This is a genomic window from Streptomyces sp. NPDC046860 (assembly GCF_040645115.1).
GTDB lineage: Bacteria > Actinomycetota > Actinomycetes > Streptomycetales > Streptomycetaceae > Streptomyces.
Genome location: NZ_JBEYXQ010000022.1, coordinates 55,624 through 96,447 on the forward strand (window position 1 = coordinate 55,624; position 40,824 = coordinate 96,447).

Here is a 40,824-nt window from a genome sequence, read left to right on the forward strand (position 1 = left end):
TAGGTACTCATACGCCTCTCCGGGGAACGTCGGGAAAGGGCCGCCAGGGCCCTCGCTCCAGCAGACCAGCACCACCCCGATCCCGCGCGCCGAGGCCGACGCCGGGGAACCTACCGGCGCAGCGCGCCTCGCGGCCGCGGGCCGGGCCGGTCTCGTGGACCACGCCGAAGCGCAGGCCGCCCAGCCCGGCGTACGCCACCTCGGGGAGCCGCTTGGCGCGCCCTGGCAGGTGGGTGTCGGACATCAGGAGCAGGCGCACCTCACCAGCGTAGGGACACGGCGGCGTGGGGGCAGCGCGACGTACGGACACCGCAATGGGCAGGTAAAACTGAACAGTCCGGACTGGACAGTCTGGGCTGATCCTTCCTACGGTGGCGGCATGGTCCACATCTCCGGCTCGGCCGCCCGCGCGGCACGCGATCTGCGGGTGGTGTTCAGCCGGCTGCGGCGCCGTATCCGTGAGGTGGCGCGGGACGCCGATCTCACGCCGCCGCAGGAGTCCGCGCTCTCCCTGGTCGGCAAGCACGGCGCGGCCACCGCGAGCGCCCTCGCGGCGGCGGAGGGGGTGCGCCCGCAGTCCATGGCGGCCACCCTCGCGGCGCTGGACCAGCAGGGGCTGATCCGGCGCGCCCCCGACCCGGACGACGGCCGCCGCCAGCTCGTCACCCTGACCGAGGCGGGCCGCACCCGCGTCGAGGGCAACCGGCAGCTGCGCGAGGAGTGGCTGGCCCGCGCCTTCCAGGACCGGTTCACCGAGGAGGAACGGGAGACCGTCCTGACCGCGCTGGAACTGCTGGAACGCCTGTCGCGCCCCTGACCCCCCGGGCCCCCCGCGGCCCTCTGCTCCCCCCTCGAAAGGCCCGACGCATGTCCGTCACCACGCTCGACCCCCGTACCGCCCTCGTCGTGATCGACCTCCAGGCCGGCATCACGGCGATGCCCGTCCAGCCGCACTCCGCCGCCGACGTGGTGGCCCGCAGCGCCGAGCTGGCCGACGCCTTCCGCGCCCGTGACCTGCCCGTGGTGCTGGTCCGCGTCTCCTTCGCCGCCGACGGCGCGGACGCCGTGCCCGGCCGCACCGAGCGCCAGGCGCGCGGCCTGTCCTTCCCGGAGGGCTGGGACGTCGTCGTCGACGAGCTGTCCGGGCACCCCGGCGACATCCACGTCACCAAGCACAACTGGTCCGCCCTGTTCGGCACCGACCTGGAGGTGCAGCTGCGCCGCCGGGGCGTCACGCAGATCGTGCTGACCGGCATCGCCACCAGCATCGGCGTGGAGTCCACCGCCCGTGACGCGTACGCGGCCGGGTACCACGTCACCCTGGCCACGGACGCCATGTCCGACGCGGACGCCGAGGCGCACGCGAACAGCGTGGAGCGGATCTTCCCGCGCCTCGGTGAGAGCGGCACGACGGCCGAGATCCTCAACCTGCTGGCCAAGACCCACGCCTGAGAGGCCGTGGCGGGCGGTCAGTCCCCGGCGGCGGCCGCCCGCTCGACCTCGGCCTCGACCTCGGCGCGGGCCCGCCCGGTCTCGCGCGCGTACTCGCTCAGCGCGGTCTGCACGTCCCTGGCCAGGTCCCGCCAGGCGCGCAGGGCGGTCTCGTACGTCCCGGACTGCGCGCCGGTCATCGCCCGCTCGGCCGGGGGCCCGTAGGTGTCCCGCAGCTCGTCCACGGTGGCGTGGGCCGCGGCGGCCGCGCGCTGCTTCTGGACCAGTTCTTCGAAGGTGTGTGCCACACCAACCGACCCTAGGCTCACCGGCCGAACCCGCCACTCGGGGCCGCCGTCCGCACCCTCCGCCGGGGTCCGTCTTAGGGCCTCGTCGCCCGCCTCACCGAGGTTGCTCATCCCCCACCCGCCCCTCACGCCTCGTCCGTCACGCCTCGTCCGTCACGAGATCCGCCCAGACCTGTTTGCCGCCGCTGACCGGGACGGTGCCCCAGGCGTCGGAGACGGCCTCGACCAGCAGGATGCCCCTGCCGCCGGTGGCCTCCCAGCCGACGCTGGTCGGCTTCAGAGGGCCGCGCGGCGAGGAGTCGGTCACCGCGATGCGCAGCCGGTGGCCGACCAGGCTGAGGTCGAGCCGCACCTGCCCCTCGGTGTGGACGAGGGCGTTGGTGACCAGCTCGGACACGACCAGCAGCGCGGTGTCGGCGCTGTCCCTCGGCAGCTCCCAGGCCCGCAGGGTGCGGCGTACGAAGCGGCGGGCGTGCCGTACCGCCTCCGGGACGCGCCACACGCTCCAGCTCTCGCGCAGCGGGCGGACGGCCATGCCGTCGTAGCGGACCAGCAGCAGCGCCACGTCGTCGCCCCGGTGGGCGCCCGCGAGCAGGGCGTCGGCGGTCTGTCCGAGGTGGGCGGGGTCGGCGGCGGCGAGGTCGCGGGCGAGCCGGTCCATGCCGGTGTCGAGGTCGGTGCCCGCGGACTCGACCAGGCCGTCGGTGGTGAGCGCGAGGACCGTGCCGGGTCTCAGCTTCAGCGGGGTCATCGGGTACTCCGCGCGGGTGAGCACCCCGAGCGGCGGGCCGCCCTCGGCCTGCACCGTCTCCGTGGTGCCGTCCGGGTGGCGCAGCACGGGCTGCGGATGCCCGGCGCGCGCGCACAGCGCGGTGCCCTGCTCCATGTCGATGTCGACGTACACGCAGGTGGCGAAGAGGTCGGTCTCCATGTCCAGCAGCAGCCGGTTGGCGTGGGCGACGACCACGTCGGGCGGGTGTCCCTCGGCGGCGTAGGCGCGCAGGGCGGTGCGCATCTGGCCCATGAGGGTGGCGGCGCCCGCGTTGTGGCCCTGGACGTCGCCGATGACGAAGGCAACGTGGTTGTCGGCCAGCGGGATCACGTCGTACCAGTCGCCGCCGACCTCGAGACCCTCGGTGGCGGGCAGGTAGCGGGCGACGGCCTCGGCGCCGGGCAGGCGGGGCAGCCGGTGCGGCAGCAGGGTGCGCTGGAGCATGCCGACGAGTTCGTGCTCGGCGTCGAAGGCGTGGGCGCGGCGCAGGGCCTGTCCGGCGAGGGCGGCGCAGGCGGTGAGCAGGGCCCGCTCGTCGGGCGCGAAGTCGTGCGGGCGGTCCCAGCCGATCAGGCACGCCCCGGCCATCCGGCCGCCCGCGGGCAGCGGGAGCACCGCGAGGCCGCCGGGGCCGACCCCGGCGAGGCCGGGTTCCAGGCTGGAGCCGGCGGGCCATATGTGGGCGCGGCCGTCGCTGAGCGCGGCGGCGAGGGCGGGCATCGCACGCACCGGGGCGTCGGGCCACTCGCCGCGCCATTCGGCGCGCCACAGTTCCGGCCACGCCTCGGGTTCGGGCGGGTCGAGGACGGTGACGACGAGCCGGTCGTTCTCCAGTTCGGCCAGGGCGATGCGGTCGGCGCGCAGCGGCTTGCGCAGGGCGTCGACGACGGCCTGGCCGACGTCCCTGACGGTGCCCGCGGTGGCGAGGTCGGCGGCGAGGCGCTGCACGCGGGCCACGTCGGTGCCGTCGGAGCGGAGCTTGGAGGCGTCGGCGACGGTGCCGACGAGCCGGGCGGGGCGCCCCTCGCCGCCGGGCAGGGGCCGGCCGCGCAGCCGGAGCCAGCGGGGCACGCCGGAGGGCTGGCGGACGCGGAACTCCAGTTCGCGTTCGCCGAGGGAGATGTGGTCGGCCTCGACGACGGACATCAGCGCGGGCAGGTCCTCGGGCACGGTGAGCCCGAGCAGCGTCTCGACCTTGCCGTCGAAGCCGTCGCGCTCCAGCCCGAAGAGGCGCAGGATCTCGTCGCCGACCTCGACGCGGCCGGTGTCCATGGCGAGGCTGAAGGCGTCGGCGGCGGGTTCGGGGGTGCCGGCCGGGGCGGGTGCGGGGGCGGCGACGGCGCGGGCGATCAGTTCCAGTACGGCTCTCTCGTCGGGGCCGAAGCCGCCGGGTCCGTCCGCGACCGCGAGCAGGCAGCCGCCGCCCGGCCCGGCAAGGGGCAGCGCGGCCAGGGAGAAGTCCGGGGCGGGCGTACGGGCGGCTCGGGCGTCGTCGGCCGGTGCGGCGGGGGCGGGCCAGCTGGTCCGCCCGGTGCGGTGGGCTTCGGCGGCGGGCGTGCTGCCGTCGGCGGGGCAGGTGTCGCTCAGGCCGTAGAGGGTGTGGGGCAGACCGGCGGACTCGGCCAGGCGCAGCACGGGCGGGTCGCCCTCGGGGACGTACACCCCGGCGAACGCGGCGCCCGCGAGGACGAGCGCCTGTTCCAGGACGCGGCGGAGGCGGTCCGGTCCCGCGGGCTGGGCCATGAGTGTGGCGAGGACGTGCTCGGCACGCCCGGCTCCCGTTCTGCGCACCGCAGCACCCTCGCTCGCCACGTTGGCCATTACAGCGCGTGCGGGCGCGCGGCGCAGCCCCTGTGCACCGACCGCGCGCGGTTTTTCCCTTCCGCGCGATTGCCGTGAATGCCCGCGAAGGCTCCCGTAACCACTTGATCCGCACCCGGAATGGGCAGCGCCCGGGCGGGGTACTCGGTCGTGTCACCAGGCGTGGGACACGTCTGCGCGCCCACGGCGCGCGGTGTCCCCGGGCACACGGCCGTGGCTCCGGACACGCGCCGTGCGAGGAGGTGGTCGGCGTGGCCGGTACGCCGGGTCCCGCGCGGGAGCCCCCGGTGGCCACCGGGGCCGGACGGCCGCTGCTCTCCGTCGCCCTGACCGCGATGATGGAGGACGTGGGCGCGCACTCGGGCGCGGTCTACCTCCTCCGACCGGACGTGCCGGTGCTGGAGATGGCGGTGATGGCGGGCCTGCCCCGGGCGTTCGCCGCGCCGTGGGAGCGGGTCGGGGTGAGCGCGCCGATCCCGGTGGCGGAGGCCGTGCGGCTGCGCCGGCCGGTGTGGGTCGGCGGCGGGGAGGAGATGGCGCGCCGTTTCCCGAGGGTCGCGGTGGTGCTGCCGTACCCCTTCGCGCTGGCGGCGCTGCCACTGGCGACGGAGGAGACCGTGTACGGCTCGGTGTTCGTGACCTGGCCGGCCGGGCACGGCCCGGAGCTGTCCGAGCGGGAGCGGGCGCTGCTGGCGGCGGGGGGCGAGCGGCTGACGCGGCTGCTGGAGCGGGCCCTGGCCGAGAACCGGACGCTGGGCCCCGAGCACGACCTGGTCGCGTCGCCGGACGCGGCCGCCGCGGACGCGCAGGGCCCGCTGGAGGCGGCGCGCATGGTGGCGCGGTTGCCGTACGGGCTGGTGTCGATGGATCTGCACGGGCGGATCGGGCACGTCAACGCGGCGGCCGCCGAACTCCTCGGCCGTCCCGCCGGGGAGCTGCTGGGCACGCTGCCCTGGGTCTCGGTGCCGTGGCTCAACGACCCGGTGTACGAGGACCGGTACCGGGCCGCGCTGATCAGCGGCCGTCCGGCCTCCTTCGTGGCGCTGCGCCCGCCCGGCCACTGGCTGTCCTTCCGGCTCTATCCGGGCAGCACCGGGCTGAGCGTGCGCATCACGCGCGTGCGGGTGCTGACGGAGCGTACGGACGAGGCGGGCGGGTCCGGGCCGCACCGGCTGGTGACGATCTCGCGGCTGCTGAGCCTGACGGGGGCGCTGACCGAGGCGGTGGCGGTGGACGATCTGGTCCAGCTCATCGCGGACGAGGTGGGCCCAGCGGTCGGCAGCCACGCCCTGGTGCTGCTCGCCTCCGAGGAGGGGCGGATGCGGGTGCTCGGGCACCGCGGCTTCCCCGACGAGCGGGTGGTGCGGTGGTTCCACGGCATGCCGCTGACCGAACGGACGCCGGGGACACGGGCGTTGAGCAGCGGGGTGCCGGCGTTCTTCGAGTCGGTGGAGCATCTGGAGCGGCTGTATCCGGTGCGGCGCGAGACCCGGGACGGCTTCGCGGCCTGGGCGTATCTGCCGCTGGTCGCCTCCGGGCGCCCGGTGGGCACGTGTGTGCTGGCGTACGCGGAGCCGCACCCCTTCCCCGCCGAGGAGCGGGCCGTGCTCACCAGTCTGGGCGGGCTGATCGCCCAGGCGCTGGAGCGGACCCTGCTGTACGACGCGAAGCACCGGCTGGCGCACGGTCTCCAGGAGGCGCTGCTGCCGCACTCGCTGTCCCCGCCGCCCGGTATCGAGGCGGCCGCGCGGTATCTCCCCGCGACGCGGGGCATGGACATCGGCGGCGACTTCTACGACCTGGTGCCGACCCGGCCGCAGGCGTCCGCCGTCATCGGGGACGTGGAGGGGCACAACGTGACGGCGGCGGCCCTGATGGGCCAGATCCGCACCGGTGTCCGCGCGTACAGCGCGGTCGGGCAGTCCTCGGGCGAGGTGATGGGCAGCACCAACCGGCTGCTGATGGACCTCGGCACCGAACTGTTCGCCAGTTGTCTCTATCTCCGCCTCGACCCGGCGCACGGCCAGGCGGTGATGGCGCGGGCCGGGCATCCGCCGCCGCTGCTCAGGCAGCCGGACGGCCGGGTGCGGGTGCTGGACCTGGCCGGGGGCCCGCTGCTCGGCGTCGACGCGGGGGCGACGTATCCGACGACGGACGTCTCGCTCGCGCCGGGTGCGGTGCTCGCCCTCTATACGGACGGCCTGGTGGAGTCGCCCGGTGTGGACATAGAGGAGGCGCTGGTCGATCTGGGCGCGCTGTTCTCGGAGGCGGGCCACGGCCCGCTGGAGGAGGTGGCGGACGCGCTGGTCCGGCACGGCACGGCGGGCCGGGACCGGGTGGACGACGTGGCCGTGCTGCTTCTCCGGGCGCGGGACGGGAACTGACGCCCCGGCACGCGGACGGTCCGGCCCTCCCGCCGGAGGGCCGGACCGTCGCGGTGGCTCAGTGCGAGCCGGTCAGGGAGGAGGTCCCGCCGCGCCGGCCGGAACGGTGATCGTGCTTGGTGCCCTGCTGGTCGGCCGCGGCACCCTGCTCGTCGGCACCGGCACCCGCCTGGTCGTCGGCGCCCGCGCCCGCGCCGGCCTGGTCGTCGGCGCCGCCGCCGATCTGGTCGCCGCCCGCCTGGTCACCGGCCCCGGCCTCGTCGCCCGCACCGGCCTGGTCGCCCGCACCGGCTTCGTCACCGGCGCCGGCCTCGCCGCCGCCCGCGCCCGCGCCGCCGTCGCCGAGGGTGGCGCCGGTGGCCGCGAGGGCGGTGGTGACGGGCTGGAAGAAGGTCTCGCCGCCGCTGGTGCAGTCGCCGCTGCCGCCGGAGGTCAGGCCGATCGCCGCGCCCTCCTGGGTGAACAGCGAGCCGCCGCTGTCGCCAGGCTCGGCGCACACGTCGGTCTGGATGAGGCCGGTGACGGTGTCGACACCGCTGGGGTCGGTCTCGCTCTGGAAGTTGACGGTGGCGTCGAGGCCGGTGACCTGGCCGTCGTGCAGTCCGGTGGTGGAGCCCATGCGGAGCACGGTGGAGCCGACCGTGGCCTCGGCGGCCCCGGTGATCTGCACGGTCTGCCCGTTGCCCGCGTTGACCTCGCTCGGCGCCTCGGTCGCCGGGTCGTCGTACTTGACGAGGGAGAAGTCGCCCTCGCCGGGGAAGGTGGCCTGGTCCACGGTGGCGACGGGCTGGCCGGTCTCGGAGTCGGACCACTGCTCGGCCGCGACCCCGCAGTGACCCGCCGTCAGGAAGGCGGGGGCGCCGTCGGATGCGGTGACGTTGAAGCCGAGGGAGCAGCGGATGTTGCCGCCCTGCGCCTGGGCGAAGATCGCGTCGCCGCCGGAGACGAAGGGCTTGAAGGTGCCGCCCGTCTTCTTCAGCGTGGCGGTGCCGGAGCCGAGACCGTCGACGGTGGACTCCAGCCGGTCCCACTTGGCCCCGGTGACCGTGCTGTCGGCGCTGACGATCACCTTGTTGGTGCGCGGGTCGACGGCCCAGGCGGTGCCGGGGATGGCGGCCTTGGTCCGCAGGGTCCGCGCGGCGGACTGGAGGTCGGCGGTGCTGTTCTCCACCTGCCGTACGACGACGCCCGCACTCTTCGCACGTGCGACGGCGTCACCGTCACCGACCGCGTTGACGACGAGCTGCTGCTTGGCGCTGTCGTAGTAGGAGCCGGCGAACTGACCGCCGAGGGACTGCTTCAACCGGGCGGCGAGCGTGGTCGCGTCGGCGGCCTTGAGGGTCCTCGCGGTGCCCGCCGTGGCCGCGTCCTTGTCCTGCGACGCGTTGGCGTTGGGCAGCAGCAGGGCCGCCGCTCCGAGCGCCGCGACACCGCCCACCGCTATCGCGGCCTTCCGCTTGGGCATGCGCTTGTGACTCAACTTCTCGACCTCCTGGGTGCGGGGGTCTGCCGCTGTCGGGCAGTTCGTAGGGGGGATGCCGGCTGGCCACATGTACGGGCGGTCCACCCGCCGCGTTCAATTCCATTTGCCAACTTCGTTGTGTGCGTGGGGAATCAGCCATGACGGCACCCGCCCCCGCACCCCGGACACACGATCACGGAGAGCAATGGACGTGTCGCCCTGCGTCCAGCGCGGGGTGCGGAATCCCTGCTTCAGGGAATCTGCACATCGCGCGCCCAACGAGGTCACGGACAAAGGGGTTTCCGCACACGCTCACGTGTCCCGGACACGCCTTTGGCGCGGTGTGCCGGATTCGCGTTACCGGCGGTAGTGGAGACGGCGCGACGATGGCGCGGGGAATGTGGAGGAACCTCAGGCGCGGCGTGCGCGCGTCTGCACGAATGGACCCTACTGTGCGCCGAACTCGCTGGTGAGAGCCCTGGACAAGTGGAATCGGGCGCGGCGCGCGTGCTTTGATCCATCGCATCGCGGGGCCCGCCCCAGGGCTGCCGGAGACGGCGGCCGGAAGGACCGGGAGCTTCCCCGCGATCGCGGCCGTCATCTGTCCCCAGAGGGGGCCGCTCTCCCCCTTGTGAAGACCCATACGAAGGGAAGTTCCATCATGAACTCCACCCCCCGTGTCGAGACCGTCGAGATCTCGGACGCCGAGCTGGACAACGTCTCCGGCGGTCTGTCCGTGAACGCCCTCTCCACCGTGACCGGTGCCGTCAACGGCATCGCCCCGGTTTCGGGCCTGGTGGACACCGCCGTCGGCACCGTCGAGGGTGTCACCGGCCTGAACACGGCCCCGGTCACCGGCCTGGTCGCCGGTCTCTGACCGCACCTCGGTGTAACCGAGAGTCCCGGACCCCTCGTGGGTCCGGGACTCTCGGGCGTCCCGAAACAGTCCGTGACATCGTCTCTCCTCGGGTGAGGGAAGTTCCGTGCAGTTCCGCCAACAGGCCCTCGCCAAGCTCCAGTCGCCGGAGGATCTCGACCTCCCGGTGCGGCTGGCACGCCCGCAGGGATGGCTCGTCCTCGGGATCACCGTCGTCGTGATGGCGGCGGCATCGGTCTGGGCGGTGACCGGTTCGGTCGCCTCCACCGTGAGCGCGCCCGCCATCCTCACGCACGGCCAGGGCAGTTACATCCTCCAGAGTCCCGTGGCCGGTCAGGTCACCGGCGTGCTCGCCAAGCAGGGCCAGCACCTGCCCGCGAACGCCCCCGTGCTCAAGGTCCGTACCGCGCAGGGCGATTCGGTCATCCGTACCGTCGCCGCCGGCCGGATCACCGCGCTGGCCGCGACCATCGGGCAGATCGTGCAGACCGGCGCCGACGTGGCCGCCGTGGAGAAGGTCGCCCACGACGCGGACCCCCTGTACGCGACCGTCTACGTGCCCGCCGAGAACGCGGCCGCCATCCCGGCCCACGCCACTGTCGACCTGACCGTGTCGTCCGTGCCCGCCGAGCGCTACGGCGTGCTGCGCGGCAAGGTGAAGTCGGTGGACCGCACGGCGCAGTCGGCCCAGTCGATCGGCGCGTTCCTCGGGGACAGCCAGCTCGGCGAGCAGTTCACACGCAAGGGCCGCCCGGTCGCCGTACTCGTCACGCTGGACAAGTCCTCGTCGGCGAGGAGCGGTTACCGCTGGTCGTCGTCCGGAGGTCCGCCCTTCGGGCTCGACTCCATGACCCTGGCCTCCGGTTCGGTCCGGCTGACCGACCAGCGCCCGATCGATTGGCTTCTCCCGTGACCGCCCCGACCGACACCGCGCAGGAGAACCGAGGTCGCAGACGGGCCGCGCCCGCCCGCCGCCCGGTGCCCAAACCCCGTGGCGGCACGGTCCGTACGCCCACCGTGCTCCAGATGGAGGCCGTCGAGTGCGGCGCCGCCTCCCTGGCCATGGTGCTGGGCCACTACGGGCGGCATGTCCCGCTGGAGGAGCTCCGCATCGCCTGCGGTGTCTCCCGTGACGGCTCGCGCGCCAGCAACCTGCTGAAGGCGGCCCGGAGTTACGGGCTGACCGCCAAGGGCATGCAGATGGACCTGGCGGCGCTCGCCGAGGTGCGCGCCCCGGCCATCCTGTTCTGGGAGTTCAACCACTACGTCGTCTTCGACGGCATGGGCCGCCGCTTCGGTCGGCGCGGGGTGTACATCAACGACCCCGCCAAGGGCCGCCGTTTCGTGCCCATGGAGGAGTTCGACGGCAGCTTCACCGGCGTGGTGCTGGTGCTGGAGCCCGGCGAGGAGTTCAGCAAGGGCGGACGCAGGCCCGGCGTGCTCGGCGCGATGCCCGCCCGGCTGCGCGGCACGGCGGGCACCCTGCCCGCGGCGGTGCTGGCGAGCCTGCTGCTGGTCGCGGTGGGCGCGGCCGTCCCGGCGCTGAGCCGGACCTACATCGACATGTTCCTGATCGGCGGCCAGAGCTCGCTGCTCGGCACGCTGTTCGCGTCCATGGCGACCTGTGTGGCGCTGACCCTGGTGCTGACCTGGCTCCAGCAGGCCAACCTGCTGCACGGCCGGATCATCTCCTCCACGCTGTCCAGCGCCCGGTTCCTGCGCCACCTGCTGCGGCTGCCGGTCACCTTCTTCTCCCAGCGCTCCCCCGCCGACCTGGTGCAGCGCCTGCAGTCCAACGACCAGGTGGCCGAGACCCTGGCCCGCGACCTCGCGGCGGCGGGCGTCGACGCGATCGTGGTCGTGCTGTACGCCGTACTGCTCTACACCTACGATCCGCAGCTCACCTTCGTCGGCATCGGCGTGGCCCTGCTGAACATCGTGGCGATGCGGCTGGTGATCCGGCTGCGCGCGACCGGGACCGCGAGGCTGCGCGCGGACACCGCGCGGCTGACCAACACCTCGTACACCGGTCTCCAGCTCATCGAGACGATGAAGGCGACCGGCGGCGAGGACGGCTACTTCCGCAAGTGGGCCGGGCAGCACGCGGCGACGCTGGAGGAGCAGCAGAAGCTCGGGGTGCCGAGCGCCTGGCTGGGTGTGGTCGCGCCGACGCTGGCCACCTTCAACAGCGCGCTGATCCTGTGGATCGGCGGCCTCAGGGCGGTCGAGGGGCACATCTCGGTCGGTCTGCTGGTGGCGTTCCAGGCGCTGGTGGCCCGCTTCACCGCGCCGCTGACCCGGCTCAACGGCGTGGCGGGCCGCATCCAGGACTTCGCGGCCGACGTGGCCCGGCTGAAGGACGTGGAGAACTTCCAGGCCGACCCGCTGTACGCGCGCCCGCAGGGCGCCGACGACACCCGCAGGCTGCGCGGGCACGTCGAGCTGGAGGGTGTCACCTTCGGCTACAGCCCTCTGGACAAACCGCTGCTGAACGAGTTCGACCTGACGGTGGGTCCGGGTCAGCAGGTGGCCCTGGTGGGCGGCTCGGGCAGCGGCAAGTCGACGGTGTCCCGGCTGATCTCGGGGCTGTACGCGCCCTGGGAGGGCGTGATCCGGATCGACGGCCGCCGCCTGGAGGACATCCCGCGCGGCGCGCTCGCCGCCTCGGTGTCCTTCGTGGACCAGGAGGTGTTCCTCTTCGAGGGCTCGGTCCGCGACAACGTGGCGCTGTGGGACCCCTCGATCCCGGACGAGGCCGTGGAGGAGGCGCTGCGGGACGCGGCGCTGTACGACGTGGTGGCGCGCAGGCCGGGCGGGGTGCACAGCAAGGTGGAGCAGGACGGCCGCAACTTCTCCGGCGGCCAGCGCCAGCGGCTGGAGATCGCGCGGGCGCTGGTGCGCCGGCCCAGCATCCTGGTGCTGGACGAGGTGACCAGCGCGCTGGACGCGGAGACGGAGCTGACGGTGATGGACAACCTGCGCCGGCGCGGCTGCGCCTGCGTGGTGATCGCCCACCGGCTGTCCACGGTCCGCGACAGCGACGAGATCGTGGTGCTCCAGCACGGCACGGTCGTGGAGCGGGGCAGGCACGAGGAGCTGGTGGCGCGCGGTGGCGCGTACGCGGCGCTGGTCAGGGAGCGGTGAGATGACGTCCACGCACGAAGGTGATCTGGTGCTGGGCGCCCTCGGCTCGCTGGGTACGCGGGTCGACTGCGCCGGGCTGAACCGGCTGGATCTCGAAGGACCGCAAGTGCTCTGGCTGGTGGCGGCCGGCGCGCTCGACCTGTTCGCTGTGGACGCCGCCGAGCAGGGCCACTGGCACCATCTGGGCCGGGTGGAGGCGGGCGCGCTGCTGCTGGGCCCGGTCGCCGGACCCCAGCACACCCTGGTGGCCCGCCCGGTGCGGGACTGCGTGGTGCACCGGGTGAACCTGCGCGAGCTGTACCAGGGCGCGCAGACCGAGACCTGGTCGTACGACGAGTACGGCAACCCGCAGTACGTGCCGCCCGCCTCCAGCCCGCTGGAGTACGCCCTCGCGCTCGGCGTGGGCCGCGGCCTGTCGGTGCTGTTCCAGGCGCCGCTGGCCGAGGACCGCTCGGTGGCGCCCTCGGACGACGACGTGTTCTGGATGCAGGTGCCGCCGGGCAGTGTGCACTACGGCTCGATGTACGGCGCCGAGGCGGCGGCCGACCTGCTGATGGACCCGGCGCTGTGGCAGAGCCTGGTCGACCAGCAGTACCGGCTGCTGACCGCGCTGGACCGCTGGATCGAGCAGCTGGAGCGCACCCACGAGACGCGGGCGGCGGCCGGTATCAAGGCCGGTGAGGCGGTGCGCGCCCAGGCCGACCAGACGCTGCTGGCCTCCATCGGAAAGCGCTCCGCGCGGCGGACGACCGCGGCCGACACGGACGCCGGGTACGCGGCCTGCCGTCTGGTCGCGCAGGCGGCCGGGATCACGCTGGCCGATCCGGCGCGCGGGATCGGCGAGAGCGAGCGGCTGGACCCGGTGGAGCGGGTGGCGCTGGCCTCGCGGGTGCGTATCCGCGCGGTGCGTCTGGAGGGCCGCTGGTGGCGGGAGAACGTGGGCCCGCTCGTCGGGCACCGGGCGCTGTCCGGGGCACCGGTGGCGCTGCTGTGGCGGCGCGGCGGCTATGTCGCCGTACAGCCGGCGACCGGCCGGGAGACGCCGGTGGAGAAGGCGAACGCGGAGGAGTTCGAGCCGCGTGCGGTGATGTTCTACCGGCCGCTGCCCGAGCGGCGGCTGGGACCTCTCGGCCTGCTGCGGTTCAGCCTGGGCGGGACCCGGAACGATCTGCTGAACCTGCTGCTGGCGGGGCTGGTGACGGTGGTGATCGGCGCGCTGGTGCCCATCGCCACCGGCAAGGTCCTCGGCGAGTACGTGCCGCAGGCGCGGGAGAACCTGATCGCGCAGGTGTGTCTCGCGGTGATGCTCAGCGGGGTGGTGTCGGCGGCGTTCACGCTGCTGGAGAACCTGACCATCCTGCGGCTGGAGGGCCGGATCGAGGGCGCGCTGCAACCGGCGGTCTGGGACCGGCTGCTGAGGCTGCCGACCCGGTTCTTCGGCGGGCGTTCCACCGGTGAGCTGGCGAGTGCCGCGATGGGCATCAGCTCGATCCGGCGGCTGCTTGCGGGCGTGGGCCCGGTGGTGGCGCAGTCGGTGACAGTGGGCGGGATGAACGTCGGCCTGCTGCTGTACTACAGCGTGCCGATGGCGCTGGCCGCGATCGGGATGCTCGTGGTCATCGCCGCGGTCTTCCTGGGGCTCGGGCTGTGGCAGGTGCGCTGGCAGCGGCGGCTGGTGACGCTCGGCAACAAGCTGAACAACCAGGCGTTCCAGACCCTGCGCGGTCTGCCCAAGCTGCGGGTGGCGTCGGCGGAGAACTACGCGTACGCCGCGTGGGCCGGTGAGTTCGCGCGCAGCCGGGAGCTCCAGCAGAAGGTCGGCCGGATCAAGAACCTCAGCTCGGTGCTGGGCGCGGTGTACCTGCCGGTCTGCACGCTGGTGATGTTCATGCTGCTGGCGGGCCCGGCGAAGGGCGCGATGTCGGCGGCCTCCTTCCTCACCTTCAGCACGGCGGTGACGATGGTGCTGACCTCGGTCACCCAGCTCACCGGCGCCTTCGTGTCGGCGGTGGCGGCGCTGCCGCTGTTCGAGGAGATCCGTCCGGTGCTGGACGCCACCCCGGAGGTGCGGGCGGGCAGCACCCGGCCGGGCACGCTGACCGGCGCTCTCGAGGCCCGGCGGCTGTCGTTCCGCTACTCCGACGACGGTCCGCTGGTCCTGGACGACGTGTCCTTCGCGGTGCGTCCCGGCGAGTTCGTCGCGGTGGTCGGCCCGAGCGGCTGCGGCAAGTCGACCCTGCTGCGGCTGCTGATCGGCTTCGACAAGCCGGTCTCCGGCAGTGTGCTGTACGACGGTCAGGATCTGGCCGCGCTGGACCAGTCGGCGGTGCGGCGGCAGTGCGGGGTGGTGCTCCAGCACGCGCAGCCGTTCAACGGGTCGATCATGGACGTGGTCTGCGGCACCGAGCCGTACTCGCCGGAGGAGGTCATGGCGGCGATCGAGCTGGCGGGCCTGGCGGAGGACGTGCGGCGGATGCCGATGGGGCTGCACACGATCGTCGCGGGGAGCGGTGCCGTCTCGGGCGGGCAGCGCCAGCGGCTGATGATCGCGCAGGCGCTGATCCGCCGGCCGCGCATCCTCTTCTTCGACGAGGCGACCAGCGCCCTGGACAACGACACCCAGCGCACGGTCATCGAGTCCACCCGCAAGCTGAACGCCACCCGGGTGGTCATCGCGCACCGGCTGTCCACCGTGATGGACGCGGACCGGGTGGTGGTGATGGAGGACGGCAAGGTGATCCAGCAGGGCACCCCCGCCGAACTGCTCGCCGACACCGGTGGCCGGCTGCACGAACTGGTGCGCAGGCAGATGGCGTAGGGGTGGGTGTGCCGCTTCCCGGCGAGGCCCCCCACGGACCTGGCCGGGAAGCGGCTGTGGGTCCGGAAGGCGGCGGCCCCACTCCGCCTCGCCCTCCCGGTACGGGATCGCCGGCTGCTCCGCTCCAGGGGCCGCACTCCCCATTGACGAAACCGACCCGGCGGCACGGAGACCGTGCGATCCCGGTCTAGAACGCGAAGACGCTGCTGCCGAGCGCGTCCTTCGCGCAAGCGTTGCCGAACGTGCGCTCGTAGGAAACCCGTTGGCCCTGCCACACACCCTGGACGGTGACGACCACGGGGTCGTACAGCCGGGTGCAGTGGACGTCCGCGCGGGCCTTGAGGGCGCTGAAGTCGCCTCTGACGCCGCGCAGTTCGGCGCAGGCTTCCGCCGCGGCCGGGTGGGTGCCGGTGGCCGTCGGAGCGCAGCTCAGGGTGACGGCGCGCTCCGGGGTGACCGTGGTCGCGCTGTCACCGTGGCCGGTGGTGAGGACCAGTGCCGAGGGCGCGTACAGGGAGGCGGGCGCGGCTACGGCGGAACCGGTCAGGGGTCCGCAGACGGCGGCGGCGGTGAGGCCGAGGGCCGCGGCCCAGCGCGCGGTGTTCCGCATGGTGTGCATCCTTCCGCTCGATCATTGAGGGTGTGCCGGCCGGTGCCCGGTGGGGCGCCGCGACGGCGAGCGCCACTCTGCCGAGTCCGCGGGCGGAACACACATCCCACCCATGACTTTCAGTAACATTGCGTATTGAATCAGTGGCGCGAAGTCACGGAATTCGAACACGTCGACCCCGTAACGCCGGGGATTCCGAACACGCGCACCGGCCCGATGGCCGGAACTCACCGCCTGCGCAATCGGCCTGAAACATTCCGCTCCCCCGCGCCGGGGCCGCTTTCACGATCCGCCCGTGACACCTTCACGATTCCTCGCGTTCGCGCGGGTTTCGCCGGACCGGGCGGATGGGCGAACCCTCCATCGCGGCCGCGCCGGGTGGACGAAACATCCCCTGGCCCCGGGTGCCGATCCGGCCGTAGCGTCGGCGGACCCCCTTCCCTGGAGCCCCTGTTGACCTCACAGCCCACCGATGCCCCGGCGCCTTCGCTCACCGAGGTCGAGCCCTACGGTGTCGAGCGCATCCCCGACGCGGAGCGCACCGCGACCCCGTTCGACCTCTTCCGGGTGGCGTTCGGCGGCGCCAACACCTTCTCCACCTGCGTGCTGGGCGCGTTCCCCGTCCTGTTCGGGCTCTCCTTCCTCCAGGGCCTGGCGGCGACCGTGCTCGGCGTGCTGGCGGGTGCCCTGATCCTGTGCCCGATGGCCGTGTTCGGACCGGCGAACGGCACCAACAACGCGGTGTCCTCCTCGGCGCACCTGGGGGTGCACGGCCGGGTGGTCGGCTCCTTCCTCTCCCTGCTGACGGCGGTGGCGTTCTTCTCCATCTCGGTGTGGAGCTCGGGCGACGCCCTGGTCGGCGGCGCGCACCGGCTGTTCGGCCTGGACCGCGGCACGCCGTCGTACGTGGTGGCCTACGCGCTGTTCGCCGGACTGGTCCTCGCGGTGTGCGTGTACGGGTTCCGGTTCATGCTGTTCGTCAACAAGATCGCCGTGATGTCGGCGACGGCGCTCTTCCTGCTCGGCGCGGTCGCGTTCGCCGGTGACTTCGACCCGTCGTACGCGGGTGTCTTCACCGGCTCGGCGGACGCGGCGACGCGGGCGATGTTCTGGCCGTCGTTCATCGGCTCGGCGCTGATCGTGCTGTCCAACCCGGTGTCGTTCGGGGCGTTCCTCGGCGACTGGTCGCGGTACATCCCGGCCGACGCGCCGCGCCGCAGGGTGGTCGGTGCCGCGTTCCTCTCCCAGGTGGCCACGCTGCTGCCGTTCGTGTTCGGTCTGGCGACGGCGAGCATCATCGCGACGAAGGCCCCGAAGTACGTCGATCCGGCCGCGCCCGACTACGTGGGCGGGCTGCTGGCGATCTCGCCGGACTGGTTCTTCCTGCCGGTGTGCCTGCTGGCCCTGATCGGCGGCCTGTCCACGGGCACGACCGCGCTGTACGGCACCGGCCTCGACTTCTCCTCGGTGTTCCCCCGGCTGTCCCGGGTGCGCGCGACGCTTCTGGTGGGCGTGGTGTCGATCGCGTTCATCTTCGCCGGGCGGTTCGCCCTGGACCTGGTGCGCTCGATCTCCACCTTCGCCACCGTCATCATCACCTGCACCACCCCGTGGATGGTCGTGATGATCATCGGCTTCTTCACCCGCCGCGGCTGGTACGACCCGGACGCCCTCCAGGTCTTCAACCGCCGCCAGCGCGGCGGCCGTTACTGGTTCACCCACGGCTGGAACTGGCGCGGGATGACGGCCTGGTGGGTGGCGGCGGTGCTGGGCGTGCTGTTCACCGACATCCCCGGCCAGTTCGTGGGCCCGCTGGGCGGACTCGCGAACGGGGTCGACATCAGCCTGCCGCTGTCGCTGGCCGTCGCGGCCGTGCTCCACCTGTCCCTGCTCCGGCTGTTCCCGGAGCCCCGGGCGGCCTACGGGCCCAAGGGCGCGCGGTGGGTGCGGACCAAGGAGGTGCCGGTGCCCCCGATCACGGAGGCGCCCGCCCTGACCTCCGTGTGACCTGCGCCACAAGGGCGCCGCTTTCCTCTAGGTACCTACTGCCTCCGCGACAGTAGCTTCGCCGTGCACGACACAGTCGGACTCGGGACGGAGACAACATGATCGTGGTGACCGGAGCGACGGGGAACGTCGGACAGCCGCTGGTGCGGGCGCTCCTGGCGGCGGGCCGGCAGGTGACGGCGGTGTCCCGCCGGGGCTCCGCCGGGCTCCCGGAGGGGGTGCGCGAGCACCGGGCCGACCTGGCGGACCCCAAGAGCCTCGCGCCCGCGCTCGACGGGGCTCAGGCGCTGTTCCTGCTGACCTCGGGCGAGTTCGCGGCCACCGAGGACGCGCTGGCCGGCCTGCTGGAGGCCGTCGGGGCCGGCGGCGTCGAGCGGATCGTCCTGCTGTCCTCGCAGGGGGTCGGCACGGGCGACCACCCGTCCGGCCCGGAGGACGCCGTGCGGGCCTCGGGGCTGGGCTGGACCATGCTGCGGCCGGGCGGCTTCCACACCAACACGCTGCGGTGGGCGGACCGGGTGCGCGCCGAGCGGACGGTGACGGCACCGTTCGGGGACGTCGCGCTGCCGTACGTCGACCCGTCCGACATCGCGGAGGTGGCCGCCGTGGCGCTGCGGGACGACACCCACACCGGGCAGGTCTACGAGCTGACCGGACCGGCGCCCGTGTCGCCGCGCGAGCAGACCGCCGCGATCGGGGAGGCGCTGGGTGAGCCGGTGCGGTTCGTGGAGCAGTCGCGGGAGGAGGCGAAGGCGCTGATGACGCGGTTCATGCCCGAGCCCGCGGCACAGAGCACGCTGGACATCCTCGGGACGCCGTCGGCGGGCCTGCGGCGGGTAAGCCCGGACGTCGCCAGGGTCCTGGGCCGGGCGCCCCGCTCCTACGCCGAGTGGGCGGCGCGCAACGCGGCCGCCTTCCGCTGAGCAGGTCAGCCGGGCTTGCCCAGCAGCCGGGTCACCTCCTCCCCCGTCTCCGGGGTGAGGCGGCCCTCGCACTCCACACCGAGCGCCCGGGCGAGGTCCCGCCCGTGGAGGTCGACCAGGGCCTCGGTCAGCTCGGCGAAGGACGCCGCCGCCCCACGGCCCCGTACCACTCCGGTCACGGCCGTGGCCACGCCGGCCAGTGCGGCGGGCCACCACCACACGGCGAGCAGGAGATAGGCGAGCCCCCAGGCCGTCAGCCGGGCCGCGGCACTCAACGCGGCGCGTGCGGTGCCCAGTTCGGCGCGGGTGCTGTCGGGGGCGAGGAGCCACAGGTGCGGCCAGGCGACGGTCAGGTCCAGGCGGTACGCCCGCCACACGCGCCGGTCCGGCGCGGCGACCCGGTCACCGGTCCAGCAGGGGTGGCGCGGTGCGTCGAGGCCGGCCTCGCGGCGGCGGGCGTACCGCGCCTCCGCCTCGTCCGCGAGGGCGTCCGCGTCGGCCGCACCGGCCAGCCTGGCCCGGCCGGCCGCGACCAGGGCCGTGCGGTACGCATCGTCGGCCGCCCGCCACCTGCGCGAACGGCGTTCCGTCAGCCACCGGGTGACCGGGCCGCGCGGACCCGTCAGCCAGACCCGCTCGACCAGCGCCCCCAACGCCTGCACACCGGCACCCGTCAGCGCGGCCCCGGCCAGCACGGCGACCGCGCAGACCACGAGCACGCCCGCGCTGTGCGCGCCCGGCGCGGCGGCCAGGGCGTCGAGCCGCTCCCGCAGCAGCCCGGTGTCGCGCCAGTGCCGCCGGCCGAGGGTGAGTGCGGTGGCCAGCGCGACGAGGTACACCAGGCCGGGCACGGCCAGCAGGGCGAGCCAGCGTTCGGCCAGCTTGCCGCCGAGCGCGTTGAGGAACGCGGTCACGGGCGCAGCCTGATCTCCCGCAGCGGCCGTCCGAAGATCCGGCACTGTGCCGGGCCGCCGGACGCGGGGGCCTCGACGCGTGCGCAGCCGCCGCCCGGACACGCCAGGACATGCAGCAGGGGGTGCCCGGAGCCGGGGAAGCGCTGGTAGACGGGCGGGGTGTCGGTACGGTACGAGCCGAGTCCGGCGGTGAACCCGGCGGCCAGCAGCAGGTCCTCCAACTCGTCGAAGGAGTCCTCCAGTTCCTCCGGCGGGCGGCCACCGCGCACCTGAGCGGTGACGGCGCCGACCAACCGGTCCCACTCCGGGCCCAGTTCCGGTGCCGGCCCGGCCAGCCGGTGGCACAGCGCCGCCAGCCGCTCGTGCCCCGGACCGTCCCCCTCGTCGAGCCCGCTCATCGTCGTACCTCCCTGGACCAGGCGACCGGCGACTCAGCATAACGAGGGCGCCGGGCGGACCACTTGGGTAAAATCGGGCTCCGGGAACTTCCCGCGGTCGGGAGCCCACGGCGGGACATACGGGAGCCGGTCATGTCGGACGCGAACGGAGCCGCGCGGCGGGCGCTGCACGAAGTCGCCGCCCTGATCGACGCGTTCCAACGGACCGGTGACCGCCGCCCGCTGGACGACGCGGTCGGGATCTGCCGGGAGGCCCTGAGCGCGGCGCCGCCCGGGAGCCGCGCCCGCACCGTGTGCCGGGAGGGACTGCGCACCACCCTGGTGCTGCGCTGGAACGCGTCGCGCGACCGGCGCGACCTGGACGAGTCGATCAGCGAGGGACGGGCTCTCACCGCGGGCCCCGTCCCGCACGAGCAGGACTTCCGCCTCCTGGGCCGCATGCTGGCCGACCGCCATGACCTGACCCACGACCCCGCCGACCTGGAGGGGGGCATCGCGGCCCTGCGGCGTGCCGCCGGGCTGCCCGTGAGCGGCGCCGACCAGCGGCCGTTCGTCCTCGACACCCTCGGCGGTCTGCTGGCCGAACGCGGCGAGGCCACCGGGGACACCGCCGACCTCGCCGAGGCGGAGGCGCTGCGGCGGGCCGCCCTGGCCCTGCTCCCGGCCGGCTCCCCGGAGCTGTCGACCGTACGGAACAACCTGGCGGGCACCCTCCGGCACGGTGCCGAGCTCCACCGCGACCCCGGCCGGGCCCGCGAGGCCGTCGACCTGCTGGACGCGGCCCTCGCGGGCACCCCCTCCGGCTCGCCCCGGCGACCGCTGGCCCTGCTCCACCTGGCCACGGCCTGGCAGACGAGAGCCGGACTGACGCGCGCGGCAACGGACATCGAGGCCATGGTCGCCACCCACCGCACCGCCCTCGCCGCGACCCCGCACGGCCATCCCTTGCGTCCGCGCGCCCTCACCGGGCTGGGGGTGGCGCTCCGGCTGGCGGCCGAGCACACCGAGGACACCGAGCCGCTGCGCGAGTCCGTGGCGCTGCTGGGCGAGGCCGTACGGGAGACGCCGGAGGGCGGCCCGGCCCGGCCACAGCGGCTGAACAGCCTCGGCAACGCGCTGCACCGGCTCGGCGCGCGCACCGGGAACGCCGGGCTGCTGGACGAGTCCGTACGCGTCCTGCGCGCCGCCGTGGCGGAGCCCTCGCCGCAGGAGGAGGGCCACTTCGGCCGGGTGGCGAACCTCGCCGTGGCGCTGCGGGAGCGCTACCACCAGACGGGCGATCTTCAGACGCTGCGCGAGGCCGCCCGCCTGGCCCGGTCGGCGCTGGGCGCGGCACGGGGGCCGGAGGAGTCCGACTCCCAGCTGGCCAACCTCGGAGTCGTCCTGCAGACCTGGTACGACCGGACGGGCGACACCGACGCCGCCGCCGAGGCCGTGGACACGGCACGCGGGGTCCTGGCCCGGACCCGGCCGGACGGCGTGGAGCGGGCCTCGCGGCTGAACCACCTCGGCAACGCCCTGTTCAAGCGGTACCGGTCCGGCGGCGCGCCGCCCGACCTGGCGGAGTCGGTCGCCATGCTGTCCGAGGCGGTGGAGCGGACCGCGCACGGCACCCCGGAGCACGCCGACTATCTGCACAACCTGGGCCTGGCCCAGCTCACCGGCGCCCGCGAGGAGGAGGACCCGGTGCTGCTGAACCAGGCGGTGACCACGCTCGGCCGGTCCGTGTGGGCGTCGGCCCCGGGCACGGCGCACAGCGCCAACCGGCTCCAGTCGTACGCGTCCGCGCTGCGCACCCTGTACGACGACACCGGGGACCCGGCCGTGCTGCTGGCGGCGGAGGACGCCTACCGGCAGGTGGCCCGGATCACCGTGCTGCCCGCCGCGCAGCGGGTGCGGGCCGCGTACTCCTGGGGCATCGCCGCGGCGGACGCGGACCGCTGGGAGCAGGCCCTGGAGGGCTTCGAACTCGCCCTCACGCTACTGCCGTTCAGCATCAGCAGGCGGCTCACCCGGGGCGACCAGGAGCACGGCCTGACCGGTGTGCAGGGGCTGGCGGCCGACGCGGCGGCGTGTGCCGTGCGGCTGGGCCGCCCGGATCACGCGGTGCTGCTGCTGGAGCGGGGACGCGGGGTGCTGATGGGGCAGACCCTCGCCGCGCGCGCCGAACTTCAGCGGCTGCGTGCCGTCCACCCGGAGGCCGCCGGGCGTTTCACGGAGCTGCGCGACCTCATCGACGCGCTGGACACCGGGGCGGCGGAGGAGAACACCGACGAACGGCACGCGCTCGCGGCCCGGTGGGAGCGGCTGGTCGCCGAGATCCGGGCGCTGCCGGGCTTCGGCGGCTTCCTCGGCGGCCCGGCCCCCGCCGAGATCCGCGCGTGCGCCGGGCAGGGTCCCGTGGTCGTGGTGTACGCGAGCCCGTACCGGAGCGACGCGCTGGTCCTGCTGCCGGACCGGGTCCTGCCGGTCCCGCTGCCCGGCGCCCCCCTCGCGGCGGTGGAGGCGCAGGTGAGGCGGCTGGATGCGGCGCTCGCCGCGGCGGCGGTGCCGGACGGGGAGCGGGCCGCCCAGGAGGCCGTCGCCGGGGTGCTCGCCTGGACCTGGGACCACGTCACCGGTCCGGTCCTCGGTGCGCTGGGGCTGTCCGCGCCGCCGCCGGACGGCGCCTGGCCGAGGCTGTGGTGGTCGCCGGGCGGGCCGCTCGCCGCGCTGCCGCTGCACGCGGCCGGCCACCACGGCGACCCCTCCCGTACGGTCCTGGACCTCGTGGTCTCGTCGTACACCCCGACGGTCCGAGCCCTGGCCTACGCCCGGGCCCGCGCCGCGGGCCCGCCGCCCGCCGGGCGTGTCCTCGCGGTGGTCGTCCCCGACGCCCCCGGCACCCGCAAGCTCGGCGGGGTGCGCCGGGAGGTGCGGGAGCTGAGCGCGCTGCTGCCGACCGAGGTGCTCGCGGGCCCGCGGGCCACATTCGCCGGGGTGATGGCGGCGCTGCCCGCGCATCCGTACGCGCACTTCGCCTGCCACGGCGTGAGCGATCCCGACGATCCGTCACGGGCCCGGCTGCTGGTGCACGACCACCGGGACCGTCCGCTGACGGTACGTCACATCTCGCGGCTGGACCTCCCGGACGCCCGGCTCGCCGTGCTGTCGGCCTGCGAGACCGCGCGGGGTTCTCAGCTGCTGGCCGACGAGTCCATCCACATCACCTCGGCCTTCCAGATCGCCGGGTACCCGCACGCGATCGGCACCCTGTGGCCGGTGCACGACGCGGTGGCGGTCCGCGTGACCCGGAGCCTGTACGGCCGCCTGCGCGACGAACACGGCACCGGCGGAGTGGAGTTGGATGCCGGGCAGGCCGCCCTCGCGCTGCACCACGCCGTCCGGGAGTGCCGGGCGGGCTTCCCCGGCAGCCCCAGCCTGTGGGCCGCCCATGTGCACTCCGGGGCATGAGACCCCGGAGCCGTCGGAGAGAGGAGGGCGGGACATGCCCTTCAAAAGGCGCAGGAAGCGCGAGGAGGAGCCGGAGCACGGCACCCCGGCCGAGCCGGAACTGCCCCCGGCCGCCGACCTGGTCGTCACCCTGCTCGGGGAGGACGGCCGCGAGGAGGAGATCACCCGCGTCGGCCTGCCCCCGCACGAGTTCTACGGCATGCGCGCCAACGCCGCCCACCAGCGGCTGGGCCCCGAACACCCGGACACCTTACTGGCGTTCCGCGACTACGCCCGGGTGCTGACGCACATGGAGGGCCGCCGGGAGGAGGCCCGCGAGCGGCTGATGGAGCTGGTGCGCATCCAGGCCCTCACCATCGGGTACCTCCACGAGGACACCCTGACCACCGCCGCCGACCTGGCCGGTCTGATGCATGTCACGGGCGAGCTGGGCAAGGCCGAGGAGGTGTGGCGCAGCGTGTGGACGAGCCGCGCCGAACTCCTGGGCCAGGACCACCCGGACACGCTGACCGGCGCGTCGGCGCTCGCCTCGGTGCTGGAGGACCTGCGCCGGGAGGCGGAGGCGGCGGCGCTGCGCCGGGACGTGCTGGAACGCCGCAAGCGGCTGCTGGACCCGGACGACCCGGCGGTGCTCTCCGACACCGGCAGCCATGCGGCGGCGCTGGTGAAGTCCGGTCACTGGGCCGAGGCGGAACGCGAACTGCGGTCGCTGGTGGCGCGGTTGGAGCGGCGCGATCTCCAGGACGACGAGATCGGCCTGGCCGCGAGAGCCAACCTGGGGGCCGCGCTGTGCCAGCTGGACCGGCTGGACGAGGCGGAGGCGGTGATGCGTTCCGTGCTCGGCGCCCAGCAGCGGGCCAAGGGCCGGGACCACGCCGACACCCTGTCCACCCGCAACAACCTCGCCGCCATGCTGCACGCCCGCGCGCGCTACGCGGAAGCGGCGCGGGTCCTGCGCGAGGTGCTGGACCTGGTCTCCCGCCGCAAGGGCGACGGCCATCCCGACACCCTCCACGCCCGTGACAACCTGGCCAACGTCCTCATCGACAAGGGTGACCGCGCGGAGGCCACGGCGCTCCTGACCCGGTGCCGCGCGGACTACGCCCGGGTCTTCGGGCGCGACCACCCGCTGACCCGCACGGCGGAGGAGCGGCTGGCCTGGCTCCGGGACAACCCCGCCTGACCAGGGGGCGGACTCCGGCCGGGCCCGCCCCTGGGGCACACTGAGCTGAGCATGACACCGTGGACGGAGAGGGAGCGGCGGCGTGGGCGTTCGGTGGGCTGATTTCCAGTACGAGATCTATCTGAACGGGCTGAACGGAACGGTGCCCCGGCTGCCCACCGATCTGACCCGGCTGGAGGAGCTGGCGGAGCACCGGCTCGGGCCGGGGCCGGTCGGCTATGTCGCGGGGAGCGCCGGTGACGGGAGCACCGAGCGGGCCAACCGGGCCGCGCTGGAACGGCTCCGGATCGTGCCGCGCATGCTGCGGGACGTGCGGGAGCGGGACCTCTCGGTGCGGGTGCTGGGCCGTACGCTGCCCGCACCGCTGGCCCTCGCCCCCGTCGGGGTGCTGTCGATCATGCACCCGGACGCGGAGTGCGCGGCCGCGCGGGCGGCCGCGGCGCAGGGTGTGCCGTACGTCCTGTCGTCGGCGTCGAGCACGCCGATGGAGACGGTCGCCGAGGCGATGGGGGACGCCGAGCGGTGGTTCCAGCTGTACTGGGGCAGCGACCGCGAGGTGACCCGGAGCTTCCTGGGCCGGGCGAAGGCGGCCGGGTTCTCGGTGCTGGTCGTCACGCTGGACACCCCGCTGCTGTCCTGGCGCCCGCGCGACCTGGACCGCGCCTACCTGCCGTTCCTGCACGGGGTGGGCACCGCCAACTACTTCACCGACCCCGCCTTCCGGGCCGGTCTCGCCAAGCCGGTGGAGGAGGACCCGAACGCGGCCGTCCTGCACTTCCTCGGCCTGTTCGGGGACGCCGGGCACACCTGGCCGGACCTGGCGTTCCTGCGCGAGCACTGGGACGGCCCCATCGTCCTCAAGGGCATCCTGCACCCGGACGACGCCGTCGCGGCGGCCGACGCCGGGATGGACGGGGTGGTGGTCTCCAACCACGGCGGACGCCAGGTCGCGGGGTCGGTCGCCGCCGCGGCCGCGCTGCCGGATGTCGTGCACGCCGTCGGCGACCGGCTCGACGTGCTGTTCGACAGCGGCATCCGCACCGGCGACGACATCGCCAAGGTCCTCGCCCTGGGCGCCCGCGCGGTCCTGCTCGGCCGCCCCTACGTGTACGGCCTCGGCCTGGACGGCCAGGCGGGCGTCGAGCACGTCGTCCGCAGCGTCCTGGCCGAACTCGACCTCACCCTGGCCCTCTCGGGCCACGCCTCCCCCACCACCCTGGACCCGGCCACCCTGACGGTGGAACCCGGCTAGGCACCCTCCGGTCGGACCAAGATCCGGTACAACCTCCACCGGGCCGGATGAGTCCTGTTGGGTACGGCCGAGGGCTCTGTGGGCTCGCCGGTGCCCCGGGCGCTGTCCGTGTCCGGTGAGAGGGGAGAGAGACATGATGAGGCGGCTGCGGCTCGGTGTGCCGCGCGCGGCGACGACCGCCCTGCTGGGTACGGGACTGCTCCTGGGCGCGTCGGTGACGCACCATCCGGGGGCGGCGGATGTGGGGATGCGGCCCGTGGCGGACGACCTCCCGTATCGGATCGAGGACGCCAAGAAGGTGTCGATCGACCGTCTGGAGCGGGACGGCGGTGAACACCCGCGCGTGGGATCGACGTTCCATGTGCGCGCCGGATTCGCGTACCAAGGCGAGAAGACACTCCGGCAGGCGCGGATCGCCGTCACGCTGTCCGAACAGCTCTCCTTCCGGCAGGAGTACGGCAACTGCGAGTACGGCACGCTGGCGCGAGACCCCGAGATACGGACCAAGCACGTGGCGGTGTGCCTCGTCGACACGGAGATCGAACCGGGAGAGTCCGTCGACCTGCCGCCGCTCGCCGTGCAGGTGGACGAATTCGCGCTCTCGGAAAACGTGTTCGTGGAGGGCTGGACCCCCATGGCCTGGTCGGCCGACCGATGGCGGGACCGTCACCGGGGACAGGGCGGCGAGCTGAGCCTCCTGAAGCGGACGGACAGCGCGCCCCCGGCCGCCGCCAGGCCCGGCCGGGGCTGGAGCGACGGGGTCGACGTACCCGTGGAGAACACCTGGGACCTTCAGGTCACAGGAGCCACGCTCAAGGGCGGGAAGGGCGACACGGTCACGGCCGGCCTCGCCATGGACTTCCACGGCGCCGACGTAGGGGCCCAGAGCAGCGTCGAGAACGACGACCCGTTCGCCAGGGTCGAGGTGCGGCTCCCCGGCGGCGTATCGGTCGTGAGGGCTCCCGAGGACTGCCGGAACACCCGCGGGAAGCCGAGGCTCTATGTGTGCGACTACGGCCTGAAGACCGACGGCTTCGACGAACCCGTGCTCAGGGACGGGTTCCACAAGCCCTTTCCCTTCGAGCTGCGGATCGACGACCCGTCCAGGCTCACCGGCGGCAACGTCCGTATAGCCGCGTCGGCGTCCGTACTGCGCGCGGACTCCGACCACGGGAACAGCACCGCGCCCATCACCTTCGAGCGGAACGACCGCTGGACCCGCATGGCGTGGGCCGCCGCCGCGGGCGCCGGAGCCCTCGCGCTGGCCGGGCTCCTGGCCGCCCTCCTCGTCCGTGCCCGGCGCCGCGCGCGCTGATCAGGCGCCCTGCTCCGGTGCCTCCGCCTGCCGGGCCGTGGCGTCGGGGGTCTCCGCTATGGACAGGGAGCCGGGGGTCGCCGACGGGGTGTCGGTCAGCCAGTGCTGGGCGGGCGAGCGGTCGCGGAGGGCGACCACGATGTCGGCGCCGGGACGCGCGTCCGCCGCGGCCAGGGCTAGGGTCTCGTCCCACAGCGGCAGCAACTCGCCCCGCACGGTGAGGTCGTAGCGCACGTCCTTGCCGCGCTCGGTGCCCGCGTCGTCGCAGGTGCCGAGGATCACGACGGCGGCGTCGGCGTGGGAGTCCAGGCAGAGCTGGGGGTCGGCCTGGCTGTGCAGGAGGCCGTCCGCGTCGTACGTCCACTGCTGGGTGACGGTGTCGGAGCACAGGGCCAGCGTCACCAGCGCGCCGCGCTCGGGTTCGCCCTTGATGCCGAGGCAGAGCGCGGCCCCGGCGTTGCGCAGCCTGACGGGCCGTCCGGCCAGGGGCGGGGTCGCGGAGGCCGTCGCCGAGGGCTGTGCCGTACGCGGGTCCGCGGCGGGCGCGGCGCCGGCGGAGGCGATGGGGGTGCGGTCGGCGTCGTCCTCGGGCCACACGGCGACGGCCAGGCCGGTGACCAGCAGTCCGGCCGAGAGGAAGCCCGCGCCCGTGCGGAACGACCACCCGGTGCCGCGCCCCCGCCTGGCACCCCGGGCCGGTGCCGCCCGCTTCCCGCCGCGCCGGCGGCTGCCCGGACGTGGGGCGTCCTGCTGGACCGTGGCCTGTCCCCGTCCGGGGCGGGAGTCGAGGTAGCGGCGGGCGCCCCAGCCGAGCACCGCCTCCGCGAGCAGCAGACCCGCGCCGCCGTCGATCTGGCCGAGCTGTTCGGCGGCGTGGCGGCAGTAGGAACAGGCGTCCAGGTGCCGGCGGACGTCGGGCAGCACGGCGCCGCCCCGCTGCACGGGGGCGTCGAGCAGCCGGTTGTAGTGGCGGCACTCCCCACTGGGAGCCAGCTCGCGGTGTGCGCGGAGCACACCCGCGCGGAGCTTGTCCCGGCTCTGTTCGAGCGCGGCGGCCGCACCGACCGGGTCCACACCGAGCAGGGTCGCCGGCACGGACACGGGCTCGGCCTCGACCTCGGTGTGCCACAGCAGGGTCTGTTCGAGCCGGGGCAGGCCGTGGAAGGCGCGCTCGGCGAGGGTGCGGTTCTCCGGGGTGAGGGAGTTCGCGGCACGCATGCCGCGCCCTCCGGCGGGCTTGCCGAGGCCGGGCAGGACGGCGGTGACCCGGTCGGTGGCCGCCCAGTCCAGGACGGTGTCGCGTACGGCCACCAGCAGCCGGGGCCGCAGCGCCTCCGTGCCTTCGCCGAGGGTCAGCCGGTCCAGCGCCTGGTGGAAGACGGCGGCCGTGACCATGTGCGCGAGCGGTCCGGAGCCGGCCAGGCAGATGACGGCGTAGTCGGCGGCGGGCTGCCAGTGCCGTGCCATCAGCAGGGCGGCGGACCGGGACGCCTCCGTGTCCGAGCCGGCGCGCAGCGCGGCGGCCGTGGACTCGTCGGACTCCCCCGCCGCCATGCCGGGCAGGTAGGGGGGAAGGGGAGGCTGAGGAGTGGTCACTGAGCGGTTTCCTTTGGCGCGTGCGGAGCGTAGGGGCGAACCTCCGGGGTGCGCACGGGGAGCGGGGGCCCAGGGGGCCCGCTTCCGGCGTCGCTCCGGCCTGGTCGCCCAACTGCCGAATCTGTCCCGGACTTCACCCCCCGCGCGGGAGTGTCAACCCTCGCACAACTTCTCCACACGCAACAAGGAGCACGTCCCACATCGACGGGTTTGCAGGGAAGTCGAAAGTCGGGCGGGTTTCGCGCGCCCCGTGTGAATCCCGCGCACACGCCGGCCGCCCGCCCACGCTTCTCCCGGCGCGCGGGGCGGGTGTGGACTGGCCTCCGGCCCGCCCGGAGCGGCGGGCCGGGTCCGCTCCGGCCGACAGCCGTACGGCTTCCCCCGTCGGCCGGGGCGGCGTCAGATCCGCCAGGAGCGGAGCCGGGCGGCCGCGTCGTAGACGTCGGCGCGGCCGTCGGCCAGATCCCGGACGAGCCCGGCCAGGGCGCCGTACGGGGGGTCGATCCCGGCGCCGCTGATGTGCAGGTAGGCGACGGCGGTGGCGCAGGCGAAGCGGGCGTTGGCGGCGGGCAGCGGGCGGAGCACGGCGAGGGTGTGCAGCAGGGCGGCGGCCCGCCAGGCGGGGTCGGAGTCGGTGCCCAGCCGGGGCGGGTCGACCCGGTGCCGGGCGACGGCGGCGACCAGCGCGGAGAAGTCGTCCACCGAGGGCTGTTCGGGCAGTACGTCCTCATGGCGCTGGAGCAGCCAGGGAACGTCGATGTGGATGACGGGGGGCATCGCCGCTCAGGCGGCCTCTGTCCTGGCCGGTGCGGCCTCGTCCTCGGGGAAGGCGGCGGCGAACTCCTCGGCGTGCGCGGTGAAGAAGGCCCGGAAGGTCTCCGCGCCCTCCTTCAGCGCCCGGTGCCGGGCGATGTCCGCCGCGGCCGCCTCCCGCACCAGGGCCTTCATCGACGTACCGCGTTCCTTGGCGATCTGCCGCAGGTCCGCTAGTTCGCGCTCGCTGAACTCCACGTTGAGAGCTGGCATGCCCTCACGGTACCGCGAGGGTACTCACCCGTAAATCGAGCCAGCTCAGCCGTCCACGGCCCCGGTACCCGGCCTCTTCGGCACCCCGCCGGGCCGACACCAGCAGACGCGCCGCCCCCAGATCCATCACATATGAGCACAAAAAGTGTCTTATTTCCTTCATGCATACACCTTCGCGGCGTACTCTCCTCCGCGCTCCGCTCGCGGCCGCTGGCGCGGGACTCCTGGCCGCCTGCTCCGACTCCGGCCCCCGGCCCCGTCCCGGACCGCACGGCACGATGATGGAGCCGGGGAACTTCGTCCCGCCGGGGCCCGCGGGATACGTGGACCCGTCGGGCCCCGAGGTCCGGGCCGCCGAGCGGCGGCGCGGGTCGGGCCGGGTGCGCATGTACGCGCTCACGGCCGGCCAGACCACGCTGGACCTGGGCGGCCGGTCCGTGCGCACCTGGGCGTACCACGACGAGCTGCCCGGACCGCTGGTGCGGGCCACGGCCGGTGACGTGCTGAGCATCACGCTCGCCAACCGGCTGCCGGAGACCACCACGCTCCACTCCCACGGCGTCCGGCTGCGCTGCGACATGGACGGCGCGCCCGGCCTCACCCAGGAGTCCATCCCCCCGGGCATGGACTTCAACTACCGCTTCACCGTCGCCGACCCCGGCACCTACCTGCTGCACAGCCACGTCGGCATGCAGCCGGACCGGGGCCTGTACGCGCCGCTCGTCGTGGACGACCCCAGGGAGCCGCTGAAGTACGACAAGGAGTGGCTGATCGTCCTGGACGACTGGGTGGACGGTGTCGACGGCTCCACCCCGGAGAAGGTGCTGCAGCAGCTCAAGCCGGGCGGCGGCATGGCCATGATGGGCCCACAGCGCCCGACCGCCCACCCTCACGAGCACCCCGGCTCGGCCATGCCGCACCCGCCGAAGAACACCGGCCCGAACCGGATGCTGCACGGGCCGAAGAGCCGCATCCTGGACGGGGTCGGCGGCAACGTGGCGTACCCGATCTACCTCGCCAACGGCCGCAGGCCGGGCGCGCCGACCTCGTTCCGGTGCCGTCCCGGTGAGCGGGTCCGGCTGCGGATCATCAACGCGGGTTCGGACACCGCATTCCGGGTGGCGCTAGGCGGCCACCGTATGACGGTCACCCACACCGACGGCTACCCGGTCAAGCACCGCACCACGGACGCGCTGCTGATCGGCATGGCGGAGCGGTACGACGTGCTGATCACGGCCAAGGACGGTGTGTTCCCGCTGGTCGCGATGGCCGAGGGGAAGGTCGGCCAGGCGCTCGCCGTGCTCCGCACCGACAACGGCAGAACCGTTCCGCCGGCGGATGTCAGGCCCGCCGAGCTGGACCGCGAGGTGCTCCCCGCGCGCCGTCTGCGGCCCGACGACTCGGTCGCCCTGGACGACCGCGAGCCGGACCGCGAGATGCGCATCCGGGTCACCGGCACCATGGAGAAGTACGACTGGGGCTTCGACCACAAGCAGTACGACGTGCGGCAGCGGTACGCGGTGCGCGCGGGCGAGCGGGTCCGGATGACCCTGATCAACGCCACCGACATGTGGCACCCGCTGCATCTGCACGGCCACACCTTCGCGGTGACCGGCCTCGACTCCGTGGGCGCCCGCAAGGACACCGCGGTGGTGCTGCCGCACCGCAAGCTGGTCATCGACTTCGACGCCGACAACCCCGGTCTGTGGATGCTGCACTGCCACAACCAGTACCACTCGGAGAGCGGCATGATGGGGGTCCTCGGCTACAAGAAGTGAGCCGGCGGCGAGACACGAGCGGGTGAACCACGCGGCCCCGGGCCCGCCATGGTGGCGGGTCAGTGGGCGCTCAGCCAGGGCCGCACCCGCTTGCGGGCCTCGTGCAGCCGGGACTTCAGGGTGCCGAGCGGGATGCCCGCGCGTTCGGCGGCCTCGGCGTAGTCCAGCTGGCACAGGTCGCGGTAGACCAGCGGCGCCACCAGGTGCGGATGCTCGCGCTCCAGCTGGTCCAGCGCCTCCAGCAGGTCGACGCGGGAGCCCGCGATGACGCTGGTGGTGCGCGGGTCGGCGGGCTCCGGCACCCCGGTCACCGCGGGCTGTTCGGCGGCCCGCCGCTTCAGCTCGCGGTACTTGCCCCGGCAGCAGTTGGCGACGACCGTGTACAGCCAGGTGCTGAAGCGGCTGCGGCCCTCGAAGCCGCCGATGTGCCGGGCCACCTGCAGCAGCACGTCCTGCGCGGCCTCCTCGGCGTCCTCCCGGCAGGGCAGGAAGCGCCCGCAGCGGCGCACCACCTCCGGCCGCAGCTCGGCCAGCAGCCGGTCCAGGGCCGCCCGGTCGCCCGCCGCCGCCAGCCGGGCCAGCTCTTCGGCCGCCGCCGCGTCCGCCACGTCAGCTCCCCCCTCGGAGTCGATCTCGGCCAGGCATGATAGTCGTATGCACCCCCCGGAGCGGATCGGCCGGTACCGCCTTCGACAGCGCCTGGGCAGCGGGGCGTTCGCCACGGTGTGGCTCGCCCAGGACGACGAACTGGACGCCCTGGTGGCGGTCAAGGTCCTCGCCGACAACTGGTCCCACCGCCTCGACGTGCGCGAACGCTTCCTGTCCGAGGCGCGGCTGCTGCGCCGGGCCGGGTCCAGCCGGGTGGTGCAGGTCTACGACATCGGCGAACTGGACGACGGCAGGCCCTACTTCGTCATGGAGTACGCCGACGGCGGCACCCTCGCCGACCTGCTGGAGGACGGCCCGCTGCCGGTGTCCGAGGCGCTGGGGCTGACGTCGCTGGCCGCGCGGGGCGCCGCCGCGCTGCACGAGGCCGGGATCGTGCACCGGGACATCAAGCCGGTCAACCTCCTTCTGCGCACCGCCCCGGACGGCGGACGCCGGCTGCTGCTGGCCGACCTGGGGCTGGCCAAGAGCCTCGCGCAGGGCTCGGCGCTGACCCTCGCGGCGGGCTCGGCGGGCTACCGGGCCCCGGAACAGGCGGAGCCGGGCGCGGGCGTGGACGAGCGCGCCGACGTCTACAGCCTGGGCGCCGTCGGCTACGAACTGCTCACCGGCACCGTGCCGGGGACGCCCGGCAGGGTGGTGCCGCCCGCCCGGCTGCGGCCGGGGCTGGACGCGGAGGTGGAGCGGGCGCTGCTGCGGGCCCTGGAGCCGGACCGGGCCAGCCGCTGGCCGGGCGCGCGGGCGTTCGCCGACGAACTGGACCGGCTGGCCGCGGGCACGGGCCGGGCGGGACGGTCCGGCGCGGCGCGGGCGCGGCGTGCGGTCCTCGCCGGGGCGGCGGTGGTCGCGCTGGCGGCCGCCGGGGGCGCTGCGGCGCTGCTGCTGCACCGGCCCGCCGGGGGCGCCGACGGGCCGGCGCGGGTGCGGGACGCCTCCGGCCGGATAGCGGTGGAGGTGCCCGCCGGGTGGAACCGGGAACTGCGCGACTCCGGTTGGGACCCGCGGGCCCTCGGGCTGCCGGGCGGGCGGGAGCCGGGGCTCGTGGTGGCCGACGACATCTCCCGCTGGCCCGACCTCGCGGCACCGGTGAACGGCGTCTTCGTCGGCCTGGGCGAGGGCGGTCTCGCCGAACGGGTGGACGCGCTCACGCATGCCGGGTGCCGTCACACGGACCGGCACGCGTTCTCGGTGTCCGGCTGGCGGGGCACGGTGCGGGTCTGGAGCGGCTGCGCGGGCGGCGGGTCGGTCACCGAGTCGGCGCTGCGCCCCTCGGACGGCGCGCACGGCCCGCAGGTGTACGTACAGGTGCGCCAGAGCGCGGGCGCGGACGCCACCGACGGCATACTCCGTTCGCTGCGGGTCACCTGATCGGGGGGAACCTTCGCCCGCCGTGGCGGTGAGGCCCCGGTGAGCGGAGACTTTTGCGGGCGCGGAAGATTTTTCCACCACGTCCCGAACTTTTCCGCCGGACGGCGCATCGGAAGCTGTGACGGCGCCTCGGGCGCCGCGGGCACGCGGCCCCGCGTGCCGTGGACCTCAAGGGAGGCTTGTGCGACATGGCGAACTCGACCCCGGCCAGGCGGCGCGGAACTCTGCTCGCGGGCACCGCCGCCGTACTGGGCCTTCTGACGGCCTGCGGCAACACCCACGTGGGCGCCGAGCCGGCGAGGACGATGTCCGGCTCGGCCGCGCCTGCGACGGAATCCCCCGGCGCGAAGAAGCCGGTCAGCTCGCCCGCCGCCGCCGACACCCCCTCCCCCGTCACCCAGAGCGGCGGCACCTCGACCCCCGGCGACGCGCCGGGCACGGCGACGAGGACGGTCGCCCCGGACACCGCGAAGAGCACCCGCTGCCACACCTCCGAGCTGCGGACGGCCGTGGGCCGCAACGATCCGGGTGCCGGGCAGGAGAACTTCCCCGTGGTGCTCACCAACAAGTCCTCCCGCACCTGCACCCTGCGCGGCTATCCGGGCGCGGCCTTCGTGAACGCCTCCGGCACCCAGCTCGGCCGCGATCCCGAGCGCACCCCCGGCTCGCCGGTGACGGTCACGCTCCGGCCCGGCCAGAGCGCGTGGGCCGGGCTGACCTTCTCCAACCCGGAGGTCAGCGGCGCGAAGTCGGCTAAGCCGGCCGCGCTGGTGGTCACGCCGCCCGACGAGCGTGACCCGCTGAAGGTGACGTGGACGGCGGGCGCGGTGCCCGTGTCCGGGAACGCGTCCTCGGTCCGGCTCACCGTCTTCGCCGCCGGTTCGGGCGCCTGAGCGGACCTCGGCGCGCCGGGCCGGGTCGGTCCGGCGCGCCGAGGTCTGTTTTCATGAGCGGGCACATCACCACAGGTCCGGAGGATCGCCCTGAACACCCCGCTCGCCGAGGCCCTGTCGGCCGTCCTGCTCGTCGCCGTGCTCGCCTGGGCGGTCGTACGGCCCTTCGGGTGGGCGGAGGCCGTGCTCGCGGTGCCCGCCGCCGGCGTCGCCATCGCCACCGGCGCCATCTCCCTGGACCACGCCCGTGACGAAGTGGCCCGGCTGGGCCCGGTGGTGGGGTTCCTGGCGGCGGTGCTGGTGCTGGCCCACTTCTGCGACGTGGAGGGGCTGTTCCGGGCGTGCGGAGCGTGGATGGCCCGCTGGTCGCGGGGGCGGCCGGTCCGGCTGCTGACGGCGGTGTTCGCGCTGGCCTCGGTGATCACCGCCGTACTGAGCCTGGACGCGACGATCGTGCTGCTGACGCCGGTGGTGTTCGCCACGGCCGCCCGCTCCGGCGTGCGCCCGAAGCCGCATGTGTACGCCTGCACCCACCTGTCGAACACGGCGTCACTGCTGCTGCCGGTCTCCAATCTGACGAACCTGCTGGCGTTCGCGGCGAGCGGGCTGTCCTTCACCCGGTTCGCGGCGCTGATGGCGCTGCCGTGGCTGGCCGCGATCGGTGTCGAGTACGTGGTGTTCCGGCGCTTCTTCGCCCGCGACCTGTCGGCGGCGGCACCGGCCACCGGGGAGAGGGGTCAGGAGCCGCCGCTGCCGCTGTTCGCGCTGGTCACCGTGGGCTGCACGCTCGCGGGGTTCGTGGTGGCCTCCCTGTTCGGCGTCGATCCGGCGTGGGCGGCGGCCGCGGGCGCGCTGGTGCTGGCCGGGCGGGCCGTGCTGCGGCGCCGTGCGACACCGCTGTCCGTGGTGCGGGCGGCAGCGCCGCCGTTCCTGGCGTTCGTGCTGGCGCTCGGCGTGGTGGTGCGGGCGGTGGTGGACAACGGCCTCTCCGACGCGCTCGGGCATCTGCTGCCGTCCGGGAGCGGGCTGCCCGCGCTGCTGGGCATCGCCGCGCTGGCCGCCGTACTGGCCAACCTGATCAACAACCTGCCCGCGGTGCTGGTCCTGCTGCCGCTGGCGGCGCCGGGCGGGGCGGGCGCGGTGCTGGCGGTGCTGCTGGGGGTGAACATCGGCCCCAACCTCACCTACGCCGGTTCGCTGGCCACCCTGCTGTGGCGGCGGATCGTGCACCAGCACGACGAGGGGGTGGGCCTCGGGGAGTTCACCCGGCTGGGGCTGATCGCCGTGCCCTCCGCGCTGGCGGTGTCGGTGGTGGCACTGTGGGGAGCACTGCGGATCTTCTGACGGGACGGCGTGAGCCGGAAAGGACATGGGATGCGTGCGGTCGTCTGGCTCGTCGAGGGCACCTGGCCCGCCTGTGTGGACGCCGTGCGCCTGCACGCCCCGCACGCCCGTGACGTGGTGCTGCTGCATGTCACCGGGGGCGAGGTACCCGATGTGGCGCACGGCGCGTTCGCGGGGCTGATGGGGCGCGGCGGGTCCTGGGGGCAGGGCCGGGGCGAGGGCTGGGAGGCCGACCCCGGGGACCGGCTGGAGGCGCTGGGCGACGGCTCGGCGGCGGAACTGCTGGACGCGGCCGCCGAGCGCCTGGGCCGTCCGTGCCTGCGCGAGGAGCGGGCGGGGCGTCCGGAGCGCGAGGTGGTCGCGGCGGCCGAGGGCGCGGACCTGCTGGTGCTGGCCCGGGACGGCGACCGCTCCCGCCTCGGCCCGCACAGTCTGGGGCCGGCGTCCCGCTTCGTGGTCGACCACGCCCCGTGCCCGGTCCTGCTGGTCTGGCCCGGGCCGACGCCCGGCCTGGGCACGATCCCCCCGCCGCCGCACCACCACTGAGCCGGGCACCGCGAACGGCCCGGCGCCGCGCGCCGTTCAGCGGTGACGGCCTCCGTAGCCGCCCCCGTGACCGCCTCCGTACCGTCCTCCGCCACCGTCACGGCCGCAGCGGTCGCGGTAGGAGGAGCAGGTGTCCTCGTCCCGCTCGCCGGACGTCGCGGTGGCGGACGGCGTGGCGGTGGGCGTGGGTGTGGTGGTGGGCGTCTTCGGGTCGGCCGGGCGTGAGGACCGCGCGGCGGACGGACCGGCCGAGGCGCCGCGGGCGGGCGGCTTCGTGGTCGCCCCCTTGTCCCAGTTGACGGTCTCCATCTGGGGGTCGTTACGGGCGGCGTCAACGACCCAGCGCTGGAGGGCGGTCTCGGCGCGGTTCTTCAGCACCAGCGCCCCGGAGCCGTCCGTCGCCGCCGGGGTGAGGGCGAGGTTCTGGTCCCAGCGGGGCACGAGCGTGCCCTGGAGGGTGAAGTCGTAGCGGACGAAGCGGCCGTCGTCGCCGGTGGCCGAGCAGGGGGAGAGCCGGACCGCGTAGCCGAGGCGGGAGTCGAGGCAGAGGTCCGGCGCGGCGTCGCTGCGCAGCCGCCCGTCCGTCTCGTAGCGCCAGCGCTGGCCGGGCGCCGAGGAGCAGGTGACGAGCCCCGTCTCGGCGCCCTCGACGGCTTTCCCGCCCACGATGCCGACGCAGCGCCCGGAGGCCACGTTGTGCAGCCGTCCGCGCACGGTGGGCCGGTTGCCGTCCGCGCCCGCCCAGGACGGCTGCGGCGCGGGCTTCGAGGGGGGGCCGGCCGTCGGGGAGGTACCGGGGGCGGGGCCGGGGCCGTCGTCGGAGCCGAGCACGGACCACAGCACGAGGGGCAGCGCGACGAGGGCGCTGACGGTGGTGACGGCCAGCGAGAGGTTGCGGCGGCGGGTGCGCCGGGCGGCGCGGCGGCCGGAGCGCGCGGTGGGCGCGGTGGGCGCGGTGGGCGCCTCGCTCCGCGCGGCGGGGGCGGCCGGGGGCGCGAAGTCCTCGCCGCCGGCGGGCACGGGCGGGGCCGGCACGGGCGGCGGGGCGGTGTCGTCGGCGCGCGAGGCACGCGCGTCGCGGTAGGCGTCGGCGCCCCAGCCGAGCACGGCCTCGGCGAGCGCGAGGCCGAGGCCGTCGTTGAAGCGGGCGAGCTGGTCGGCGGTGCGTGCGCAGTGTCCGCAGGTGTCGAGGTGGCCGCGCAGGTCCGGGTCCATGGCGAGGCCGCCGCCGCGCCGGAAGGTGACGTCCAGCATGCGCAGATAGCGCCCGCACTCGGCGTCCGGGGCCAGTTCGCGGTGGGTCTGGAGACACTCCTCGCGCAGCCGGTCCCGGGCGCGGCCGAGTTCGACCGCGGTGCTCTCCTCGTCCAGGCCGAGCAGCGCGGCGGGCACGGAGAGGGGTTCCCCCTCGACCTCGGTGTGCCAGAGCACGGCGCGGGAGGCCTCGGGGAGCTGCTGGAAGGCGCGGGCCAGCAGCCGCCTGCCGGGGGCGGGCAGCAGCCGGGCGGCGGCACGCTCGCCGCCGGCGGGGCCGGGCCGCAGCGCGGGGTGCAGGAGTTCCTGGCGGCCGTCGCCGTCCCATTCGGCGGCGATCCGCCGGACGGTGACGAGAAGCCGGGGGCGCCAGGCGGCGGACGGTCCGGCGTGGCGGAGCGACTCGCCGAAAAGGCGGGTGAAAGCGGCCGTGGTGAGCATGCCCGCCGCGCGCGGTCCGTCGGCGCACAGCCGGGCGTAGGCGAAAGCGGCGGCCCAGTGGCGGTCCAGGAGTTCCCCCACGGGATGCGGCCCGGGCGCCGTTCCCGTCCACTTCTTGAGTTCCGCGCTGAGTTCACCGTCGGATATGCCGAACGGCCTCGCGGATTCAGGGGAATTCGACGGTCCTTCGCCCTTCACGGCTCTGTTCCTCCCAGAATCCACGCGGAATCAGGTCCGTACCAGACGGCAGGACGACGGATACGGCGGTGTGCCCAACTCCGCTCAGCGAAAGCTCACTTGAGGCGAGCGGAACGCATCGGAGCGGCCGGAATCATACGGGGCCGAAAATCGCCCACGCTGCGGCGACGCACACTTTTGCACAGAGTGACGGCGCGTAACAAGGTTTCTCCCGCCGCGGAACGGTACCCCCGGAATTATTGACTCGTATTCAGTTTCCGCCCCGCACGCACCGGGTCGCACAGGCGTCCCGCGAAGGCCTGATCCGGAGGTGTGACCGGACCACCCGGTTCCACTTGGACCACGTGTGCAACCTTTTGACGAGCCGGTGTGTCCATCTACACGTACTCAGCGAATTTTTCGCACATGTCTCCTTGAAGCGGCCACACCCGGGAACCGATACCACCGGTAACCGGGTGCTGAACGACGCGCCGTCATACAGGAGGCAGTGAGTGCATTTCACCGCCGCCGAGTCGCCAGAGGACCGCAATGCATCATCCCCGCGTCAGCGTGATCGTCCCCGCCTACAACGCCATGCCCGAACTCACCGAGTGCATCACCTCGGCCATCGAGCAGACGATCGGCCTGGACGAGCTCGAGATCATCGCGGTGAACGACGGATCGACCGACGGCACCGGGGAGGAGCTCGACCGCCTGGCCGCGTCCTGCCCCTCCCTGCGCGTCATCCACCAGGAGAACTCGGGCAACGCGGCGATCCCGCGCAACGTCGCCCTGGACCTCGCCCGCGGTGACTACGTCTTCTTCCTCGACTCCGACGACTGGCTGGGCCCCGACGCGCTGCGCCGCATGGTGGCCATGGCCGACGAGAACGACACCGACATCGTGCTGGGCAGGATGGTGTCGGTCGGCGGCCGGGCGGTGCCGACCGCGGTCTTCAAGAACACCCAGCCCCGCACGGACATCTTCTCCTCGGCCGCCTATCGCACCCTCGGCTGCTGGAAGCTCTTCCGCCGCTCGCTGCTGGAACGGCTGAACCTGCGTTTCCCCCCGTTCCGCAACACCGAGGACAAGCCGTTCACGGCCGCCGCCTACCTCAACGCGGACGGCATCTCCGTCGTCGCGGACTACGACTGCTATTACCAGCGCGATCGCGCGAACGGGAACAACCTCACCCTCACCGCGCAGAACCTGAGCCACCGCATGGAGGGCACCCGGCTGTGCTTCGAGACGGTGGCCCGCTACCTGGAGCCGGGGCCGCGCCGCGACCAGATCATGCGCCGGCACGTGGAGTGGGAGCTGTGCGGGCCGCTGTGGTGGCTGCTGCTCAGGGAGAGCGAGGAGGACATCCGCGAGCGCTTCTACCCGGAGATCCGCGAGTGGGTGGAGAACTGGGTCACCGACCCGATCATCGAGAAGCTCGTCCCGCGTGACCGGCTGCTGCTGCACCTGCTGCGGGCCGACCGGTTCGACGACGTGATCACGGCCATCCGGAACGCCGACGAGGACGCCGGGCGCGGTCACGTCGTCGACGGCGGCCGGGTCTACTGGCGGCACCCGTTCTTCCGCGACGCGGCGGTGGGTGTCCCGGACAGCGCCTTCGACGTCACCGGCCGGCTGCCCGTGCGCCACCAGGTCGACTCGGCCACCTGGCGGGAGAACGGCGTCCTGCGGCTGACCGGCCACGCCTACATCGAGAACGTCGCCTCCCTGGACCCGGCCACCGAACTGGTGCTGCGCCGCTACGACGCCGACGACGAGGAGATCCGCGTCCCGGTGCGGGTGCACACGGCCGCCGGGGTGCCGGACGACGGGCTCCACGCGGACGCGGGCTTCGTCGCGGACCTCCCCGTGCTCACGGCGGCGTCCGGGACTCCGCTCGGCCGCGGCCGCTGGAACCTCTTCCTCGACGTGCGGGCCCAGGGGGTGAGCCGTACGGTCCGGCTGAAGGCCCCGGGGTCCGAGCCGGCCCCCGCGCAGACGATCGTGACCACGCGCTCGGGCAAGCCGACGGCCGTCACCCCGTACGTGACGAACTGGGGGAACCTGTCCCTCGACGTGGGCCAGGAGACGCCGCGTGGCGACACCCCCGGCCGGGTGACCGCGACGTCCTGGCACCGGTCGCGCAAGGGCACGCTGGTGGTGACCGGCACGCTGGCCGGCGAGGGCGCCGAGGAGGTGCGGAGCCTGACCCTGCGCGCCGAGAACGCGGCGGGCGACCGCCGCGAGGCCCCGGCCGCCCTCATCCGCTCCGGCGGCGCGTTCACGGCGGAACTGCCCGTCAAGGGCCTGCGTCCGGGCCGCTGGACGGTCACGCTGGCCCTGCCCGGCGCCTCCCCCGTCGCCGCCGTCCCGTACCTCACCGGCCTCGGCCGCAGCCGCTGGTTCCACATCGCCCGCCCCTTCTCCGCCGGTCCGGTGAAGAAGGCGTCGGAGACGACGCTGGTGCTGGAGGTCCGCGCGGTGGACGTGCCGGGAGCGGTACGGCAGAAGCTGCGGACGGTGACGCGCAGGACCCGGAGGGCGGCCAAGGCGCGCCCCTAGGGCCTGTCTTCCGGATCTTGCCGGGGTCGCGGGGTCTGGCACGCGCGTCTGCGGCGTTGTCGTCGGTTGCCGACGCTCCGCGTCGACGCCCTCCTCCGCCT

31 protein-coding genes and 1 pseudogene (1 of these 32 only partly in view) are annotated in these 40,824 nt (G+C 74.3%); 19 read left to right on the top strand and 13 right to left on the bottom strand.

The window, feature by feature from the left end; translation table 11 throughout:
- Both ABZ898_RS25640 and ABZ898_RS25645 read right to left on the bottom strand, forming a co-directional pair.
- Positions 1 to 11, bottom strand: the beginning of a protein-coding gene (locus ABZ898_RS25640) for an alcohol dehydrogenase (RefSeq protein ID WP_361663350.1). 1,018 nt of this gene lie to the left of the window's left edge; the window shows 11 of its 1,029 coding nt (coding positions 1-11); it begins with the start codon at positions 9 to 11; the stop codon falls past the left edge of the window.
- 80 nt (positions 12 to 91) lie between these two features.
- A pseudogene (locus tag ABZ898_RS25645) lies at positions 92 to 259 on the bottom strand (YfcE family phosphodiesterase); the annotation flags it as partial.
- Positions 260 to 379: 120 nt separating this feature from the next.
- Here ABZ898_RS25645 and ABZ898_RS25650 point away from each other — a divergent pair.
- Positions 380 to 817: a MarR family transcriptional regulator gene (locus ABZ898_RS25650; protein ID WP_361663352.1), complete on the top strand. Its 438-nt coding sequence runs from the start codon at positions 380 to 382 to the stop codon at positions 815 to 817.
- A 50-nt stretch (positions 818 to 867) separates the two neighbouring features.
- The gene (locus tag ABZ898_RS25655; protein ID WP_361663355.1) at positions 868 to 1,452 is read left to right on the top strand and encodes a hydrolase; all 585 of its coding nucleotides are present in this window, start codon (positions 868 to 870) and stop codon (positions 1,450 to 1,452) included.
- Between the two features lie 17 nt (positions 1,453 to 1,469).
- Here ABZ898_RS25655 and ABZ898_RS25660 read toward each other — a convergent pair whose 3' ends face one another.
- Positions 1,470 to 1,739, bottom strand: a complete 270-nt coding sequence (locus ABZ898_RS25660; RefSeq protein WP_361663358.1) for a hypothetical protein — start codon at positions 1,737 to 1,739, stop codon at positions 1,470 to 1,472.
- Positions 1,740 to 1,878: 139 nt separating this feature from the next.
- Positions 1,879 to 4,332 carry a SpoIIE family protein phosphatase gene (locus ABZ898_RS25665; protein WP_361663361.1) on the bottom strand — a complete coding sequence of 818 codons (2,454 nt, stop codon included), beginning with the start codon at positions 4,330 to 4,332 and terminating at the stop codon, positions 1,879 to 1,881.
- A 251-nt stretch (positions 4,333 to 4,583) separates the two neighbouring features.
- Between ABZ898_RS25665 and ABZ898_RS25670 the strand changes: the two genes are divergently transcribed.
- A complete protein-coding gene (locus ABZ898_RS25670; protein WP_361663364.1) occupies positions 4,584 to 6,716 on the top strand; it encodes a SpoIIE family protein phosphatase in 2,133 nt (710 codons plus the stop codon).
- 58 nt (positions 6,717 to 6,774) lie between these two features.
- Here the strand turns inward: ABZ898_RS25670 and ABZ898_RS25675 are convergent, their stop codons facing one another.
- Positions 6,775 to 8,181: a S1 family peptidase gene (locus ABZ898_RS25675; protein WP_361663367.1), complete on the bottom strand. Its 1,407-nt coding sequence runs from the start codon at positions 8,179 to 8,181 to the stop codon at positions 6,775 to 6,777.
- Between the two features lie 658 nt (positions 8,182 to 8,839).
- Here ABZ898_RS25675 and ABZ898_RS25680 point away from each other — a divergent pair.
- The 4 genes from ABZ898_RS25680 (at position 8,840) to ABZ898_RS25695 (ending at position 15,017) form a co-directional block, all read left to right on the top strand.
- Positions 8,840 to 9,055, top strand: a complete 216-nt coding sequence (locus ABZ898_RS25680; protein WP_030805100.1) for a hypothetical protein — start codon at positions 8,840 to 8,842, stop codon at positions 9,053 to 9,055.
- 106 nt (positions 9,056 to 9,161) lie between these two features.
- Positions 9,162 to 9,968 (top strand): HlyD family efflux transporter periplasmic adaptor subunit, encoded by an 807-nt coding sequence (locus tag ABZ898_RS25685; RefSeq protein ID WP_361663370.1) that lies wholly within the window; start codon positions 9,162 to 9,164, stop codon positions 9,966 to 9,968.
- The gene (locus ABZ898_RS25690; RefSeq protein ID WP_361663373.1) at positions 9,965 to 12,199 is read left to right on the top strand and encodes an NHLP family bacteriocin export ABC transporter peptidase/permease/ATPase subunit; all 2,235 of its coding nucleotides are present in this window, start codon (positions 9,965 to 9,967) and stop codon (positions 12,197 to 12,199) included. The genes ABZ898_RS25685 and ABZ898_RS25690 overlap by 4 nt, the downstream gene beginning before the upstream one ends.
- Before the next feature lies 1 nt (position 12,200).
- Positions 12,201 to 15,017 (top strand): NHLP bacteriocin export ABC transporter permease/ATPase subunit, encoded by a 2,817-nt coding sequence (locus tag ABZ898_RS25695; protein WP_361663375.1) that lies wholly within the window; start codon positions 12,201 to 12,203, stop codon positions 15,015 to 15,017.
- Positions 15,018 to 15,204: 187 nt separating this feature from the next.
- On the opposite strand, the gene ABZ898_RS25700 is transcribed toward ABZ898_RS25695, so the two are convergent.
- Positions 15,205 to 15,627, bottom strand: a complete 423-nt coding sequence (locus tag ABZ898_RS25700) for a subtilase-type protease inhibitor (RefSeq protein WP_361663378.1) — start codon at positions 15,625 to 15,627, stop codon at positions 15,205 to 15,207.
- Positions 15,628 to 16,080: 453 nt separating this feature from the next.
- Here ABZ898_RS25700 and ABZ898_RS25705 point away from each other — a divergent pair, with 453 nt between their 5' ends.
- On the top strand, positions 16,081 to 17,634 hold the full coding sequence (locus tag ABZ898_RS25705; protein ID WP_361663381.1) for a cytosine permease: 1,554 nt from the start codon (positions 16,081 to 16,083) through the stop codon (positions 17,632 to 17,634).
- Positions 17,635 to 17,732: 98 nt separating this feature from the next.
- The gene (locus tag ABZ898_RS25710; protein WP_361663384.1) at positions 17,733 to 18,557 is read left to right on the top strand and encodes an NAD(P)H-binding protein; all 825 of its coding nucleotides are present in this window, start codon (positions 17,733 to 17,735) and stop codon (positions 18,555 to 18,557) included.
- 5 nt (positions 18,558 to 18,562) lie between these two features.
- On the opposite strand, the gene ABZ898_RS25715 is transcribed toward ABZ898_RS25710, so the two are convergent.
- Together ABZ898_RS25715 and ABZ898_RS25720 are read right to left on the bottom strand one after the other, a co-directional pair.
- Positions 18,563 to 19,471 carry a hypothetical protein gene (locus tag ABZ898_RS25715; RefSeq protein ID WP_361663387.1) on the bottom strand — a complete coding sequence of 303 codons (909 nt, stop codon included), beginning with the start codon at positions 19,469 to 19,471 and terminating at the stop codon, positions 18,563 to 18,565.
- The gene (locus ABZ898_RS25720) at positions 19,468 to 19,869 is read right to left on the bottom strand and encodes a hypothetical protein (RefSeq protein WP_361663390.1); all 402 of its coding nucleotides are present in this window, start codon (positions 19,867 to 19,869) and stop codon (positions 19,468 to 19,470) included. The genes ABZ898_RS25715 and ABZ898_RS25720 overlap by 4 nt, the downstream gene beginning before the upstream one ends.
- A gap of 132 nt (positions 19,870 to 20,001) precedes the next feature.
- On the opposite strand from ABZ898_RS25720, the gene ABZ898_RS25725 reads away from it, so the two are divergent.
- The 4 genes from ABZ898_RS25725 (at position 20,002) to ABZ898_RS25740 (ending at position 27,072) form a co-directional block, all read left to right on the top strand.
- Positions 20,002 to 23,322, top strand: a complete 3,321-nt coding sequence (locus ABZ898_RS25725; RefSeq protein WP_361663393.1) for a CHAT domain-containing protein — start codon at positions 20,002 to 20,004, stop codon at positions 23,320 to 23,322.
- 34 nt (positions 23,323 to 23,356) lie between these two features.
- Positions 23,357 to 24,505 (top strand): tetratricopeptide repeat protein, encoded by a 1,149-nt coding sequence (locus ABZ898_RS25730; RefSeq protein WP_361663395.1) that lies wholly within the window; start codon positions 23,357 to 23,359, stop codon positions 24,503 to 24,505.
- 82 nt (positions 24,506 to 24,587) lie between these two features.
- The gene (locus ABZ898_RS25735; RefSeq protein WP_361663398.1) at positions 24,588 to 25,757 is read left to right on the top strand and encodes a lactate 2-monooxygenase; all 1,170 of its coding nucleotides are present in this window, start codon (positions 24,588 to 24,590) and stop codon (positions 25,755 to 25,757) included.
- Positions 25,758 to 25,890: 133 nt separating this feature from the next.
- Positions 25,891 to 27,072 (top strand): hypothetical protein, encoded by a 1,182-nt coding sequence (locus tag ABZ898_RS25740; RefSeq protein WP_361663401.1) that lies wholly within the window; start codon positions 25,891 to 25,893, stop codon positions 27,070 to 27,072.
- Here the strand turns inward: ABZ898_RS25740 and ABZ898_RS25745 are convergent, their stop codons facing one another.
- From ABZ898_RS25745 to ABZ898_RS25755, 3 genes are all read right to left on the bottom strand, one after another.
- Positions 27,073 to 28,668 carry an RICIN domain-containing protein gene (locus ABZ898_RS25745; protein ID WP_361663404.1) on the bottom strand — a complete coding sequence of 532 codons (1,596 nt, stop codon included), beginning with the start codon at positions 28,666 to 28,668 and terminating at the stop codon, positions 27,073 to 27,075.
- 399 nt (positions 28,669 to 29,067) lie between these two features.
- A complete protein-coding gene (locus tag ABZ898_RS25750; protein ID WP_361663407.1) occupies positions 29,068 to 29,445 on the bottom strand; it encodes a toxin Doc in 378 nt (125 codons plus the stop codon).
- A 6-nt stretch (positions 29,446 to 29,451) separates the two neighbouring features.
- Positions 29,452 to 29,694 carry a hypothetical protein gene (locus tag ABZ898_RS25755; protein ID WP_361663410.1) on the bottom strand — a complete coding sequence of 81 codons (243 nt, stop codon included), beginning with the start codon at positions 29,692 to 29,694 and terminating at the stop codon, positions 29,452 to 29,454.
- Positions 29,695 to 29,855: 161 nt separating this feature from the next.
- Between ABZ898_RS25755 and ABZ898_RS25760 the strand changes: the two genes are divergently transcribed.
- Positions 29,856 to 31,472, top strand: a complete 1,617-nt coding sequence (locus tag ABZ898_RS25760) for a multicopper oxidase family protein (protein WP_361663413.1) — start codon at positions 29,856 to 29,858, stop codon at positions 31,470 to 31,472.
- A gap of 59 nt (positions 31,473 to 31,531) precedes the next feature.
- Here the strand turns inward: ABZ898_RS25760 and ABZ898_RS25765 are convergent, their stop codons facing one another.
- Positions 31,532 to 32,080 (bottom strand): RNA polymerase sigma factor, encoded by a 549-nt coding sequence (locus tag ABZ898_RS25765; RefSeq protein ID WP_361663416.1) that lies wholly within the window; start codon positions 32,078 to 32,080, stop codon positions 31,532 to 31,534.
- Positions 32,081 to 32,126: 46 nt separating this feature from the next.
- Between ABZ898_RS25765 and ABZ898_RS25770 the strand changes: the two genes are divergently transcribed.
- From ABZ898_RS25770 to ABZ898_RS25785, 4 genes are all read left to right on the top strand, one after another.
- Positions 32,127 to 33,506: a serine/threonine-protein kinase gene (locus ABZ898_RS25770; protein ID WP_361663419.1), complete on the top strand. Its 1,380-nt coding sequence runs from the start codon at positions 32,127 to 32,129 to the stop codon at positions 33,504 to 33,506.
- 188 nt (positions 33,507 to 33,694) lie between these two features.
- Positions 33,695 to 34,399: a DUF4232 domain-containing protein gene (locus tag ABZ898_RS25775; RefSeq protein WP_361663422.1), complete on the top strand. Its 705-nt coding sequence runs from the start codon at positions 33,695 to 33,697 to the stop codon at positions 34,397 to 34,399.
- A 90-nt stretch (positions 34,400 to 34,489) separates the two neighbouring features.
- A complete protein-coding gene (locus ABZ898_RS25780) occupies positions 34,490 to 35,743 on the top strand; it encodes an arsenic transporter (protein ID WP_361663448.1) in 1,254 nt (417 codons plus the stop codon).
- A gap of 30 nt (positions 35,744 to 35,773) precedes the next feature.
- Positions 35,774 to 36,289, top strand: coding sequence for a universal stress protein (locus ABZ898_RS25785; protein ID WP_361663425.1), 516 nt, complete (start codon positions 35,774 to 35,776; stop codon positions 36,287 to 36,289).
- A 36-nt stretch (positions 36,290 to 36,325) separates the two neighbouring features.
- Here the strand turns inward: ABZ898_RS25785 and ABZ898_RS25790 are convergent, their stop codons facing one another.
- Positions 36,326 to 38,182, bottom strand: coding sequence for a ricin-type beta-trefoil lectin domain protein (locus tag ABZ898_RS25790; RefSeq protein WP_361663429.1), 1,857 nt, complete (start codon positions 38,180 to 38,182; stop codon positions 36,326 to 36,328).
- 528 nt (positions 38,183 to 38,710) lie between these two features.
- Between ABZ898_RS25790 and ABZ898_RS25795 the strand changes: the two genes are divergently transcribed.
- Positions 38,711 to 40,723 (top strand): glycosyltransferase family 2 protein, encoded by a 2,013-nt coding sequence (locus ABZ898_RS25795; RefSeq protein ID WP_361663431.1) that lies wholly within the window; start codon positions 38,711 to 38,713, stop codon positions 40,721 to 40,723.
- Positions 40,724 to 40,824 lie beyond the last annotated feature (101 nt).

Excerpts from the sequence above, each read along its gene's own strand:
- ABZ898_RS25650 (WP_361663352.1), top strand. The coding sequence starts at position 380 with ATGGTCCACATCTCCGGCTCGGCCGCCCGCGCGGCACGCGATCTGCGG.
- ABZ898_RS25655 (WP_361663355.1), top strand. The coding sequence starts at position 868 with ATGTCCGTCACCACGCTCGACCCCCGTACCGCCCTCGTCGTGATCGAC.
- ABZ898_RS25665 (WP_361663361.1), bottom strand. The coding sequence starts at position 4,332 with ATGGCCAACGTGGCGAGCGAGGGTGCTGCGGTGCGCAGAACGGGAGCC.
- ABZ898_RS25675 (WP_361663367.1), bottom strand. The coding sequence starts at position 8,181 with ATGCCCAAGCGGAAGGCCGCGATAGCGGTGGGCGGTGTCGCGGCGCTC.
- ABZ898_RS25680 (WP_030805100.1), top strand. The coding sequence starts at position 8,840 with ATGAACTCCACCCCCCGTGTCGAGACCGTCGAGATCTCGGACGCCGAG.
- ABZ898_RS25695 (WP_361663375.1), top strand. The coding sequence starts at position 12,201 with ATGACGTCCACGCACGAAGGTGATCTGGTGCTGGGCGCCCTCGGCTCG.
- ABZ898_RS25700 (WP_361663378.1), bottom strand. The coding sequence starts at position 15,627 with ATGCGGAACACCGCGCGCTGGGCCGCGGCCCTCGGCCTCACCGCCGCC.
- ABZ898_RS25710 (WP_361663384.1), top strand. The coding sequence starts at position 17,733 with ATGATCGTGGTGACCGGAGCGACGGGGAACGTCGGACAGCCGCTGGTG.
- ABZ898_RS25720 (WP_361663390.1), bottom strand. The coding sequence starts at position 19,869 with ATGAGCGGGCTCGACGAGGGGGACGGTCCGGGGCACGAGCGGCTGGCG.
- ABZ898_RS25725 (WP_361663393.1), top strand. The coding sequence starts at position 20,002 with ATGTCGGACGCGAACGGAGCCGCGCGGCGGGCGCTGCACGAAGTCGCC.
- ABZ898_RS25730 (WP_361663395.1), top strand. The coding sequence starts at position 23,357 with ATGCCCTTCAAAAGGCGCAGGAAGCGCGAGGAGGAGCCGGAGCACGGC.
- ABZ898_RS25740 (WP_361663401.1), top strand. The coding sequence starts at position 25,891 with ATGATGAGGCGGCTGCGGCTCGGTGTGCCGCGCGCGGCGACGACCGCC.
- ABZ898_RS25750 (WP_361663407.1), bottom strand. The coding sequence starts at position 29,445 with ATGCCCCCCGTCATCCACATCGACGTTCCCTGGCTGCTCCAGCGCCAT.
- ABZ898_RS25755 (WP_361663410.1), bottom strand. The coding sequence starts at position 29,694 with ATGCCAGCTCTCAACGTGGAGTTCAGCGAGCGCGAACTAGCGGACCTG.
- ABZ898_RS25760 (WP_361663413.1), top strand. The coding sequence starts at position 29,856 with ATGCATACACCTTCGCGGCGTACTCTCCTCCGCGCTCCGCTCGCGGCC.
- ABZ898_RS25770 (WP_361663419.1), top strand. The coding sequence starts at position 32,127 with ATGCACCCCCCGGAGCGGATCGGCCGGTACCGCCTTCGACAGCGCCTG.
- ABZ898_RS25775 (WP_361663422.1), top strand. The coding sequence starts at position 33,695 with ATGGCGAACTCGACCCCGGCCAGGCGGCGCGGAACTCTGCTCGCGGGC.
- ABZ898_RS25785 (WP_361663425.1), top strand. The coding sequence starts at position 35,774 with ATGCGTGCGGTCGTCTGGCTCGTCGAGGGCACCTGGCCCGCCTGTGTG.
- ABZ898_RS25795 (WP_361663431.1), top strand. The coding sequence starts at position 38,711 with ATGCATCATCCCCGCGTCAGCGTGATCGTCCCCGCCTACAACGCCATG.